General features: G+C 68.5%; 54 protein-coding genes, 1 tRNA gene and 1 pseudogene. 23 read left to right on the top strand and 33 right to left on the bottom strand.

Going from position 1 to position 53,099, the window contains the following annotated elements:
- Positions 1-110: 110 nt before the first annotated feature.
- Positions 111-1,007, bottom strand: a complete 897-nt coding sequence (locus ACFPJ1_RS36325; RefSeq protein WP_380110840.1) for a GyrI-like domain-containing protein — start codon at positions 1,005-1,007, stop codon at positions 111-113.
- A gap of 134 nt (positions 1,008-1,141) precedes the next feature.
- Here ACFPJ1_RS36325 and ACFPJ1_RS36330 point away from each other — a divergent pair, with 134 nt between their 5' ends.
- Positions 1,142-2,053, top strand: a complete 912-nt coding sequence (locus tag ACFPJ1_RS36330) for a helix-turn-helix domain-containing protein (RefSeq protein ID WP_380110841.1) — start codon at positions 1,142-1,144, stop codon at positions 2,051-2,053.
- Here ACFPJ1_RS36330 and ACFPJ1_RS36335 read toward each other — a convergent pair.
- Positions 2,037-2,912, bottom strand: coding sequence for an NAD(+)/NADH kinase (locus ACFPJ1_RS36335; protein ID WP_380110842.1), 876 nt, complete (start codon positions 2,910-2,912; stop codon positions 2,037-2,039). The genes ACFPJ1_RS36330 and ACFPJ1_RS36335 overlap by 17 nt on opposite strands.
- Positions 2,909-3,907 carry an SPFH domain-containing protein gene (locus ACFPJ1_RS36340; RefSeq protein WP_380110843.1) on the bottom strand — a complete coding sequence of 333 codons (999 nt, stop codon included), beginning with the start codon at positions 3,905-3,907 and terminating at the stop codon, positions 2,909-2,911. The genes ACFPJ1_RS36335 and ACFPJ1_RS36340 overlap by 4 nt, the downstream gene beginning before the upstream one ends.
- A 121-nt stretch (positions 3,908-4,028) precedes the next feature.
- On the opposite strand from ACFPJ1_RS36340, the gene ACFPJ1_RS36345 reads away from it, so the two are divergent.
- Positions 4,029-4,715 (top strand): NUDIX hydrolase, encoded by a 687-nt coding sequence (locus ACFPJ1_RS36345; RefSeq protein WP_380110844.1) that lies wholly within the window; start codon positions 4,029-4,031, stop codon positions 4,713-4,715.
- Positions 4,716-4,848: 133 nt separating this feature from the next.
- Here the strand turns inward: ACFPJ1_RS36345 and ACFPJ1_RS36350 are convergent, their stop codons facing one another.
- The 9 genes from ACFPJ1_RS36350 to ACFPJ1_RS36390 all read right to left on the bottom strand — a co-directional run bounded on the left by ACFPJ1_RS36350 (position 4,849) and on the right by ACFPJ1_RS36390 (position 11,652).
- Complete coding sequence (locus ACFPJ1_RS36350) at positions 4,849-5,736, bottom strand: carbohydrate kinase family protein (RefSeq protein ID WP_380110845.1); 888 nt, start codon at positions 5,734-5,736, stop codon at positions 4,849-4,851.
- A gap of 184 nt (positions 5,737-5,920) precedes the next feature.
- A complete protein-coding gene (locus ACFPJ1_RS36355) occupies positions 5,921-6,550 on the bottom strand; it encodes a CoA transferase subunit B (RefSeq protein WP_380110846.1) in 630 nt (209 codons plus the stop codon).
- Position 6,551: 1 nt separating this feature from the next.
- Positions 6,552-7,376, bottom strand: a complete 825-nt coding sequence (locus ACFPJ1_RS36360; protein WP_380110847.1) for a CoA transferase subunit A — start codon at positions 7,374-7,376, stop codon at positions 6,552-6,554.
- A gap of 30 nt (positions 7,377-7,406) precedes the next feature.
- The gene (locus tag ACFPJ1_RS36365; protein ID WP_380110848.1) at positions 7,407-8,513 is read right to left on the bottom strand and encodes a hypothetical protein; all 1,107 of its coding nucleotides are present in this window, start codon (positions 8,511-8,513) and stop codon (positions 7,407-7,409) included.
- Between the two features lie 79 nt (positions 8,514-8,592).
- On the bottom strand, positions 8,593-9,300 hold the full coding sequence (locus ACFPJ1_RS36370; protein WP_380110849.1) for a carbohydrate-binding family 9-like protein: 708 nt from the start codon (positions 9,298-9,300) through the stop codon (positions 8,593-8,595).
- Positions 9,293-9,808, bottom strand: a complete 516-nt coding sequence (locus tag ACFPJ1_RS36375; protein ID WP_380110850.1) for a hypothetical protein — start codon at positions 9,806-9,808, stop codon at positions 9,293-9,295. The genes ACFPJ1_RS36370 and ACFPJ1_RS36375 overlap by 8 nt, the downstream gene beginning before the upstream one ends.
- A 45-nt stretch (positions 9,809-9,853) precedes the next feature.
- Positions 9,854-10,492 carry a lipoyl(octanoyl) transferase LipB gene (lipB, locus tag ACFPJ1_RS36380; RefSeq protein WP_380110851.1) on the bottom strand — a complete coding sequence of 213 codons (639 nt, stop codon included), beginning with the start codon at positions 10,490-10,492 and terminating at the stop codon, positions 9,854-9,856.
- A 98-nt stretch (positions 10,493-10,590) separates the two neighbouring features.
- Positions 10,591-10,667: transfer RNA gene (locus ACFPJ1_RS36385), tRNA-Pro, on the bottom strand.
- A 46-nt stretch (positions 10,668-10,713) separates the two neighbouring features.
- Positions 10,714-11,652, bottom strand: coding sequence for a metallophosphoesterase (locus ACFPJ1_RS36390; protein ID WP_380110852.1), 939 nt, complete (start codon positions 11,650-11,652; stop codon positions 10,714-10,716).
- A gap of 26 nt (positions 11,653-11,678) precedes the next feature.
- Between ACFPJ1_RS36390 and ACFPJ1_RS36395 the strand changes: the two genes are divergently transcribed.
- A complete protein-coding gene (locus tag ACFPJ1_RS36395; protein ID WP_380110853.1) occupies positions 11,679-12,146 on the top strand; it encodes a GatB/YqeY domain-containing protein in 468 nt (155 codons plus the stop codon).
- A 64-nt stretch (positions 12,147-12,210) separates the two neighbouring features.
- On the opposite strand, the gene ACFPJ1_RS36400 is transcribed toward ACFPJ1_RS36395, so the two are convergent.
- From ACFPJ1_RS36400 to bagA, 4 genes are all read right to left on the bottom strand, one after another.
- Complete coding sequence (locus ACFPJ1_RS36400; RefSeq protein ID WP_380110854.1) at positions 12,211-14,601, bottom strand: penicillin-binding protein; 2,391 nt, start codon at positions 14,599-14,601, stop codon at positions 12,211-12,213.
- A 166-nt stretch (positions 14,602-14,767) separates the two neighbouring features.
- Positions 14,768-17,122 (bottom strand): endopeptidase La, encoded by a 2,355-nt coding sequence (gene lon / locus ACFPJ1_RS36405; protein WP_380110855.1) that lies wholly within the window; start codon positions 17,120-17,122, stop codon positions 14,768-14,770.
- 176 nt (positions 17,123-17,298) lie between these two features.
- Complete coding sequence (gene bagB, locus ACFPJ1_RS36410) at positions 17,299-18,420, bottom strand: ArsA family ATPase (RefSeq protein ID WP_380110856.1); 1,122 nt, start codon at positions 18,418-18,420, stop codon at positions 17,299-17,301.
- Positions 18,417-19,367 carry an ATPase BagA gene (gene bagA, locus ACFPJ1_RS36415; protein WP_380110857.1) on the bottom strand — a complete coding sequence of 317 codons (951 nt, stop codon included), beginning with the start codon at positions 19,365-19,367 and terminating at the stop codon, positions 18,417-18,419. Before bagA ends, bagB begins: the two co-directional genes overlap by 4 nt.
- A 61-nt stretch (positions 19,368-19,428) precedes the next feature.
- Between bagA and ACFPJ1_RS36420 the strand changes: the two genes are divergently transcribed.
- The 5 genes from ACFPJ1_RS36420 (at position 19,429) to ACFPJ1_RS36440 (ending at position 23,308) form a co-directional block, all read left to right on the top strand.
- Positions 19,429-19,590, top strand: coding sequence for a DUF4177 domain-containing protein (locus tag ACFPJ1_RS36420; RefSeq protein WP_132190429.1), 162 nt, complete (start codon positions 19,429-19,431; stop codon positions 19,588-19,590).
- Positions 19,587-20,048, top strand: a complete 462-nt coding sequence (locus ACFPJ1_RS36425) for a RidA family protein (protein ID WP_380110858.1) — start codon at positions 19,587-19,589, stop codon at positions 20,046-20,048. The genes ACFPJ1_RS36420 and ACFPJ1_RS36425 overlap by 4 nt, the downstream gene beginning before the upstream one ends.
- Positions 20,049-20,196: 148 nt before the next feature.
- Entirely contained in the window at positions 20,197-21,027 is an 831-nt protein-coding gene (locus tag ACFPJ1_RS36430; protein WP_380110859.1) for an NUDIX hydrolase, read from the top strand.
- Positions 21,024-21,815 carry an MBL fold metallo-hydrolase gene (locus tag ACFPJ1_RS36435; protein WP_380110860.1) on the top strand — a complete coding sequence of 264 codons (792 nt, stop codon included), beginning with the start codon at positions 21,024-21,026 and terminating at the stop codon, positions 21,813-21,815. The genes ACFPJ1_RS36430 and ACFPJ1_RS36435 overlap by 4 nt, the downstream gene beginning before the upstream one ends.
- Positions 21,816-22,339: 524 nt before the next feature.
- On the top strand, positions 22,340-23,308 hold the full coding sequence (locus ACFPJ1_RS36440; protein WP_380110861.1) for a type IV toxin-antitoxin system AbiEi family antitoxin domain-containing protein: 969 nt from the start codon (positions 22,340-22,342) through the stop codon (positions 23,306-23,308).
- A 129-nt stretch (positions 23,309-23,437) separates the two neighbouring features.
- On the opposite strand, the gene ACFPJ1_RS36445 is transcribed toward ACFPJ1_RS36440, so the two are convergent.
- Entirely contained in the window at positions 23,438-24,115 is a 678-nt protein-coding gene (locus ACFPJ1_RS36445) for a Crp/Fnr family transcriptional regulator (RefSeq protein ID WP_380110862.1), read from the bottom strand.
- A gap of 135 nt (positions 24,116-24,250) precedes the next feature.
- Between ACFPJ1_RS36445 and nth the strand changes: the two genes are divergently transcribed.
- The 5 genes from nth to ACFPJ1_RS36470 all read left to right on the top strand — a co-directional run bounded on the left by nth (position 24,251) and on the right by ACFPJ1_RS36470 (position 28,609).
- Positions 24,251-25,036, top strand: a complete 786-nt coding sequence (nth, locus tag ACFPJ1_RS36450) for an endonuclease III (RefSeq protein WP_380110863.1) — start codon at positions 24,251-24,253, stop codon at positions 25,034-25,036.
- Positions 25,033-25,713: a TlpA family protein disulfide reductase gene (locus ACFPJ1_RS36455; RefSeq protein WP_380110864.1), complete on the top strand. Its 681-nt coding sequence runs from the start codon at positions 25,033-25,035 to the stop codon at positions 25,711-25,713. The genes nth and ACFPJ1_RS36455 overlap by 4 nt, the downstream gene beginning before the upstream one ends.
- Positions 25,710-26,492: an NUDIX hydrolase gene (locus ACFPJ1_RS36460; protein WP_380110865.1), complete on the top strand. Its 783-nt coding sequence runs from the start codon at positions 25,710-25,712 to the stop codon at positions 26,490-26,492. The genes ACFPJ1_RS36455 and ACFPJ1_RS36460 overlap by 4 nt, the downstream gene beginning before the upstream one ends.
- A complete protein-coding gene (locus ACFPJ1_RS36465; protein ID WP_380110866.1) occupies positions 26,489-27,661 on the top strand; it encodes a MarP family serine protease in 1,173 nt (390 codons plus the stop codon). The genes ACFPJ1_RS36460 and ACFPJ1_RS36465 overlap by 4 nt, the downstream gene beginning before the upstream one ends.
- A gap of 237 nt (positions 27,662-27,898) precedes the next feature.
- The gene (locus tag ACFPJ1_RS36470) at positions 27,899-28,609 is read left to right on the top strand and encodes an ANTAR domain-containing protein (protein ID WP_380110867.1); all 711 of its coding nucleotides are present in this window, start codon (positions 27,899-27,901) and stop codon (positions 28,607-28,609) included.
- On the opposite strand, the gene ACFPJ1_RS36475 is transcribed toward ACFPJ1_RS36470, so the two are convergent.
- The 4 genes from ACFPJ1_RS36475 to ACFPJ1_RS36490 all read right to left on the bottom strand — a co-directional run bounded on the left by ACFPJ1_RS36475 (position 28,574) and on the right by ACFPJ1_RS36490 (position 31,951).
- Positions 28,574-29,485: an alpha/beta fold hydrolase gene (locus ACFPJ1_RS36475; RefSeq protein ID WP_380110868.1), complete on the bottom strand. Its 912-nt coding sequence runs from the start codon at positions 29,483-29,485 to the stop codon at positions 28,574-28,576. The two genes, ACFPJ1_RS36470 and ACFPJ1_RS36475, sit on opposite strands and share 36 nt — an antisense overlap.
- 29 nt (positions 29,486-29,514) lie before the next feature.
- On the bottom strand, positions 29,515-29,913 hold the full coding sequence (locus ACFPJ1_RS36480; protein WP_380110869.1) for a phage holin family protein: 399 nt from the start codon (positions 29,911-29,913) through the stop codon (positions 29,515-29,517).
- 55 nt (positions 29,914-29,968) lie between these two features.
- Complete coding sequence (nhaA, locus tag ACFPJ1_RS36485) at positions 29,969-31,174, bottom strand: Na+/H+ antiporter NhaA (RefSeq protein ID WP_380110870.1); 1,206 nt, start codon at positions 31,172-31,174, stop codon at positions 29,969-29,971.
- Between the two features lie 99 nt (positions 31,175-31,273).
- Entirely contained in the window at positions 31,274-31,951 is a 678-nt protein-coding gene (locus tag ACFPJ1_RS36490) for a haloacid dehalogenase type II (RefSeq protein WP_380110871.1), read from the bottom strand.
- Positions 31,952-32,002: 51 nt separating this feature from the next.
- Between ACFPJ1_RS36490 and ACFPJ1_RS36495 the strand changes: the two genes are divergently transcribed.
- Positions 32,003-32,584, top strand: coding sequence for a TetR/AcrR family transcriptional regulator (locus ACFPJ1_RS36495; RefSeq protein ID WP_380110872.1), 582 nt, complete (start codon positions 32,003-32,005; stop codon positions 32,582-32,584).
- A 1-nt stretch (position 32,585) separates the two neighbouring features.
- Here ACFPJ1_RS36495 and ACFPJ1_RS36500 read toward each other — a convergent pair whose 3' ends face one another.
- On the bottom strand, positions 32,586-33,533 hold the full coding sequence (locus tag ACFPJ1_RS36500) for a glutathione S-transferase family protein (RefSeq protein WP_380110873.1): 948 nt from the start codon (positions 33,531-33,533) through the stop codon (positions 32,586-32,588).
- Between the two features lie 166 nt (positions 33,534-33,699).
- Here ACFPJ1_RS36500 and ACFPJ1_RS36505 point away from each other — a divergent pair, with 166 nt between their 5' ends.
- On the top strand, positions 33,700-34,458 hold the full coding sequence (locus tag ACFPJ1_RS36505; protein ID WP_380110874.1) for a GntR family transcriptional regulator: 759 nt from the start codon (positions 33,700-33,702) through the stop codon (positions 34,456-34,458).
- 209 nt (positions 34,459-34,667) lie between these two features.
- Here ACFPJ1_RS36505 and ACFPJ1_RS36510 read toward each other — a convergent pair whose 3' ends face one another.
- Positions 34,668-35,108 (bottom strand): hypothetical protein, encoded by a 441-nt coding sequence (locus ACFPJ1_RS36510; RefSeq protein WP_380110875.1) that lies wholly within the window; start codon positions 35,106-35,108, stop codon positions 34,668-34,670.
- An 88-nt stretch (positions 35,109-35,196) separates the two neighbouring features.
- Positions 35,197-37,131 carry an acetate--CoA ligase gene (acs, locus tag ACFPJ1_RS36515; protein WP_380110890.1) on the bottom strand — a complete coding sequence of 645 codons (1,935 nt, stop codon included), beginning with the start codon at positions 37,129-37,131 and terminating at the stop codon, positions 35,197-35,199.
- Positions 37,132-37,396: 265 nt separating this feature from the next.
- Between acs and ACFPJ1_RS36520 the strand changes: the two genes are divergently transcribed.
- A complete protein-coding gene (locus ACFPJ1_RS36520) occupies positions 37,397-37,555 on the top strand; it encodes a hypothetical protein (RefSeq protein WP_380110876.1) in 159 nt (52 codons plus the stop codon).
- A gap of 6 nt (positions 37,556-37,561) precedes the next feature.
- On the opposite strand, the gene ACFPJ1_RS36525 is transcribed toward ACFPJ1_RS36520, so the two are convergent.
- From ACFPJ1_RS36525 to ACFPJ1_RS36535, 3 genes are all read right to left on the bottom strand, one after another.
- Complete coding sequence (locus tag ACFPJ1_RS36525) at positions 37,562-38,761, bottom strand: Fic family protein (RefSeq protein ID WP_380110877.1); 1,200 nt, start codon at positions 38,759-38,761, stop codon at positions 37,562-37,564.
- A gap of 106 nt (positions 38,762-38,867) precedes the next feature.
- Positions 38,868-39,317, bottom strand: coding sequence for a MarR family winged helix-turn-helix transcriptional regulator (locus ACFPJ1_RS36530; protein ID WP_380110878.1), 450 nt, complete (start codon positions 39,315-39,317; stop codon positions 38,868-38,870).
- Positions 39,318-39,353: 36 nt separating this feature from the next.
- Positions 39,354-39,707, bottom strand: coding sequence for a winged helix-turn-helix transcriptional regulator (locus ACFPJ1_RS36535; protein WP_380110879.1), 354 nt, complete (start codon positions 39,705-39,707; stop codon positions 39,354-39,356).
- 82 nt (positions 39,708-39,789) lie between these two features.
- Between ACFPJ1_RS36535 and ACFPJ1_RS36540 the strand changes: the two genes are divergently transcribed.
- The 4 genes from ACFPJ1_RS36540 to ACFPJ1_RS36555 are packed head-to-tail and all read left to right on the top strand — an operon-like array spanning position 39,790 to position 41,065.
- Positions 39,790-40,134, top strand: a complete 345-nt coding sequence (locus tag ACFPJ1_RS36540; protein ID WP_380110880.1) for an NAD(P)H-binding protein — start codon at positions 39,790-39,792, stop codon at positions 40,132-40,134.
- A complete protein-coding gene (locus ACFPJ1_RS36545) occupies positions 40,044-40,406 on the top strand; it encodes an NAD(P)-dependent oxidoreductase (protein WP_380110881.1) in 363 nt (120 codons plus the stop codon). The genes ACFPJ1_RS36540 and ACFPJ1_RS36545 overlap by 91 nt, the downstream gene beginning before the upstream one ends.
- Before the next feature lie 21 nt (positions 40,407-40,427).
- Positions 40,428-40,763, top strand: coding sequence for an asparagine synthase-related protein (locus ACFPJ1_RS36550; RefSeq protein WP_380110882.1), 336 nt, complete (start codon positions 40,428-40,430; stop codon positions 40,761-40,763).
- Positions 40,682-41,065 carry a MarR family winged helix-turn-helix transcriptional regulator gene (locus ACFPJ1_RS36555; protein WP_380110891.1) on the top strand — a complete coding sequence of 128 codons (384 nt, stop codon included), beginning with the start codon at positions 40,682-40,684 and terminating at the stop codon, positions 41,063-41,065. The genes ACFPJ1_RS36550 and ACFPJ1_RS36555 overlap by 82 nt, the downstream gene beginning before the upstream one ends.
- A gap of 183 nt (positions 41,066-41,248) precedes the next feature.
- On the opposite strand, the gene ACFPJ1_RS36560 is transcribed toward ACFPJ1_RS36555, so the two are convergent.
- Positions 41,249-41,764, bottom strand: coding sequence for a hypothetical protein (locus tag ACFPJ1_RS36560; RefSeq protein ID WP_380110883.1), 516 nt, complete (start codon positions 41,762-41,764; stop codon positions 41,249-41,251).
- Between the two features lie 433 nt (positions 41,765-42,197).
- On the opposite strand from ACFPJ1_RS36560, the pseudogene ACFPJ1_RS36565 reads away from it, so the two are divergent.
- A pseudogene (locus tag ACFPJ1_RS36565) lies at positions 42,198-42,404 on the top strand (IS1380 family transposase); the annotation flags it as partial.
- 150 nt (positions 42,405-42,554) lie between these two features.
- Here the strand turns inward: ACFPJ1_RS36565 and ACFPJ1_RS36570 are convergent.
- Positions 42,555-43,100 (bottom strand): HD domain-containing protein, encoded by a 546-nt coding sequence (locus ACFPJ1_RS36570; RefSeq protein WP_380110884.1) that lies wholly within the window; start codon positions 43,098-43,100, stop codon positions 42,555-42,557.
- 118 nt (positions 43,101-43,218) lie between these two features.
- Positions 43,219-43,407: a hypothetical protein gene (locus tag ACFPJ1_RS36575; protein ID WP_132301525.1), complete on the bottom strand. Its 189-nt coding sequence runs from the start codon at positions 43,405-43,407 to the stop codon at positions 43,219-43,221.
- Between the two features lie 577 nt (positions 43,408-43,984).
- Here ACFPJ1_RS36575 and ACFPJ1_RS36580 point away from each other — a divergent pair.
- Complete coding sequence (locus ACFPJ1_RS36580) at positions 43,985-46,738, top strand: ATP-binding protein (protein WP_380110885.1); 2,754 nt, start codon at positions 43,985-43,987, stop codon at positions 46,736-46,738.
- Positions 46,739-46,776: 38 nt separating this feature from the next.
- Here ACFPJ1_RS36580 and ACFPJ1_RS36585 read toward each other — a convergent pair whose 3' ends face one another.
- Positions 46,777-47,145, bottom strand: a complete 369-nt coding sequence (locus tag ACFPJ1_RS36585) for a nitroreductase/quinone reductase family protein (protein WP_380110886.1) — start codon at positions 47,143-47,145, stop codon at positions 46,777-46,779.
- Positions 47,146-47,322: 177 nt separating this feature from the next.
- Complete coding sequence (locus ACFPJ1_RS36590; RefSeq protein ID WP_380110887.1) at positions 47,323-48,642, bottom strand: NAD(P)/FAD-dependent oxidoreductase; 1,320 nt, start codon at positions 48,640-48,642, stop codon at positions 47,323-47,325.
- Positions 48,643-48,860: 218 nt separating this feature from the next.
- Between ACFPJ1_RS36590 and ACFPJ1_RS36595 the strand changes: the two genes are divergently transcribed.
- A complete protein-coding gene (locus tag ACFPJ1_RS36595; RefSeq protein WP_380110888.1) occupies positions 48,861-51,602 on the top strand; it encodes a helix-turn-helix transcriptional regulator in 2,742 nt (913 codons plus the stop codon).
- A 21-nt stretch (positions 51,603-51,623) separates the two neighbouring features.
- Here ACFPJ1_RS36595 and ACFPJ1_RS36600 read toward each other — a convergent pair whose 3' ends face one another.
- On the bottom strand, positions 51,624-52,994 hold the full coding sequence (locus ACFPJ1_RS36600; protein ID WP_380110889.1) for a phosphomannomutase/phosphoglucomutase: 1,371 nt from the start codon (positions 52,992-52,994) through the stop codon (positions 51,624-51,626).
- Positions 52,995-53,099 lie beyond the last annotated feature (105 nt).

Below are 53,099 nucleotides of genomic sequence, written 5' to 3' on the forward strand. Positions count from 1 at the left end.
GCCTGGGCACACCGCACCCAAACCACCGCCGCTTGACACCCTTAACACCTGGGGTGTCTGTCGTTCCGTACGCCGCTCGCCCCTCCTTAGCAACGGTCAGGCACGCGCGGTCAGGTGGTCGCCTGGAGGCGGACCCAGATCTCGTAGGACAGTTCGCCTTGCAGCGGTGGCTCGGGGTACCGCTCGATGTGGTGGAAGGCGGGCTCGTGCGGCGCGATTGCGAGGTGCTGTTGATCGGCCCAGTCGAAGACGCGGCGGTATGACGCCTGCACGTCCGGACCCCGGTGGTGGATCGCCGCATACCTGCCGGCGGGGACATCGATCCGCACCATGCCCGCGGGTGTCGGTGCAGCTTCTCGAACGGCGACACCGACGAGCTCCGTGAAGATCTCTCCTCGCCGGCCGAGGAAGATGCTCAGCTGCCGACCCGGCTCAGACCGTTGGCCGATGTCACCCAGCCGATCTTGGAGCAGGCCCCAGAGTCTCGGCACCACCACGCTCAACTCCGAGCCGGCGCAGGTGGCCACCAGCCCGACGGCGTGAATCGGATCGGATTCGACCAGGCGAATGCCGTCGCTCGCGTGCTCTGAGGATCCTGAAGCAACCGTCTCGGCGTCGTTCGATCCGCGCGAGTTGGCGCCGCAGACCATCAGGAGGTTGCCGTCGAGATCGCGGAAGGCGAACCAGCCCTGCTCGCCGGATTCCTGGACGTCGGTGACCAGGTCGCCGCCGTGGTGCCGGACATGGGCGTGCGCCGCGTGGACGTCGTCGGTGTCGAACATGAACGCCGGAGTCTGGTAGCTCGGTGGCGCGTCCGGCCGGTCGCCACGCCACATCGGCATCTCGTCGAGAATCAGGTCCCCGCCGCCCTGAAGCGGGATGACACTGAGGTGCTGACCGTCCAGCGGCTGATCGTCCGCCTGCAGCCCGAGCAGCCCGCGGTACCAGTCATGCGCCTTCGCCACCTCGCGAACGGGGATGAAATTGCCGCCGATTCGGTTCTTCACCGGTCGATCCATCGATGCTTCACTCTCCTTGGTCCAGGCAGAGGCTAGCCCCGAGCACCGACATTGCCTGGTCCACCAGGGTGGGCGAGGAAATCGATCAAGCGCGAGGGAAGCGAAGCGGGCACTATCGGGGCATGGAGGATGCGTTCGGGAGGTTTGTCGAGGTGCTGGCCGGCTGCCTTGATGAGCCGGAGGTGGCTGGGGACGAACTCGCCGCCAGGTTGCATCTGTCGCGGGCTCAGTTTGATCGAGTGGTCAGTGCGGCCGCGGGGGAGGCTCCGGATCGGCTTCGGCGGCGGGTGTTGCTGGAGCGGGCCGCGTTTCGGCTCAGGACGACTGAAGCCGGCGTGCTGGATGTAGCCGTGGAGGCGGGTTACTCGTCGCATGAGGCGTTCACTCGGGCCTTCCGGCGAGCCTTCGGTACTGCGCCTGCGGTGTGGCGGGGGTCAGCGGCCGGGTTCTTGCTGGCGGCTCCGAATGACGTGCATTTCTATCCACCCGGCGGCCTGCGGCTGCCCGCAAGGAGGCAGGTGAGGTCGATGAACTTCGTCCCCGGTCTGATCGAGCATCACGCGGCCGTGGTCGGGCGGTTGCTCGACGCCGCAGGCGCACTGCCATCGGAGCTCAAACCTCAACTGGACAAGCCGATCGAACTGTCCGTCATGAGCATCGATGTCGACCCCACACCCAGATCCGTGCTCGCGCGGTTGGTCGGGCAGTTGGAGATGTGGACCTGCGCGATGGCGAACGAGCCGTACGACGTCACGCAGGAGCGCGAGCGCACACTCGGGGAGTTGCGCGAGCAGTTGGACCGGGTCGGGCCGGCGTTCGTCGCGACGGTCCGAAGGATCGATGCCGAGGACCGCTTCGACGAGACGTTCGTCGACGTCACCGGCGGCGAGCCGTACATCTTCACCGCGGCCGGAATGATCGCCCACATCCTCACCTACGCCGCCTACCGTAGGACCCTGGTCGTCGGCGCGCTCGCGGCCCTGGGAGCGGATGTCGAGGACGATCCGCTCGCCTGGTTCACCGCATCAACCTGAGCCGGGTCTCGGCTACGGCGATGTCGAGGCGCTGGCCCCAGGTGATCGTCAGCGTGTCCGACTCGATGCCGTCGCCGAAGACGACCAGGTCGGCCTCGGCGGTCACGGTGAGCCGATCTTCCAACGACAGCAGGCCTTCCGTGCAGCTCGTGCCGGTCGCCGGCGACGGCCAGGCCTCCCGTACGAACCAGCACAACTCACGCTCCGTTGCCAAGGGCAACCGCAGCCCGCTGCCCCGCTCCTGCCACGCCGACCGGCACCACCCCGTGGAACCTGTTCCGGTGCCGACCAGCAGACCGCTCGACGACTGCCTCTCCTCGAGCCCTTCGGGTGACGCCAGCCGGTACCGCGCCGACTGGTGGCTCCGGTGCCCGACATACACCTCGTTCAAGGCAAGCAACGTCTGCCCGTCATCGGTGCTCGCGGCAACCATCGTCCGCTCCTCAACGGTGCTCGAGCGCAACAACTCCGGTACTGCGGCCGGCTCGTGCGGCACCAGTACTCCGGGGTTGCGCCCGGGCTCCGGATTGATCCCGATCACGGGCTGCCCGTCGAGGTACTTCGCCACGTTCGCGACCAGCCCGTCCTGCCCGACCGCGATCACCAGATCCTCAGGACCGAAGACGAAACGGTCGAGGTCGTTGCGCTCAGCAACGGTCCGCCGCCAGTCCAACGGAATCGAGGCGGACACCGTCGCCAGCGCCTCCTGCTGCGCCTGGTGACGCGCATCAAGCTCGGCCAGGTCGCGTCCCCGGCTGGACAGGAAGAAGCCGGCCTGCTGACGGGTGCCGTGCCGGGCGACGAGCTCGGTGAGCTCCGTCGCCCGGTGTACGACGACCGCCCGGGGTGGCAGGCTCATGCCCGTTCCCCAGCCGTCAGCTTGGTCAGCAGCGGGGTGATCAGATCGGGCGTCAGGTTGAGCGTGCCGATCTCCGGCAGCGCACCCTGCTTGATGGCCATCGCGAGGATCATCCCCTGGTCCAGCTCGGCGTGGGCCTCCAGCAGCGCCTTCTCGGCCGCGGCCTCGGCCGAACCGATCACCCGCTTCGCGTCGGCGTCGGCCTCGGCCAGCGACCGTCGCCGACCGGCCGCGGCCTCGGTCTCGATCCGCCCGGCAGCGGCGGCCTCGGTCGCGCGCTGACGCTCGTTCTGCCCCTTCTGGGTGACCAGTTGTTCCTCGCGCCGCGCCAGCTCGATCTGGTTCTGCAGTTCGTTCTCGGCGATCGACCGCTCCCGCTCGACGGCCATCGCCCGTCGCTCGTACGTCGCCTTGTCCGCGGCCTGCTGGACCATCTCCCGGGTGGGAGTCTGCAGCGCGCGTTCCACGTCGCTCTCGGCCCGTACTGCGACCACGCGGACGTCCTCCACGCCGATCCCGAGTCCGGTGAGCCGCTGGTCCTCACGCAGCCCGGTGCTCATCGCCAGCCGGAGCGAGGCCATCCCCTCGGAGAGTGCCTGGGTGAGGTTCAGCCGGGCCAGCAGATCCAGCGCGGTCTGCTGCGCGAGCTCGGTCAACAGGCCGCCGAGCTGCTCCAGCGGAGTGGACCGCCACAGACCGGTGTCCGGATCGATCCCGAAGTCGAGCCGGGTAGAGGCGAGCGCCGGGTCGGTCACCCGGTATGTCACGGTCGCCTGCACCACCACGTCCTGGAAGTCCAGCGTCCGGCCGTGGAACAGCAGCGGCTGCTCGCGGTCGTCGATCGGTACCTCACTCAGAGACGAGTTCAGCGCCCGGAACCAGAACGCCTGGCCGGCGCCGTCGTGCGCGACCTTGCCGCTGCGCAGGTGCCGCACGTGGGTACTCGGATTGGCCCGCAGGTGGCTGATGAAGCGGAACCGGGTGATGTCGGCCATCGGTCGTTCTCCTGTCTCGCCGCCCGGATCTGCCCGGCCGGCTCGGGAATCCCATTGTCGTCACCTTGACGATAAGATCCTGGATCGCTTTTCGTCAAGGTGACGATTAGAGTGGTCGACCATGGACTTCGTGCCGTTGGGCGTGGCTGCCGACCTGGTCATCCTGACCGTTCGCGACGGCTCGCTGGAGGTGTTGCTGATCCGCCGCGGGATCGCCCCGCACAAGGGCCGCTGGGCGCTGCCGGGCGGATTCGTCCGCCCCGAGGAGGACCTGGAGGCGGCGGCCCGGCGCGAACTGGGCGAGGAGACCAGCCTGCTCTCCGACCGGATCCACCTCGAGCAGGTCGCGACGTACGGCGAACCCGGCCGGGATCCGCGCGGCCGGGTGATCAGCGTCGCCTATCTGGCCCTCGTCCCGGACCTGCCCGCGCCGGTGGCCGGTACGGATGCGGCGTCGGCCTCGTGGGTGCCGGTCGCCGAGGTGCTGGAGGACCCGACGAAACGGCTCGCGTTCGACCATCACCGGATCCTCACGGACGCGGTCGAAAGGGCCCGGGCCAAGCTGGAGTACTCCTCCCTGGCCACCGCGTTCTGCGCCGACGAGTTCACCATCTCGGAGTTACGCGGGATCTACGAGGCCGTCTGGGGCGTCCCGCTCGACCCACGCAACTTCCACCGCAAGGCCACCAAGACCGACGGCTTCGTCACCCCCCTCGGCGCAACCACCACACGCGACGGTGGCCGGCCCGCGCAACTCTTCCGCCGCGGCCCGGCCACCACCCTGCATCCACCGCTGACCCGCGGCTGACCCGGCTCAGAGGTCGGTGGAACGGGAGAGCTTCTCCCAGGTGTTCAGGTCGTCGGCAAGCTGCGCGTGCTTCAAGCGGATGTTGTCGACGGCATCGTTTCCGAGGGCCATCGACCCAGCACAGCTCTGACGGCTAGACGCGCAGCAGCATCAGCTGTTCGGCCGTGATCAGGTCGGTGTGGGTGCCAGGGGAGCCGCAGGCCCAGGCGCCGGCGATGGAACCTGCCTCGGCCGCTTCCTCGTAGCTCCTTCCGTCCAGCCAGGTGGTGAGGAAGGCAGACACATAGGCGTCGCCGGCGCCGTTCGTGTCGATGACCGGACGGCCTGGGATCTGTACTGCGGGAATGTGCACCGGCTCCTTCTCGTCACGGATGTAGAGGTAGCTGCCTTCGGAGCCGGCCAACGCGATCACCGCCTGGGCCCGGCCGCTCGCGAAGATCCAGTCGATCGCCTTGTCCTGCAGGGCACTGGTCGACACGAAGACCAGGTCCGCCGTCTGCGCGAAGTCCCGGTGGTACTCGTTCTCGCCGTCCCAGTCGTGCAGGTCGGTGGACACCGTGCAGTCGGCGGCCAGCACGTCTGGCAGGGCCCAGCGCGCGAAGTCCATGATCGACACGTGCACGTGCCGGGCCCGCGCGACGTTGCCGCGCCAGAGGTTCGGATCCACCCGCAGCCCCCACGGCTGCCGGCCGTCGTACAGGGAGAGGCGGCGACCGTCCGGGCCGACCAGGTTGACCGATCGCCGGGTGCCGCTCGGGTGGATAGCGACCGCCAGCGGCAATCCGAGCTCTGCGTACGCCGAGCGGATCCGCGCGCCCTCGGGATCGTCGCCGATCACGTCGGCGAGTCCGGTGGCCAGGCCGAGCTGGTGACAGCCGAGCACGACGCCGTGGCCGGTGTGGCCGATGTAGGACTGAACAGGTTGGACGTGGACCGTCTCCTCGGCGGGCAGCGGTAACCCCGGCACTCGCACGATGGTGTCGATTCCCACGCCGCCGATCACGAAGACATCCAGGTCCATGCATTCCATCCTCACCGAGGCCGACAACCGACAGGGGTCAAGGGTGGCCTTCGAGGGCACCGCGCGGAAGGGGTCAGGCGGGAGAGTCAACACATGGTCACGACGCGACCACTGTTCGCGGTCAGAAGTGGAACCGTCCGGGCGATCGGCAGGAACTTGCAGAGGCGCCCGGACGATGCGCGACTCACTGCTTGATCGGGGCTCCGGTCTTCTCCTGGAGCTCGTCGAAGGTGACCCCGTCGGCGAGCTCGACGAGCCGCAGGCCGTCGTCCGTCACGTCGAGGACCGCGAGGTCGGTGATGATCCGGTCGACCACGCCGCGGCCGGTGTAGGGCAGGTCGCACTCCTGCAGGATCTTGTGCGAGCCGTCCTTGGCGACGTGCTCCATCAGCACGATCACCTTCTTGGCACCGTGCACCAGGTCCATCGCGCCGCCCATGCCCTTGACCATCTTGCCGGGGATCATCCAGTTCGACAGGTCGCCGGTGGCCGACACCTGCATCGCACCCAGGATGGCCGCGTCGATGGCGCCGCCGCGGATCATCCCGAAGGACAGCGACGAGTCGAAGAAGGACGCGCCCGGCAAGGTCGTGACGGTCTCCTTGCCGGCGTTGATCAGGTCCGGGTCCTCGTCACCCTCGACCGGGTACGGCCCGACGCCGAGGATGCCGTTCTCGCTCTGCAGCACGACGGTGACGCCGTCCGGGATGTAGTTCGGTACCAGGGTCGGCAGGCCGATACCCAGGTTCACGTACGAGCCGTCCTCGAGCTCCGCGGCGGCGCGGGCTGCCATCTGCTCACGGGTGAGTGGCATCTCAGGCCTCCAGCTTCTCGCGGGCAGCCTCGTAGGCTTCGCGGGGTTGGCCAGACCGGGGCGGTGGGGCGGGGACTGATTGTCGCACCGTGCGCTTCTCGATGCGCTTCTCGATGTCCTTGCCGACGGCAACGACGCGCTGGACGTAGACGCCGGGCAGGTGGATCTCGTCGGGGTTCAGCTCACCAGGCTGGACCAGCTCCTCGACCTGCGCGATGGTGACCCGGCCGGCCATCGCGGCCAGCGGGTTGAAGTTCCGCGCGCTGCGGTCGAACACCAGATTGCCGTGGGTGTCGCCCTTCAGCGCGTGCACCAGGCCGAAGTCGGTGGTGATCGACTCCTCCAGCACGTACGTCGTGCCGTTGATCTCCCGGGTCTCCTTCGGCTCCGAGGCCTTCGCGACCGAGCCGTCCTCGTTGTACCTCTGCGGCAGCCCGCCGTCCGCGACCTGGGTGCCGACGCCCGCCAGCGTGAAGAAGGCGGCGATCCCGCAGCCACCGGCGCGGAGCTTCTCGGCCAGCGTGCCCTGCGGGGTCAGCTCGACCTCCAGCTCGCCGGACAGGAACTGCCGGGCGAACTCCTTGTTCTCCCCGACGTACGACGAGGTCATCTTGGCGATCCGCTTGTCCGCGAGCAGGATGCCGAGACCCCAGTCGTCGACGCCGCAGTTGTTCGAGACGACGCTGAGCCCGCTCACGCCCTTGTCGTGGATCGCGCTGATCAGCTGCATCGGGTTTCCGCACAGCCCGAAGCCGCCGACCGCGAGGCTCGCGCCGTCGCCGATGTCGTCGACCGCGGCCTGCGGCGAGTCGTACGTCTTGTCCATCAGGCTGCTCCGTTGCACCTCTGGGCTGGGTCAGCCCGACTCTAACCAGCGCCCGGTTATCCGGCGAGAGTCGCCAGGTGTGGCCGGGGCCACAGAGTCACCTTCGGCCGTGGCGATCGCCTCCAGTTCGCCGAGGGCCTCCGTCCGGGCCAGCTCACCGTTGTCGGGACACCCCTCCAGCGCCGCGAGCGCGAACTCCCTGGCCGCCGGGAGATCCCCGCCGTACCGGGCTGCTCTGGCGAGGCCGATCCGAGCGGCCGCGCAGGTCTCCGCCGCGTTCGCTAGTTGCAGTGCGCGCTGGTAGTCCCTGCGGGCGGCAAGTAGTTCACCCAGGCGCAGGTGGAGGTCCGCGCGTCGGCACAGCAGCAGCGAGGAGTCCTCGTCGGCACCCAGTTCCTCCGTAACGGCGAGAGCCTGGCCAGTGAGCTCCTGGCACAGCCCCTGCTGCCCGGACCAGGCTGCGAGCTCCGCAAGGGCACTCAGAGCCAGTGAGATGCCCCAGCGGTCTCCTATCAGCCGGAACTGCGCCAGAGCCTCCTGCAGGGCCTTCTCGGACAAGTCAGGGTCACTGCCGGTCAGCCGGGGGTATCCGGCGCACAGCTGGATCACTGCCAGCGCCCAAGGGTCGAGGTTGGTCGTGTTCCGCGCGAGCACGTCGGCGACCTGCCCCGGCGCCACGAACGGCCCGAACACGATCGACCACAGCAGCAAGGTCACCGGGTGCGTGAACGGCTCGTCCAGGCTCTGCGCAACCAACGCAGCCTGCTCGACGTGCTCAGCCAGATCGAACCCGGAGTCATCCTGCTGACCGGTGGCCAGCAGTACCGCGAGCAGGTACTCCTCGCTGAGCCCTTCCGGCACCTGTGGCCCGAGTGCCGTCAGCAGGCAGCGCGCGGACCTTGCTGCGTCACCGCGCAGACCATGCATCCACCAGTACGTCGACAGTCCGGCGACCAGCCGCAGGCCGAGCGGGGGATCGTGCTCGGCGGACCAGCGGATCGCCGAGTCCAGGCCGCCGGTCTCGGCCCGCAGCAATGTTGCCCAGCGCAACTGATCCGGCCCGCGCAGGCGCCGGTCGGCGCGGTGCACCAGGTCCAGCAGGTGCGCCGCGCGCCGGGCGCGAAGATCCTCGGCCATATGACTCATTGTCACCTCGCCCCGGATCGCCGCCCGGGCGGGGGTCACTCTGAGCGGACGAACCCCTCGAGCCGGCTGATCAGGACGCGGTGAACTCGAGCACGCCCCACTGGTCCGGCTTGTGCATGTCGACCAGGTACTGCGGCGACCAGACCCAGAAGTCCTGCTGGCTCCCCTTGCGGTACTCGCCGGCCACGACCTCGTGGTTCCACTCGATCCGCATCAGGTTCATCCGCCACTCGTCGCCGGGCCGCGGAGGCGTCTGCCCCTTGTTGTACCTCGCGAGGTCGGTCCACGGCAGCGCGAATTCCACCGACCAACCGCCGTCTGTGTCCGTCGGGTCGTTCAGCGTCCCGTCCACCTGCACCGCGGTCCGCAGGCCCGGCAGGTTCGTCGGGTCCACCGCCACGCCGCCCTCGGAATACGGCATGGGCAGGGTGAGTTCCCAGATCGTGCCGAGCGGGTTGATCTCGAACTCGTAGTAGTTCAGGCCGTCGCCGTCCGGGTCGAGGAACAGCTCGAAGTTGTTCTCCTCGAACAGCATGGTGTTGCGCTGCGCCATCGTCGACCAGACGTGCGGTTCCTCCAGTTGCGCGCCGACGTACAGGTATTCGTCGTCGTACAGCAGCTTCGCGCGGGTCCGGTACCGGGGCGCGGGCTGGTCGCCGCGGATGTCGACGAAGTCGGCCGTCCAGGGCGCATCGGCCCAGGCGGGGTGCGTCAGCGTGCCGTCGAGCGACGGCGTGGTGCCGGCGCGGTGGCACTGGTAGCGGGGGAGTTCAGGCATCGGCTCGCTCCAACCGTCCGGCGATCAGGTGTGCGACGAGAAAGGTGACAGCGGTCAGCACCGGGACGACGAGCAGGGTCCAGGTAGAGAACAGGTCGTCCGACAGGAACGCGAGCACGATCAGCAGCATGAACGCGACCCCGAGGAAGGCGACCAGCTTCGGGTGTGGCATCGCCAGCCGGGTCAGCGTGACAGCGGCCAGCACGATCGTCACGACCACGGTCAGCACCAGCAGCGGGAAGCCCATTGTGCCGCAGTTCGGCGAGTCCCGGACCCGGTCGCAGCCTCGCTCGCTCAGCCAGACCAGCGCCACCGTGACGAATCCGGCCAGCAGTCCGACCACGGCGAGGATCAGCAGCGGCGGCAACGGCGGGGCGTCGAAACGCCCTTCGTCGGCCTCTTCCGCGGCTTCCTCGTCGGCCTGTTCGAGCAGCTCCTCCAGGTCATCGGGCATGCCTGGACCGACCTCGCCCTCCGGCTCCTCGGCCTCGACTCGCTCGTCACCCATTGCGGCAGGCTACCGACAAACCACCGACAGCCGCGCCACCGTCCGTCAGGAAGCGCCCAGTGCCTCCGCCACGGCATCCCGCAGTACGGCGTCGGTGGGCACCGGTACGCCGAGCTCCGTGGCCAGTTCGGCAAGGGAGACCATCGTCACGTCGTGCAGTCCACACGTAGTGAACGTGTGAAAGACGTTCATGTCGGGGTCGAGGTTGATCGAGAAGCCATGACTGGTGACGCCGCGGCGGATCCGCATCCCGATCGAGCAGAGCTTGCGGTGGTCCTCCGTCCACACCCCGACCAGGCTGCTCGCACCCTTCGGAGTGTCCCGGCGGATCAGCGGGAAACCGAGAGTTCCGAGCGCCTCGATCAGGCCGTTCTCGACCCAGCGCACGATGTCCACCGGGCCGCGCTGCTTCAGGTCGATCACCAGATAGCCGACCAACTGGCCGGGCCCGTGGTACGTCGCGAAGCCGCCCCGGTCGACCGCCACCGTCGGGATCGCCGCGGTCTCGGCCGGCAAGTCGTCCAGGGAGGTCCTTGGGCCGTACGTGATCACCGGCGGATGGCTCAGCAGGAACAACCTGTCCTCGGCTTCACCCGCGATCCGCTCCTCGACCCAGGTCTTCATGTCCTTGCCCGCGACCTCGTAATCCACCACGCCGAGATCCACCCGCTTCAAGACGCTCACGTCGCCAAGCCTAGGTCGCACTCTGTGGCGTCCCACCTGGCAGGTCTGAGCCGGAAACAATCAGGGCCGGTCACTCGAAAGTGACCGGCCCTGATCGGTGGTCGGGCTGACAGGATTTGAACCTGCGACCTCGTCGTCCCGAACGACGCGCGCTACCAAGCTGCGCCACAGCCCGAATTCGGCGTTAGCTTACATGCGCCCACCGCTGGGACGAAATCGGGTTATCCATCGACGTCGGTGACCCGCGGAACGAGTGTGAGCAACGTCGCTTCCGGCCTGCACGCGAACCGCACCGGCGCGTACGGCGAGGTGCCGAGCCCGGCCGAGACGTGCAACGCGGACTGGCGTCCGTCGTAGCCCCAGGTGGTCAGGCCCTTCACCCGCGAGGTGTCCAGGTCGCAGTTCGTCACCAGCGCCCCGTAGATCGGCACGGCGAGCTGTCCGCCATGGGTGTGCCCGGCAAGGATCAACGGATACCCGTCGCCGGTGAAGCCGTTCAGCACCCGCTGGTACGGCGCATGGGTGACTCCGATCGACAGGTCCGCCGCCGGGTCCACCTCGCCCGCGATCTCGCCGTACCGGTCCTTCTTGATGTGCGGGTCGTCGGTGCCGGCGAAGTCCAGCCGCAGGCCGTTCACCTTGAGGGTCGAGCGCGCGTTGTTCAGGTCGAGCCAACCTGCCCGGGTGAAGCCGGCGCGCAACTTCTCGAACGGGAGGTCCGGGCCGTGCGGCTTGTGGCGCTGCTTGTGGGCCGGCAGCAGGTACTTGCCCGGGTTCTTGAAGTGCGGCTTCCAGTAGTCGTTGGAGCCGAAGACGAACACGCCCGGCAGGTCGAGCAGGTCGCCGTGCGCGCGCAGCAGCGGGGCCACCGAGTCGGGGTGGGCGAGGTTGTCGCCGGTGTTCACGACCAGGTCGGGCTCCAGCCCGGCGAGCTCCTGGACCCAGCGGATCTTCTTCTCCTGGGTCGGCATCAGGTGCAGGTCGGACAGGTGCAGCACCTTGACCGGGGTGGTGCCCACCGGCAGCACCGGCACCGTCACCCTGCGCAGGGCGAACCACCGCACCTCAACGCCCGCGGCGTAGGCGACGCAGGCGGCGCCCACGCCGGTGACGACGGCAGCGGTCTTCAAGGTCGTGGCGGCAAGCGCCCGGAAACTCATTTCACCAGCCTGCCACAATCGTGGGCATGTCCAACTCCGAGATGAAGCAGCGCCTGCACGACGACATGACCGCGGCCCTGAAGGCGCGCGACGAGATCCGCAAGTCGACCCTGCGGATGGCGCTCACGGCCGTGACGAAGGCGGAGGTGGCCGGCAAGGAGGCCCGCGAGCTGTCCGACGCTGAGGTCCTCGACGTGCTGACAGCCGAGGCGAAGAAGCGCCGCGAGTCCGTCACGGCGTACCGGGAGGCCGGCCGCGAAGAGCTGGCGGACAAGGAGCAGGCGGAGGCGGACATCCTCGCCGAGTACCTGCCGGAGCAGCTGACCGCTGAGGAGATCACCGCCCTCGTGACCGAGACCATCGCCGCCACCGGAGCCGCCGAGCTCGGTCCGCGGGGCATCGGCAAGGTGATGGGCGCCCTGCAGCCCAAGGTCAAGGGCAAGGCCGACGGCGGCACCGTCTCGGCGGAGGTCAAGCGCCAACTCGGCGCCTGACCTCACTCCCCGGCTGAAAGCGAAAGGGGCCTCGTCCAACTGGACGAGGCCCCTTCTCACTTGGCTACCGACCGCACTTCGGGAACTTCGGGTGCCAAGGCGGACAGTTCGGGATCTGTGGCGGCGGCTTGCCGATGGTCGGAGGCGTGTTCGGCGGGTTGGGCGGCTGCCCACCCTTGCTCCCGTTGGAGATGTAGATCAGCACCTTCGTCCCCTCAGGGGCTCCGTCACGCTGCCGCGGGCTCGTGTACGCCACCGTCCCTGCTGCCTCTTCCGAGTCCACCAGGCCCGGCGCGATCTCCGCCTGGAAGCCCGCCTGCTGCAGGATGCCGACCGCCTCCTGCGGGCTCTTGCCGTTCACGAACGGCAGATCCTTCACGTCACCACGCATGGTCTTGTCGCTCGGTGCGGTGAAGCGGGTCGTCGGCAGACCCTTCAGAGCGCCTTCCATCGCGGTCTGCCAGACCGGTCCGGCGGTACCGGAACCCGAGGCGTCGCTCATCTTCTTGCCGTCGAGCGTCTGGCCGATCAGGTTCTTGTACGGCGGCTGCGCGTCCGCCACCACCGAGGCGGCGGCCATCTTCGAGGAGTAGCCCGCGAACCAGACGGCGAGGTTGGCGTTGATCGTTCCGGTCTTGCCGGCCAGGTCGCTCGGGCCGAACTTCAGCCGTCCACCGGTGCCGCCCGGCTCCATCACCTGGTGCAGCACGGCATTCACGCCATCCGCGACCGCGGGATCGAGCGCCTGCTTGCAGCTCGGCGGGGGCGTCTTGATCGGCTTGCCGTTGTAGCTGGTCACCGAGGTGATCAGCAGCGGCGTGCAGTACAGGCCGCGAGCGGCGAAAGTCGCGTAGGCGTTGGCGAGCATCAGCGGGGTCACCGTGTCGACGCCGAGCGTCATGGACACGACCTGCTTGAGCGGCTGCCCGGTCTGCGCGTCATGCATGCCCAGAGCGGCCGCCACCGTCGCGATCGGGCACAGACCCACCTGCTGCGAGAGTTGCAGGAAGTAGGTGTTGGTCGACGCGCGCGCGGCGTCGACCATGGTCAGGTCGCCGTGGGCCTCGGTCGAGTTGCTCGGGTTGTAGTCGGGGTCCGACGTCGTCCCGGTGCAGGTGCTGAACTTCTTGCCGCTGAGGTTGATCGTCGGCGGGGACTGGATCCGGTGGTTGAGCGGGAAGCCCTTCTGGATCGCGGCGGCGATGGTGAACGCCTTCATCGTCGAACCGTTCTGGAACCCGCCGTACCCGCCCGCGTAGGACTTCTCGACGTTGTAGTTGTACGCGGTGTGGTTCTTGCCGGCGCCGTACGGCCGGCTCTGCGCCATCGCCTTGACGACACCCGTGCCCGGCTCGATCATCGTGACCGCCGCGATCGCCTGGTCCGTCGGCTTCGAGTGCTCGTTGATCGACTTCTGCGCGGCGGCCTGGATCTTCGGGTCGAGGGAGGTCTTGACCAGGATGCCGGCGGTCTTGATGTAGTGGTCGCGGGCCTTGGTCGTCTTGCCGAAGGCCGGGTTCTCCAGCAGCTTGGAGACGATGTACTCGCAGTAGAACGGGTACTTCGAGTTGGCGCAGCCGTTCGGTACCGGCTGGATCTTGGCCGGGTTGATGACCGGGGTCTTGATCGCGTCGGCGGCCTGCTTGGCGGAGATGACGTTCAGTTCCTGCATGCGCCGCAGGACGACGTCGCGCCGGTCCTTGGCCCGCTTCTTGTTGTTCGTCGGGTCGTAGCCGGTGGGGTTCTTCACCAGACCGGCGAGCATCGCGGCCTGCGGCAGGGTCAGCTTCGCCGCGCTGGTGGAGAAGTAGTGCCGGGCCGCGGCCTCGACGCCGTACGTGCCGTCGCCGAAGTTCGCGAGGTTCAAGTACTTCTCCAGGATCTCGTCCTTGGAGAACTCCTTCTCGACCGCGACCGCGTACCGCAGCTCGGCGACCTTGCGCTGGTAGGTCTCCGCCGTCGCGGCCTGGATCGCCTCGGGGTCGTTGGCGGCGTTCGCCTTCTCGATCAGGGTCAGCTTCACGTACTGCTGGGTGATGCTGGAGCCACCCTGCTGGACCGCGCCCTCGGTCTGGTTGCGGAGCAGGGCTCGCAGCGTGCCCTTCGCGTCGAGCGCGCCGTGCTCGTAGAACCGGTCGTCCTCGATCGCGACGATCGCCTTGCGCATGATCGGGTTGATCTGGGCGAGCTTGATCGGCACCCGGTTCTGCTCGTAGAGGTTGGCGACCAGCGAGCCGTCGGCGGCGACGATCTTGCTGTTCCGGGCCAGTGGGACGGTTTTCAGCTCCTGTGGCAGGTCCTGCAGCGTCTCTGCCGTCTTCTCGGTGCTGAAGCCTGCCAGGCCGGCGAACGGAATCGCCAGGCCGGCTGCCAGAGCGCCCGAGAGAACGCTCACCCCCAGGAACAGGACCACTGACTGGACGACGCCCCGATCGCCCTTATCCCTTGCGCGCATGAGACAAGAGCCTACGTGATCAGGGAGCCACGCCAACTCCTCGAATGTGTTTTATGTCACGTCAACCGGAGCGTAGTTCCGGACGTCTATTCAAGGTCCGAAATGCCGAAACGGCCGGACCACCGCGAGGGTGGTCCGGCCGTTTCCGGTACTACGTCTTACTGCGTCAGGCGGCAAACTGCCGGGCGTCGACCTGGGCCGGTTCGAGGGCCAGTTCGAGCACCTGCCGGACGTCGCTCACGGGGTGAACCGTCAGCTCCGACAGCACCGACTCGGGCACATCCTCCAGGTCCGGCTCGTTCCGGGCCGGGATCAGGATGGTGGTCAGGCCGGCCCGGTGGGCGGCGAGCAGCTTCTGCTTCACCCCACCGATCGGCAGCACCCGGCCGGTCAGCGACACCTCACCGGTCATCGCGACCTCGGAGCGCACCGGCCGTCCCGACAGCAGCGACGCGAGCGCCGTCGTCATCGTGACACCGGCCGACGGTCCATCCTTCGGAACGGCGCCCGCCGGTACGTGGATGTGGGTGTTCCGCTCGGCGAGATCACTCACCGGCAGACCCAGTTCCGCACCGTGCGACCGCAGGTACGACAGGGCGATCTGCGCCGACTCCTTCATCACGTCGCCGAGCTGCCCCGTCAACGTGACCCCGGTCGGGCCGGTCTCCTTGTCCGCCAGCGACGCCTCGATGAAGAGCACGTCACCACCGGCACCCGTCACGGCCAGACCCGTCGCGACACCCGGCAGCGCAGTACGCTCGCCGGACTCCGGCGTGAACTTCGGCGAACCCAGGTAGCTCTTCAGCTCCCCGGCGCCGATCTTCACGCCCTCCTCGAAGGTCTCGCCGAGGGCGAGCTTCGCGGTGACCTTGCGCAGCACCCGGGCGATCGAACGCTCGAGCTGCCGTACTCCGGCCTCTCGCGTGTACTCGCCGGCCAGCAGCCGCAGCGCCGAGTCCTCGATGGTGACCTCCTCGGCCGCCAGACCGGCCCGGTCCAGCTGACGCGGGAGCAGGTGGTCGCGAGCGATGGTGACCTTCTCGTCCTCGGTGTAGCCGTCGAGCTGCACCAGTTCCATCCGGTCCAGCAGCGGCGCCGGGATCGAGTCGAGCACGTTCGCCGTGGCCAGGAAGACCACGTCGGACAGGTCCAGCTCGACCTCCAGGTAGTGGTCCCGGAAGGTGTGGTTCTGCGCCGGGTCGAGGACCTCCAGCAGCGCGGCCGTCGGGTCACCCCGGTAGTCCGCACCCACCTTGTCGATCTCGTCCAGCAGCACCACCGGGTTCATCGAACCCGCCTCGGTGATCGCTCGCACGATCCGCCCGGGCAGCGCCCCGACGTACGTGCGGCGGTGACCGCGGATCTCGGCCTCGTCCCGGACGCCACCCAGGGCGACCCGGACGAACTTCCGGCCCATCGCACGTGCAACGGACTCACCCAGCGAGGTCTTGCCGACGCCAGGAGGACCGACCAGGGCCAGTACTGCGCCACTGCGGCGTCCGCCGACCACCCCAAGGCCACGATCCGCCCTGCGGCGGCGTACGGCCAGGTACTCGGTGATGCGTTCCTTCACGTCGTCCAGACCCGCGTGGTCGGCGTCCAGGATGGCCCGTGCCTCACGGAGGTCGTAGCCGTCCTCGGTCCGCTCGTTCCACGGCAGCTCCAGGACGGTGTCCAGCCAGGTCCGGATCCAGCCGACCTCGGGGGACTGCTCCGCCGTACGCTCCAGCTTGTCGACCTCGGCGAGCGCGGCCTTCTGGACGTGCTCGGGCAGGTCAGCGGCCTCGACGCGGGCGCGGTAGTCCTCTTCCTCGGACTCGGCCTTGCCGTCCAGCTCGGCCAGTTCCTTGCGGATGGCGGCCATCTGCTGGCGCAGCAGGAACTCCCGCTGCTGCTTCTCCATGCCCTCCTGGACGTCCTTCTGGATCGTCTCGGAGACCTCGAGCTCGGCGAGGTGGTCCTTCACCCAGCCGATCAGCTTGGTCAGCCGCTCGGAGACGTCAGGGGTCTCCAGCAGCCAGCTCTTCTGCTCGTTGTTCAGGTACGACGCGTAACCGGCCAGGTCGGCCAGCTCCGCGGGGTTGTTCACCTGCTTCACCGAGTCGATGACCTGCCAGGCTTCCCGGCGCTCGAGCACCGTGGTCACCAGGGCCTTGTAGTCACGAGCCAGCTCGGCGGACTTGTTGTCAGTGGATTCGTCCAGCACGGTCGCGCCGACCCACAGGGCCGCGCCGGGACCGGTGGTCCCCGCGCCGATCAGGACCCGGGCGGTACCCCGGATCACGGCTGCCTGGGCGCCGCCCGGCAACCGGCCGATCTGCTCGATCTCACCGAGCGTTCCGGCCTTCGCATATTTCCCGTCCAGGCGCGGTACCAGCAGTACCTGGTCCTGGCCCGAAGCCTGCGCGGCGTCGATGGCAGCGCGCGCCTCGGAGTCCGCAAGGCGCACCGGTACGACCATTCCAGGCAGTACGACGATGTCGTCTAGCGGGAGAACGGGAAGGTTCAACGTCTCTGTCACGCTGTCACACCCTCTGTTGAAGATTGAGTCTGACAGGCTCAACCACACTCCTCATCAGGTCATTCCCGGGCCTTCGGAGCGTTCGCTGACGGTGAAACAGACCCTGGAACCGTCCGGTTTCCGCCGGTGAGGTCGTGGTGACGGAGCGGTGGGCGAGCGGTGACCGAGCGCGGGTTTCAGGCGGTGAGGAGATCGCCGATGGTACGCAGGCCGGTGAGGTCGTGGACGTCGTCGGGCAGGGCCGGGACGTCGACGGTCGCGATCGCGCGGTGGCCGCGGCGGAACCGGTCGGCGCGTTTCCGGTCGCTGACCACCTGCTGCATCTTGTCGGCGTGCAGCCGCAGGACGGCCGCTGTCAGTTCGGACTTGCCGGCGGCCTCGAGCTTCTCGGCCGCGGCCAGGGACTGCTCGGCCGACAGGTCAGGGACGTGGGTGGTGGTCACCCGGTTCAGCACGACGCCGGCCAGCGGCATCTGCTCCTCGCGCAACCGCTCGGTGAAGTACGACGCCTCGCGCAGCGCGTCGTTCTGCGGCGCGGCGACCACCAGGAAGGCGGTGTGCGGCTCCCGCAGCAGCGCGACCGTCTTGTCGGCCCGCTCCCGGAATCCGCCGAACAGCGTGTCGAAGGCGGCCGCGAACGTCTGCACATCGGTGAGCACCTGCGCGCCGAGCACCTTGTTCATCACCGACATCGCCAGGTTCACCCCGGCCGACATCAGCCGCAGCGGTCCCCGCGCGGGGGCTAGCAGCAGCCGCAGGAACCGCCCTTCCAGCAGCGAGGCCAGCCGCTCCGGAGCGTCCAGGAAGTCCAGCGCCGACCTCGATGGAGGGGTGTCGACCACGATCAGGTCCCAGTCGCCGGTCCGCTCGGCCTGTTTGTGCAACTGGCCGAGCTTCTCCATCGCCATGTACTCCTGCGTCCCCGCGAACGACGAGGACAGCGCGACGTAGAACGGGTTCGCCAGGATCTGCTCGGCCTTCTCCGGGGTGGCGTGGGTGAGCACCACCTCGTCGAAGGTGCGCTTCATGTCCAGCATCATCGCGTCGAGCCGGCCGCCGTTCGCCGGGTCGACGTCGGCGACGGCCCGAGGCGTGTTGTCCAGCTCGGTCAGGCCGAGCGACTGGGCCAGCCTCCGGGCCGGATCGATGGTCAGTACGACAACCTTGCGCCCGCGCTCGGCGGCTCGCAGGCCGAGGGCGGCGGCCGTCGTCGTCTTGCCGACGCCGCCGGCGCCGCAGGTGACGATGATGCGCGTCCCGGGGTCGTCGATCAGCGCGTCCAGGTCCAGCGTGCTCACGAGCGCAGCTCCTCGGCCAGGTCGAACAGGGCGCCGTGGTCGATCCCGTCCGGCAGCAACGCCACCTCGGTCACCTTCTTGCCCAGGGCATCGATCCGGTCACGGTTCTCCCGTTCCAGCCCGACCCGTACGGCGTGGTCGCGGGCCTCCTTCGACAAGGTGGCGACCATGTCCTTGGTGTAGGTGATACCAGCCGCCCGGAGCCCGCGGGTCAACTCGGGGGCAGGGAGTTTCTCCTTCACCGCAAGGGCGAGCGCGTCGTCGTCGAGCGGGCTGTTGCGCACCATGTTCACCACGATCGACCCGATCCGCAGGTCCAGCTGCTCCAGCTGTTCCACCGCGTCAAGCGTCTCCTGGACCGGCATCTCCTCCAGCAGTGTGACCAGGTGAACTCGGGTCACATCGGAGCGGAGCATGCCCATGATGGCGTCCGCCTGGTTGCGGATCGGCCCGACCTTGGCCAGGCCGGCCACCTCCTGGTTCACGTTCAGGAACGGCCCGATCCGGCCGGTGGGAGGCGCGTCCAGGACGACGGCGTCGTACGCGAGGCGGCCGTGCGACTTGCGCCGGGTGGCCTCGTAGACCTTGCCGGTCAGCAGCACGTCCCGCAGACCCGGGGCGATCGTGGTGACGAAGTCGACCGCGCCCACCTTGTCGAGCGCCTTTCCGGCCCGGCCGAGGTGGTAGTACATGTCCAAGTACTCCAGCAGGGCCGCCTCGGCGTCCACCGCCAGCGCGAACACCTCGCCCCCGGCCGGTCCCACCGCGATCCGGCGTTCGACGTACGGGAGCGGCGGGACGTCGAAGAGCTGCGCGAGTCCCTGCCGGCCCTCGACCTCGACCAGCAGGATCCGCTTGCCCTGGTCGGCCAGCGCGAGCGCCATGGCAGCAGCCACCGTCGTCTTGCCGGTCCCGCCCTTGCCGGTGACCACATGCAGCCTCGCCATGATCTCCAGCGTAGGGCGTAGGCCACGTCACACCGGGGGTGCCGCCCGTTAGAGTCCAGCTATGAAGAAGTTCGAGTACTTCACCGCGCCACTCCTGGTCCACTCGACCAAGGAGATCCTCGACAACTTCGGGCAGGACGGCTGGGAACTGGTCCAGGTCATCCAGGGGCCGAACCCGGAGACGCTGGTCGCCTACCTGAAGCGGGAGATCACCGAGTCATGAGCCACCCGGAGGAGAAGCTGGCCGAGCTCGGCCTGAAGCTGCCCGAGGTCGCCAAGCCGGTCGCCGCGTACGTGCCCGTGGTGCGCACCGGCAACCTGGTCTACACGTCCGGCCAGCTGCCGCTGCGGGAGGGCGCCCTGATCGCCACCGGCAAGAACGGCGACGGCGTCAGCGCCGAGGTGGCGGTCGAGTGTGCCCAGCAGTGCGCGCTCAACGCCCTGGCCGCGATCAAGTCCGAGATCGGCGACCTGGCGAACATCACCCGGATCGTCAAGGTGGTCGCCTTCATCGCCTCGACCCCCGACTTCACCGGCCAGCCCCAGATCGCCAACGGCGCCTCCGAGCTCCTCGGCCACGTCTTCGCCGAAGCCGGCCAACACGCCCGCAGCGCCGTAGGCGTCCCCGTCCTCCCCCTGGACGCCCCGGTTGAAATCGAACTGATCGTCGAGGTCGCCTGACCGACCCCCGCTCCCGCCCGCCAGGCGGGAGCACTCCGGGCGGGTCACTCGTCCGGCACTCCCTTCCTTCTTGTTCTCCGCCCGGAGGGCGGGGTGCCAGGGGCGCGCAGCGTGTGGGTGGGCAGCGGCTCAGCGATTTGGAGGTTTGGTGGTTCGGGATCTGAAGGCGCAGTTGCTGTCCGGGCGGATGGCGGCGGAGGCGTTGTCGTTCGTGCGGGAAGGCCGGGAGGCGGCCGAGCCGCGCCCCGCTTCGACGGTGATCCTGCTGCGCGACACCTCCGAAGGCCCTGAGCTCTATCTGCTCCGGCGGCAGCAGTCGATGGCGTTCGCGGCGGGGATGACCGTGTTCCCCGGCGGCCGGGTGGATCCGACCGACTCGTCGATCGCGGATTCGTGGTCCGGACCGTCGCCCGAGTGGTTCGGGGAGCGCCTCGGTTGCTCCGCGGAGACCGCCGCCGCGTACGTCGCGGCCGCAGTACGGGAGACCTTCGAGGAGTCCGGCGTACTCCTGGCCGGCCCGTCGACCGAGTCCGTCGTCGGCGACACCACCGGCGACGACTGGGAGGCCGACCGGGTCGCGCTGGAGTCCCGCGAGCTCGGTTTCGCCGACTTCCTGCACCGACGTGGCCTCGTACTGCGGGCCGACCTGCTCGGCGTCTGGGCACACTGGATCACCCCCGAGTTCGAGCCGCGGCGCTACGACACCCGGTTCTTCGTCGCCGCGCTCCCCGAGGGCCAGGTGACCCGCGACGTGACGAGCGAGTCCGACCAGGTCGCGTGGCTCCACCCGGCCGACGCGGTCCAGGCGGTCGAGGCCGGCGAGATGCTGATGCTCCCGCCGACGTACCTGTGCTGCCGCGACCTGATCCCGTACGACGCTGTCGCCGACGTGCTGGCGGCGTCCACCGAGCGCGAGGTCCGGCCGATCCTCCCGACCGTCCGGGTGGAGAACGACCAGGCCTACCTGGAGACCACATGACAGTCGAGGCAGTCACCCCGTACGCGTCCCGGGTCCTCGCGGCCAACCCCGGCCCGATGACCCTGGACGGCACGAACACCTGGATCCTCCGGGCACCCGAGTCCGACACCGCCGTCGTGGTGGACCCCGGGCCGATGCTCGAGGAACACCTCCGCGCCGTGCTCGACGCAGTCGCGCAGTACGGGTGCACTGTGTCGATGGTGCTGCTGACGCACGGGCACTTCGACCACTCCGAAGGCGCCGCGTGGTTCGCCCAGCGGGCCAACAGCGCGGTGCGGTCGGTGGACCCGGCGTTCCGGATTCCGACCGACCACGCGCACGGGCTCGCCGAGGGCGACGTGATCACCTCCGGCGAGTTGCGGATCGAAGTACTGCCGACGCCCGGGCACACGATGGACTCGGTCTGCTTCTGGCTCCCGCAGGACGGCTCCCTGCTGACCGGCGACACCGTGCTCGGCCGCGGTACCTCGGTGGTCGCCCACCCGGACGGTGCCCTCGGCCCCTACCTCGAGTCGCTGGAAAGCCTCCGCGCCTTCGCCAACTCCCCAGCCGGCGTAGACCGCCTACTCCCAGGCCACGGCCCGGTCATCGACGACCCCAGCGCCGTCCTCACCTTCTACCTAGAGCACCGCCACGAACGCCTGACCCAAGTCCGCGAAGCCGTCGCCGCCGGCCACACCACCCCGGAAGCCATCGTGGAGCACGTCTACGCCGACGTCCCCCACCCCCTCTGGCCCGCCGCCGAACGCTCAGTCCAAGCCCAACTCGCCTACCTCCAGTCGCACTAGCCCCCAACGCCGACCTGCCCCCTCATCGGGGTCACTCCCCCCGCTCGGCGGGGTTAGCCCCTTCGGACGGGGTTCTCCCACTGCCCGCCCGGTGGGCAAACCCCGCGCCCGGGGGCGAACCCCGCGCCCACTGGGCGAACCCCGCGCCCACTGGGCGAACCGCGCGCCCGGGGGCGAACCCCGCGCCGGTGGGCGAACCCCCCCGCGCCGGTGGGCGAACCCCCCCGCCCGGTGGGCGAACCGCGCGCCCGGGGGCGAACCCCGCGCCGGTGGGCGAACCCCCCCGCCCGGTGGGCGAACCGCGCGCCCGGGGGCGAACCCCGCGCCGGTGGGCGAACCCCCCGCCCGGTGGGCGAACCCCGCGCCCCGGGGCGAACCCCCGCCCGTTGGGCGAACCCCGCGCCCGGTGGGCGAACCTCGTGGGGCGGGAGAGCGAAGTACTCCGTCTGCGGCGTTCGGAGTGGTTGTCCACAGGGTTTGGAAAGGCTGCGGACAAGCCTTGGGAGTGCGGCAAGTTCTGGAGTATGAACCCAAAGCTTCGGCGCCGCGCTGCACGGCACGGCGGTACTTTCTCCCGTCAGGATGCCGTCGAGTCCGGATACACAGTCAGCCAGGTCCGCGAGCGTCTCCGGGACGGCCGCTGGATCTTGCTTCGAAGGGGCTTCTATGCGGAGCGGTCCGACTCGACCGACAGACCGCCCTGGGAGCGGGAGACGGAGGCGCACCGGCTCGCCGTTCATGCTGCGGCGCGGGCACTCGCCGGTAGTGCGGTGGTGATCAGCCATCAGTCGGCAGTGGTTCTGCACGGCCTGTCGTCTTGGGGGCTCGATCCGGACCTCGTTCACGTGACCCGCACGGATCGCGGGCACGGACGCATCCTCGCAGGCACGAGTCACCATGTGGGCGAGTTGCCGGCGAGCGCGGTCACCTCGGCGGAGGGCTTGCCCGCGACCACGGTCGCGAGGGCGATCATCGAGACTTCCTGCGCGGCGCGGTACGAAGCGGCGGTTGTGCTCTGCGACAGCGGATTGCGGAGCGGTCTGGTGACGAGGACCGATCTGACGGAAACGCTTGGCCAGATGAGTGGCTGGCCCGGCACCGGTACTCCGCTCGCGGCCGTCGCCTTTGCCGACGAGCGGTTGGAGTCCGTCGGTGAAACCCGACTCAGGGTGTTGCTGGATACTCACGGGCTGCCCGCACCGGATCTGCAGGTCCCGTTCGGCACCGGGCCGAACGAGGTACTGGCCCGGGTGGACTTCTTCTTCCGGGAGTATCAGGTGGTGGTCGAGTTCGACGGGATGCTCAAGTACCGCGATGACGCCGTCGGCGCTGTCGTCCGCGAGAAGCATCGCGAGGACCGGCTGCGCTCGGCGGGTGTCCTGGTCGTCCGGGTGGCCTGGGACGACCTCGATCAGCCCGAGCGTGTGGTGCACCGAATCCGCCAGGCTTTCGCCCGGGCCGAGCGCGCGGGGATGAGGCGGGTCCACCCCTGAGCGCGGGGTTAGCCCACTGCTCTGACAGTGGGCTAACTCTTCAAACAGGGGTTAACCCGCCCGGAGTCCTCGCGGAGCGCCGTCGAGGCCAGCCGGCGGGGCCAGCTGGCGGGGGTTAGCGGGCGAGGGCTAGCGGGCGCGGCGTTGGAGGCGCTCTATGTCCAGGAGTACTACGGAGCGGGGTTCTAGGCGGACCCAGCCTCGGGAGGCGAAGTCGGCGAGGGCCTTGTTGACGGTTTCGCGGGAGGCGCCGACCAGTTGGGCGAGCTCCTCCTGGGTGAGGTCGTGGTGGACGTGGACGCCGTCGTCGGCGGTGCGGCCGAAGCGGCTGGCCAGGTCGAGCAGGGCCTTGGCTACGCGGCCCGGTACGTCGGAGAAGACCAGGTCGGCCACCACGTCGGAAACCTTGCGGAGCCGTGACGCGAGCTGCAGGAGCAGGCCGCGGGCCACCTCGGGACGGCCGGCCAGCCAGCGGAGCAGTTCGTCGTGGGTCAGCGACATCATCGAGGCGTCGGTGACGGCCGTGACGGTGGCGGAGCGCGGTCCTGGATCGAACAGGGACAGCTCGCCGAACATCTGGCCGGGGCCGAGCACGGCGATCAGGTTCTCCCGGCCGTCCGCGGAGGTGCGGCCGAGCTTGACCTTGCCCTCGACGACGACGAACAGCCGGTCGCCGGAGTCGCCCTCGTGGAACAGCACCTGGCCGCGGCGCAGCCTGCTCTCCGTCATCGAGGCGGTCAGCGCTTCGGCTGCCTCGTCGTCGAGCTGACTGAACAGCGGTGCCTGTCGGAGCACTGCGGCGTCCACGAATGGGCCTCCTCGGACCTTTGACCACAAGCCTTCGAAGGGGCTGCGAGCCCCCTCGGCACCGGGCCGTTTACACCCGGTTGCCCCAAAACCGTAGCCCCTCGGGTGTCGGGACCGCCACGTAGGCTGGCCTGCATGCCCACCCAGCGTGTCGCGGCGCCCGTCCAGGCGTCCCTCGGAACCAGCCCGTCGGTGCCGGTGAAACTGCCGCGGAAGGCCCCGGTCTTCACCGACGAGACTCACACCCAGCTCGTCCGCCGGGCCCGGAAGATGCACAAGGTGCTCACCGAGACATATCCGGACGCTCACACCGAGCTGGACTTCACCACCCCGCTCGAGCTCCTGGTCGCCACCATCCTGTCGGCCCAGACCACCGACGTGACGGTCAACAAGATCACCCCGACCCTGTTCGCGAGGTATCCCGACGCCAGGGCGTACGCGGAGGCCGACCGCGAGGAGCTGGAGGCGATCCTCAAGCCCACCGGGTTCTTCCGGGCCAAGACGAACAGCCTGATGAAGCTCGGCCAGGCCCTGGTCGACGACTACGACGGGATCGTTCCGGCCAAGCTGGAGGAGCTCGTCAAGCTCCCGGGCACCGGCCGGAAGACGGCGAACGTGGTGCTCGGCAACGCCTTCGGGGTCCCCGGCATCACCGTCGACACCCACTTCGGCCGGCTGGTCCGCCGGTTCGGCTGGACCGAGGAGACCGACCCGGTCAAGGTCGAGCACATCATCGGCGACCTGTTCCCGAAGAAGGACTGGACGATGTTGTCGCATCGGCTGATCTTCCACGGCCGCCGTCGCTGCCACGCCAAGAAGCCCGCCTGCGGTGCCTGCCCGATCGCCCAGTGGTGCCCCTCCTTCGGCACCGGCCCGACCGACCCGGAGCTCGCCGCGAAGCTGGTGAAGGTCCCCGCGTGACCCTCCCATCGCCCCGCACTGCGCTCCGCCGCGCCGCGCTCATAGCCGCGGTGCCGCGTTGGAAGGCGCGTGCTGGAGCGCAGGTGTGGGTGCTTGCGGTGGTGGTTGTGATGGGTTTGCTGGCGGCCTGTGGGCCGGGGCAGAGCGGGGCCGGTGCTGGGGACCAGCCCTCGGGCGGCGAGTCGCAGAGCCGGAGCATCGCCGGCGCCGACAAGCTGACCGCCTGCCCGAGTGTTCCATCGCGGCCGCCAGTGGCGAATGCGCTGCCCGACATCAGCCTGCCCTGCCTCGGCAAAGGCCCGGACGTGCGGTTGTCGGCCCTGCGCGGACCCATGGTGGTCAACGTGTGGGCGCAGTGGTGCGGTCCGTGCCGCAACGAGGCTCCCTATCTGGCCGAGCTGAAGAAGAAGGCCGGGGACAAGATCCAGCTGCTCGGGATCGACTACGCCGATCCGCGGCCCGAGCTCGCGGTGAAGTTCGCGACCGAGCAGCAGTGGGACTACCCGCACGTCGTCGACGACGAGAAGACGACCCAGCAGGCCCTCAAGATCGCCGGCCCGCCGCTGACGGCTTTCGTCGACCAGGACGGCGCTGTCGTTTACATCCATCGCGGCGAGCTGACCTCGCAGCAGCAGCTGGACCAGTTGGTGCGGGAGAAGCTGGGGGTGACCTGGTGAAGACCAGCGCGACCTTCGACGTCGAGCTGCCGGACTGGCTGCACCCGCTGGCGATGGCGTCCAAGCAGGTCGACCCGGAGGAGCTGTCCCGCTTCGTCCCGCCGGACGACCCGGAGATCCGGCAGTCCGCAGTACTGATCCTGCTTGCTGATGGCAATGATGATGATGCCGGTGGCAACGGCCCGGACGTGTTGCTGACCGAGCGATCCTGGACGTTGCGGTCGCACGCCGGGCAGATGGCGTTCCCGGGCGGCCGGGCCGACGAGGGCGACGGTACCGGCGTCGACGGGATGGTCCGGACCGCGCTGCGCGAGGCGGAGGAGGAGACCGGGCTGAATCCGGCCGGGGTCGAGGTGTTCGCCGTCTGGCCGTCGCTCTGGGTGCCGGTGAGCAACTTCGGCGTCGCGCCGGTGCTGGGCTGGTGGCGCGAGCCCTCGCCTGTCGCGGTGGTCGATCCCGCCGAGGTGGCCTCGGTGCACCGGGTGTCCATCGCGGCGCTGACCGACCCGGCCAACCGGATCAGTTGCCTCCATCCCTCCGGTTTCACCGGTCCCGCGTTCACCATCGGTGACCTCTACATCTGGGGCTTCACCGCCGGTCTGCTCGACAAATTGCTGACGCTGGGCGGCTGGGCGCGGGACTGGGACCCGGCCAACGTCGTACCGTTGCCCGACCGACTGGTCGAGGCGGCCTGGCGGAGTGAAGGCCGGCGGTCGGAGGATGAGCGACGGCTGACGGCCATCGAGCACGATCTGGGGCGTCCGGAGGGTGTGGAGTGAGCGGTCTCGATATCGCGCTGCTGGTGATCACCGGACTCGTGGCGATCTCCGGGTACATCGAGGGGTTCGTCCTCGGTGCCTGCGCGACACTCGGCCTGCTCGCGGGTGCGGCGGTCGGCGTGTACGGCGTACCGCGGGTGCTGGACAACTTCTCGCCCAGCGTCGAGGTGTCCTTCGCCGCCCTGGTCCTGGTCGTCCTGCTCGCGTCGATCGGGCGGACGGTCGGGGCGCTGCTCGGCTCCAAGTTGCGCAACCGGATCTCCTGGAAACCGGTGAAGGCCGTCGACGCGCTGGGTGGCGCCGCCCTGGCCGCGGTCTCGGTCCTGGTCGTGTCGTGGGTGCTCGGTGTCGCGGTGAGCGGTGCCCGGATCCCGAGTGTCACCTCGGCGGTTCGCGGGTCGCAGGTGCTGGCGAAGGTCGACGAGGCGCTGCCGGGTGGTGCGGACCGGGCGCTGCAGGCGTTCAACGACGTGGTCAACACCGACCTGTTCCCGCGGTTCCTCGATCCGTTCGTGCCGGAGCGGATCCGCGAGACCCAGCCGCCAGACAGCACGATCGCCCGGCAGACCGCGGTCCGTGACGCGTACAGCCGGATCGCCAAGATCACCGGTGTCGCCAACTGTTCCCGCGGCCTCGAGGGCAGCGGGTTCGTGTACGCACCCCAGCGGGTGATGACGAACGCGCACGTGGTGGCCGGCGTCAGCAACCCCAAGGTGCAGGTCAACGGCCGCTCCTACAGCGGGACCGTCGTGCTGTTCGACCCCAGCGTGGACGTCGCCGTGCTCTACGTGCCCGAGCTGAACACCAAGCCGCTGAGCTTCGACCCGGAGGGCAAGGCGGATGCGGCAGCGGTCGTGCTCGGCTACCCGGAGAACGGCCCGTTCGACTCCGAGCCGGCCCGGATCCGGTCCGAGGAACGCCTCCGCGGTCCGGACATCTACGGCGACAAGACGGTGACCCGGCGAGCCTTCTCGATCTGGGCCCAGGTCCGCCCGGGCAACTCCGGCGGTCCGTTGCTCTCGTCGAAGGGCAAGGTCTACGGCGTGGTCTTCGCGGCCTCGGTCGAGGACAACCGCACCGGCTACGTGCTGACCGCCGAGCAGGTGGCCGACGACGCCGCCACCGGCGCCCGGGCCACCCAGGAAGTCTCCACCCGCAGCTGCACCTGACGCCGGGACTCTCGTTCCTGATGCGGTGAGCACGGAGGTTGCAGGAAAGAGCCTCGGTCGCTCACTGTCAGTTGTCTGCCCGCGGTCCTGAGAATTCCTTGCGCTGGTGGCTTGACTATTGGGCAGTTATAGCGACAATTTTCCTGCAGGCACCACTGCTGAAAACCTGTCCTCGTCATCGTAGATATCCGCGTCGCCCCGCGCGGACCGAGCGGAGATCCGGAGGTGGCCGCGAGCATGACCGAGTACCCGGTCGAGACCGCTGCGACGTTCGCGCGGTTGGCCTTGGAGCTGCACCAGGAGGACGGGGTCGAGGAGACGATCGACGCCGTCGCGCAGTTCGCTCTCAAGGCGGTCAACTGCACCCAGGCCGGCATCGTGCTCGCGGGGCGGAGCGGCCGGCTCGACCTCGGGGCGACCACCGACCCGGCCGTCGAGAAGGCCGACCTGCTGCAACTCGAGCTCGGCCAAGGGCCGGCCCCGACGATCGTGGCGGACCGCGAGGCCGTGATCATGGTGGCGGACCTGGCGGCAGACGATCGCTGGCCCTTGTGGTCGGGTGCGGTCGCCGATCTCGGACTGCGGAGTGTGCTGGCGGTCCGGCTGCAGGCGCACGACAAGACCGTCGGGGTGCTGGAACTGTTCAACAGCGAGCCGTTCGCCTTCGATGAGGACGACATCGCCGTCGCCCACATCCTGGCGCGGCACGCGTCCGTCGCGGTCGGGACCGCCCGGCAGGAGGAGACCCTCTGGCAGGCGATCGACGCGCGCAAGCTGATCGGGCAGGCGCAGGGGATCCTGATGGAGCGGTTCGGCCTCGACGGCGACCGCGCCTTCGCAGTACTGCAGCGCTACTCGCAGGACAACAACGTCAAGCTGCGCGAGGTCGCCCGCCGGCTGGTCGACACCGGCTCACTCCCCAAGGGAGGCAAGCCAGTCCAGCAGTAGTGCGTTGAGGAGTTCAGGTGTCTCCTCGTGCGGGAAGTGCCCCGCACCGGTCAGCACCTGGTGGCGCAGTGGCCCCTCGACGAGCCCAGCCGGGGTGGTCATGCTCGTCGCGTTCACGGCGCCGTCCACCGCTCCATGGACTTGCAGCACCGGTACTGCGATCGGCGTCCGCATGCGAGCGGAGTACCGGCGGCCGTCGGGGCGCAGGCGGGATCGCACGAACCACCGGTGGTATTCCAAGGCGCAGTGCGGCGCGGGCCAGACCTGGAGGGCGGCCCGATAGCGGCGCGAGGCCTCGGCGTCGGGGAAGCTGCCGCCCGGGGCAGACCAGGCCCGGAGCAGCTGCTCGATGTGGATGCCGTCGTGGGCGAGCAGCCGGCGCTCCGGCAGGATCGGCAGCTGGAACCATCCCGCGTGGGCCACGGACTTCAGCTGGCCCGACCGCATCAGCATCAACGGGTGTGGTGCCGACACGGCGGCCACGCCTCGTACCTGCTTGGGTGCGAGCACTGCCGCTGACCACGCGGCGAACCCACCCCAGCCATGTCCGACGATCACCGCATCACCGGCACCGAGTGACCTGATGACCCCGGAGATGTCCGCGGCTGCGGTGAAGGGGTCGTACCCGCGAGGCGTCTTGTCGCTCGCGCCATAGCCGCGCAGGTCCATCGCGACAGCGCGATAGCCGGCCGCGGCGACAACGGGCAACTGATGACGCCAGGCCCACCAGAACTCAGGGAACCCATGCAGGAACAGAACCAGTGGATCGTCCGCCGCTCCACACTCGGCGACGTGGAACCTTGCTCCGTTGGCCGCGACGAGCGAGTGCGACCAAGGTCCGTCGACGAGCAGGTCGGAGACCCCCGCGGGACTCAAGCCACTAGGGCGTCAGGAACCGACACGTCCTAGTCGCCCTTTCCGATCGCCTTGAGCGCCTCGACCGACTCCTTCGAGGTCTCGATCGCGCGCTGCGGGCCCTTCGCCTTGCCGAGCTGCCGCCTGCCGATCAGGATCAGCGCGGCCGCGATCAACAGGTAGGCCACGGCAATGATCAGGAACGCCAGCGCCGGGTGCAACCCGAGCGCGGTCAGCCCGTAGGCCGCGGCGATGGACAGCAGGATGACCGCCAGCAGCGCTAGGAACGCGGCGCCGCCGAACATCCCCGCCCCGGTGCCGGCCGCGACGGCGGTCGACTTCAGCTCGGCCTTGGCCAGCTCGATCTCGCTGCGGACCAGGTTGGACAGGTCCCGGCTGGCATTGGCGACGAGTTGCCCGACAGTGGGCTCATCCTCGGTCTGCCCCATCGACATGGCACTCCTTCCGCGGTTCCGTGACCTGACACTAGCCTGTCCCCACGCCTCAATCGTCGGCATACGCGCGGTTGCGGTGGAAGAGCAGCACCGCGGCGATCAGCGCGGCCAGCAGCGACGCGATCAGGACGGCTGCTTTGGCCCGTTCGATCTGGGCGATGTCGTCGGCGAAGGCGAGCTGGGCGATCAGCAGCGCGACGGTGAACCCGATCCCGGCCAGCACCGAGACCGCGCCGACGTCCCGCCAGGAGAGGTCCGAGTTCAGCTCCGCCCGGGTGAAGCGCGCGGTCAACCAGGACCCGCCGAACACCCCGATGATCTTGCCGAACAGCAGCCCACAGACCACTCCGATCGCGACCGGGTCCGTCAGCATCTCCCGCAACGCGTCCCTGCTCAGGGTGACCCCGGCCGCGAACAACGCGAACACCGGTACTGCGACCCCGGCCGACCACGGCCGCAACCTATGCTCCAGCCGCTCGGCCGGGGACCTCGCCTCACCTTCGTCCGGCAGCACTCGGGTGACGAGCCCGAGTGCCACCCCGGCGATCGTCGCGTGGATGCCCGACTCGTGCATGAACCACCAGGCCCCGAGAACAACCGGCACGTACAGGAACGGAGTACGGAACCGGAATCGCTGCAGTACGGCGAACGCTGCGATCAGGGCCAGCGCCGCCAGCAGCGCGAGCAGATTGAGACCGTGCGAGAAGAACACCGCGATCACCAGGATCGCGCCGAAGTCGTCGACCACCGCGAGGGTGAGCAGGAACGCCCTGAGTGCGCTGGGCAACGAAGAGCCCACGATCGCCAGCACCGCAAGGGCGAACGCGATATCCGTTGCCGTCGGCACCGCCCAGCCGTGCGGCTTGCCGCCCTCCGCGGTCAGGTTGATCACCGCATAGATCAGCGCCGGCACCGCCATCCCGCAGATCGCCGCGACCACCGGAACGACGGCCTCGCTGATCTTCGAGAGCGTGCCGACGACGATCTCGCGCTTGAGCTCCACACCGGCCAGGTAGAAGAACAGGGTCAGCGCGCCGTCCGTCGCCCACTGCTCGACCGTCAGCGGCCCGAGCTGCGCGTCGCGGAGGTGGTGGTACGCGTCTTGCCAGGGGGAGTTCGCCCAGATCAATGCGATCACCGCGGCGCCGACGAGCACCAGACCACCGGTGGTCTCGGCGCGCAGCGTATCCGCGAGGAAGGCGCGCTCGGACCCCAGAATGCGTGGGAAGGCTCGTCGTTTCTGCAGCAACCGCACGGGCGGCCCCCTTCGCTCGGGCGTCTTTGGTCCAGCCGCCGACCAGACTTCCCGGCACCCCAAGCCTCCCGCGCCCAGCGGCCGGCTCTGCCCGCGAGTCTATCGAGCCTCCAACGCCTTCGCGAGCGCCAGGAGATCCGGAACCACCAGATCAGGCGCAAGAAATGCCTCCGGGTACGGCGTGGCGCGCCGGTCCAGGTAGAACCCCTGCAACCCGGCCCTCCGGGCTCCGTCGATGTCCCACGGGTGCACCGCGACCAGCGCCATCCGCTCCACCTCGACTCCGCAGACCGCGGCGGCGTACTGGTACGCCGCGGGGTGTGGCTTCCACCGGCCGGGGGACTCGACGTCCAGGCGGTGCTCGAGCAGCGGTAGGACGCCTGCATCGGCGAACATCCGCTCGGACATCGCCGCGGCCCCGTTGGTCAGGGTGACGAGCCGCACACCCAGGTCGTGGATCTGCTGCAGCCCGGACGCGACATCGGGGTGGACCTGCAGTTCGCCGAATCCAGAGAGCACGCCGCCGATCGTCGCCTCGTCCGAAGCGAGCCCCGCGCCGGCCAGCATCGATCGCAGGACGTCGGCGCCGACCGTGCGAAAGGCGCCGTACGAGCTGGCCGCCGTCAGCGCGAACCCGTCCCGCAAGGTGGCGGCGAACCAGGTGTCCAGGCTGTCGCCGGGCAGACCGGCGCCCTCGAAGCGCGTCCGCAACGACTCCATATCGGACAGCGTCTCGTTCACATCCAGCACCAGAACCTCGGGACGGATTGCGGTCATCGCGGTACACCCCTTATCTTGAACCAGTCGTTCCAAGATAAGGGGTGTCAGGTGCCGGATGTCAAACACTTCGACACGGCCGAGGTGCTGGCCGTGGTGGAGCGGTTGTTCTGGCGGCAAGGGGTGGCAGCGACCGGGATCCAGGACGTCGTCGGCGCGACCGGGCTCAGCCGCTCGAGTCTGTACAACTCCTTCGGTGGCAAGGAGGACCTCTACTTGGCCGCGCTCCAGCGGTATCTCGACCAGCGGTCGCGGCCGATGTTCGACCGGCTGCTCGCGGACGATCGGGGTCTCCCGGCGATCGCGGACTTCTTCGATCGCCTCCTCCGGCTGCGCTGCTCAGGCGAGCACGCCGGCTGGGGTTGCCTGGTCTCGAACGCGCACACCGAGGAGCCGTCCGATGCCACCCGGGCCGTGCTGGACCAGCATCACGCAGGGCTGAGGGCGGCCTTTGCGCACGCCCTGGAGGTTGCTCGGGGCAAGGATCAGCTCAGGCCCGGGACCGACCTCGACGCGACGGCCGAGCTGCTCACGCTGCTCGCCTACGGCGTCAACCTTCGCTCTCGATCAGGGGCATCTCGGGCGACGCTGCGTACCGGAGTACAGGCTGCGCTCGCGTCGTTCGAGCGCTGAGTCAGTCGGTCCACACGCGCGGGTCGGGGCCCTTGGGGATGATGCCGTTCGGGTTGATGGTGTCGTGGGTGCCGTAGTAGTGCCGTTTGATCTGGTCGAAGTCCACCGTCTCGCCGAAGCCGGGCGACTGGTAGAGCCGGCACGCGTACGCCCACAGATTCGGCAGCTCGGTCAGCTTCGACCGGTTGCACTTGAAGTGTCCGTGGTAGACCGCGTCGAAGCGGACGAGCGTGGTGAACAACCGGATGTCGACCTCGCTGAGGGAGTCCCCGAGCAGGTAGTCACGATCCGCCAGCCGCTGCTCGAGCACGTCGAGCCGGGTGAACAGAGCGTCGTACGCCGCCTCGTACGCCTCCTGGCTCTTCGCGAAGCCGCACCTGTAGACGCCGTTGTTCACGTCCGTGTAGATCTCCGCGATCAACTGGTCCAGCTCGTCGCGCTCGGCCGGGATCAGCCGGGGCGCGTCCGGCCGATGGAGGTTCACCCACTCGGTCGAGAGGTCCAGGGTGATCTGCGGGTAGTCGTTCGTGACGACGAGCCCCGTCAAGGTGTCCACGATCGCCGGCACCGTCACCCGCCCGACATACTCCGGGTCGGTGCCGAGGTAGGCCTCGGACAGGTAGCTGATCCCGAGCACCGGGTCCTGGCCGTTCGGGTCGAGGGTGAACCGCCAGCCCTTCTCGTCGCGGATCGGGTCGACGATCGCGAGGCTGATCGCGTCCTCCAGGCCGAGCAACCCGCGCACGATCAGGGCGCGGTGGGCCCACGGGCAGGCGAGGCTCACCACCAGCCGGTACCGGCCCGGTTCGACCGGCCAACGACCCTCGTCGTCAGGCCCCTCGCCGGGAGACGAGGTGGAATCGCGGCTGATCCGGTCGGTGAACCGGTTGCCCTGGCGTACCCATTCACCTGTGGAAGCGTTTTCTTCGACGACCTCTGCGCGGCTCATGTCGTCAAAAGTACTCAGCCTTGATTAGATGGTTGTTGGCCGTGCTGGGGAGCCGGACAGTACTGTCGGGCTCACGGTTCAGTTCGATCGACCAGGAGCACGTTTTTGTCGGCTCGCGACCCCCGGTAACCGGTTTGCCGGGCACATTCCCAGGGATACTGACGCCATGGCCCGCCCAAGGAACAACCCCGGCGACCTCGCCGAGCTCCCCACCGAGCTCCGCAGCGACCGGCCGAAGGGTGACCAGATCCGCGAGATCCTCCAGACCCTCACCCGCAACCTGTCCGCCGGCACCGTGCTGCCGTCCGAGCGGGTGCTGGCCGAGCGGTTCGGGGTCGCCCGGATGACAGTCCGCCAGGAGGTGGACCGGGTCGTTGCCGAAGGCCTCGCGGCCCGCCGCCCCGGTGGCGGCACCTTCGTCGCCGAGCCACGCCCGGCCCGGATGCTCACCTCGTCGTTCAGCCAGGACATGCGCGCCCGCGGCATCGTGCCGGGCGGCAAAGTGCTCGAGCACCGCATCGGCACGGCCGACGAGGCACTGGCCGCGGAGCTGGAAGAACCAGTCGGTACTCCGGTTCTGCACCTGGTCCGCCTCCGCACGGCCGACGGCGAGCCGATGGCGATCGAGCGGACGTTCCTGTCGCTGTCGCGCTACCCGGGCCTCGACGAACTCGACCTGAGCGAGGTCTCCCTGTACGACTCGCTCTCCACCCGCTGGGGCGTAACCCTCGGCATGGTCTCCGCCTCGATCATCGCCGCCCCACCGGACGCGTCCGACTGCGAACTCCTCGGCATCGACGCCACCACCCCGTGCCTCATCATCACGTCAGCGCCCCGCACCGCCTCCGGCGAAGTCATCGAGTTCGGCCGCTCCGTCTACCGCTCCGACCGCTACGACATAACCATCGCCTACCGCGCCACCTGAGGGTTTTCGCAGGGCAGATGCCGTGATCAACTATCCACGCGTACCTGCTGCGCAGTACGTCTCACGCATTCAGGCTGCGCAGCACGTCGGGCGCCTCGCCGCGCTCGGTCAGCGGCGTGACCACCGCTCAGCTCCACCCATACCCCGAACCTACTGGCTTAACAGGCTTGGGAACGCTACTCCGCCGATCCCCTGTAGAACACCTCCAGTCAGAGGTACACGGATGCGACACCCAGGGCGAAGGCCGTGCCGGATAGGGCGAGCATGGTGGTGGCCAGGATGACTAGTTGGCGTTGGAGGGTGGGGCGTTCTGTCGAGGTGGCGAAGACTCGGCGGGGCCAGTGGCGCCAGGAGACGTACCAGAAGATGGCGGTTGCTGTTAGCAACAGGACGGCTTTGACGGCGTGCAGCCACCAGTGCTGGTGATCCAGCAGGAGGAGGATGCCGCCGGTGGCGGCGATGACCGCGATCAGGCCGAGGACCTTCCATCTGTTGCCGGAGGCAATGACTGCGGTGAGTGCCTCGCGGCTGTCCTCGTCCGGGCCGAAGAACTTCCGCAGCTTCGGCTGCACGACGAAGAGCGAGTACGCCATCCCGCCCACCCAGGCAGCGGCGAGCCCGGCATGCACGATCGCGATCACGGCAGTCATCCCCAGATAGTGCCACTCGACCGTGTCTCGAAACGCGAAACAGCCTGTACTCCGGGGCCGGAGTACAGGCTGTTCCTAGCGGTAAGGGTCAGTCCTCGTCGGCCTTGCCAGAGGCGAGGTTGGACTTGATCAGGTCCATCACGGTGGAGTCTGCGAGGGTGGTGACGTCGCCGACCTCGCGGTTCTCGGCCACGTCGCGGAGGAGGCGGCGCATGATCTTGCCGGAGCGGGTCTTGGGGAGTTCGGCGACGACCATGATCTGGCGGGGCTTGGCGATCGGGCCGATCTCCTTGGCGACGTGGTTGCGGAGTTCCTGGACCACGTCCGGACCGCCGTCGCCGGCCTCGGTACGGAGGATGACGAAGGCGGCGATCGCCTGGCCGGTGGTCGGGTCCGAAGCGCCCACGACAGCGGCCTCGGCGACCTTCGGGTGGGAGACCAGGGCCGACTCGATCTCGGTGGTGGACAGCCGGTGGCCCGACACGTTCATCACGTCGTCGACGCGGCCGAGCAGCCACAGGTCGCCGTCCTCGTCCTTCTTGGCGCCGTCGCCCGCGAAGTACAGGCCGGGGAAGCGCGACCAGTACGTCTCCTTGAAGCGCTCGTCGTCGCCCCACAGGGTGCGCAGCATGGCCGGCCACGGCTTGGTCAGCACCAGGTAGCCGCCGGAGCCGTTCGGTACCGGCTTGCCGGCGTCGTCGACCACCTCGGCCGAGACGCCCGGGATCGCCTTCATCGCGGCGCCCGGCTTGCCGGCGGTGACGCCGGGCAGCGGGGAGATCATGTGCATACCGGTCTCGGTCTGCCACCAGGTGTCGACCACCGGCGCCTTGTTACCGCCGATGTTCTCCCGGTACCAGATGTAGGCCTCGGGGTTGATCGGCTCGCCGACCGACCCGATCACCCGCAGCGTCGACAGGTCGAACTTCTCCGGGATCTCCTTGCCCCACTTCATGAAGGTGCGGATCGCGGTCGGAGCGCAGTACAGGATGGAGACCTTGTACTTCTGGATGATCTCCCACCAGCGGCCCTGGTGCGGGGTGTCCGGGGTGCCTTCGTAGAGCACGGAGGTGGTGGCGTTGGCGAGCGCGCCGTACACGATGTAGCTGTGGCCGGTGACCCAGCCGATGTCGGCGGCGGTCCAGTAGATGTCGGTGTCGGCCTTGAGGTCGAAGACGGCCCACTGCGTGTACGCCGTACCCACCAGGTAGCCGCCGGTCGTGTGCAGGATGCCCTTCGGCTTGCCCGTGCTGCCGGACGTGTACATGACGTACAGCGGGTGCTCGGCGTCGAACGCCTCAGGCGTGTGCTCGGGCGACTGCTTGCCGACGAAGTCATCCCACCACAGGTCGCGGCCCTCGACCATCGCAGTCTCCTGGCCGGTGCGCTTCACCACAAGCACGTTGCGCACATCTGGGCAGTCGACCAGCGCGGCATCGACGGCTGGCTTCAACGCGGCCGGAGCGCCTCGGCGGTAGCCGCCGTCGGAGGTGATCACGACGCGGGCGTCGCAGTCCAGGATGCGGCCCTTGAGCGCGTCCGCGGAGAAACCGCCGAAGATGACCGTGTGCGGGGCACCGATCCGGGCGCAGGCGAGCATCGCGACCACGGTCTCGGGGATCATCGGCATGTAGATGGCGACCACGTCACCGGCCTGGACGTTCAGCTCGAGCAGCGCGTTGGCCGCTTTGCTGACCTCGTCCTTCAGTTGCGCGTAGGTGATCTCGCGGGTGTCGCCGGGCTCGCCCTCGAAGTAGTACGCGACCTTGTCGCCGAGGCCGTTCTCCACGTGCCGGTCGACGCAGTTGTACGCCGCGTTCAGCTTGCCGTCGGCGTACCACTTGGCGAAGGGCGGGTTGCTCCAGTCCAGTGTCTGGGTGGGCTCGACGGCCCAACTGAGCCGCTTCGCCTGCTCCGCCCAGAAGCCCTCGAAATCTGCCTCGGCCGCCTCGTACGCGTCCGCCTTCACGTTCGCGTTCGCCGCGAGCTCGGCGGGCGGCTCGAACCGGCGCTCCTCGTGCATCAGGTTCGACAGCGCATCGGACTGGTTGGACTCGGAACTGGTCACGTCGCGGACTCCTCGTTGAGAGCTGCAAGACAGCGGAACACCAGGGGCGCTCCGGTCACCTTTCTACCAACGCCGGACCAGCCGCGGTACTGGTGCATCGCCCAGCCGCCCCCGATCTGCGCCGAACGGCCCCCTTCGTGAACAGGATCACAGCGGGAACCAGGCCGCCCTGCGCCGCATCGGAGCACTTGTCCGCCAGCGAGACAGAGGAGAACTCGTGATGCACGCCGCGACCGCGCAGTACCCGTCCACCCCGACGGACCAGGCCGAGGCGCCCCGCAAGATCTCCCGCGCCGCCCGCCGCCGCGTCCATGCCCGCGAACGCCGCGTCCGCCGTACCCAGCGGTCTCTCCGCGCTCAACTCCCCACCGCGTGGTGACTCGGTCTAGCCTCGCCGGCCGGCCCTGGCAGCGAACCCGTCCAGAGCGGACAACACCTCAGGCACCTGCCACAGCCGATTCCGCTTCCTGTCACTGAACTCCTTGATCACACCCGCGTCCTCGAGTTGCCGGAGAGCGAGGTTGGCGTTGGGGCCGCTGACTCCGAGCTCCCGCTGAACCAGCGACGAGTCCACGACAGGCTGTCTGAGGATGAGTTCGAGAATCCCCCAGACGGCGGCGTCCCGTCGGGCAGTGATCTTTTCGATCCAGCGTTCCCGAGCGTCACTGAGGTCGGCCACCAGTTCGCGGCCGTTCGTGATCGCCGAGAAACTTGCTTCGGCCATCAGGGTGACGATGACGTCCGGATCGCCGGCCCGGAAGGCGGTCAGGGCATCGAAATAGCCAGTCGTGTCGGTCAGCAGGCCGGCCGAGACCGGCACTGTCACGTTGCGCGTGACACCCTTTCGCCGGAGGAGGGAATGCACCAGGGCCCGCCCCGTGCGTCCGTTGCCGTCCGGGAACGGATGGATGGTCTCGAACTGCGCATGGACCAAGGCTGCATGGACCAGGGCAGGCAGGTCGTCCCGTTGCGCGAAGGCGATCAGGTCGGCCATGGCTTCCGGCACTCTGTCCGCATGTGGTGGCACGAAGTCGGCCTGGTGCGGCCCGTAGTCGCTACCCCCGATCCAGACCTGGTCGGTTCGCCACCTGCCGGTGATCTCAGGCCGTTGCTCGATCATCAATGCGGTGTGCATGGCGAGGATCGCTTGCTCGTCGATCCGATCGGCGAGCTCGATCGCAGCCTTCATGGCATGCACGTTGGCCACGATCTCGGCCGAGTTCTGCCGCTTGTCACTGCCGAGCTCGGCCAAGGCGATCGATCGTGCGCTGGAGGTCAGGTTCTCGATCTTCGACGAAGAAGCGGACTCGGATCGCAGCAGGATCGCGGCGAAGGGTGCGACTTCGTTCCCCAGTTCGGCGTCGAAGCGGGCGATGTCGGACGAAGCTTCGTCGGCGAGCGCCAGTGTCCTGCCTGGCAGATCTATCTCGAGTTCGGCGATCTTTGGGGTGATCGCAGCCGTGTACGGTCCCGCATGCCGTGCGCGGACAGAGCGAGAGACAAGGTCATCGGGGATCTTTGAGACCCAGGGATAGGTCTCCCAGCCGAGCCGCGGCCATCTTTCGCTGCTCTCTTCCGATGCCATAGAGCTAGCTTAGCATCGGATACTTGATTATCCGTTCTTAAGATCTTTCCTAAGATCGGATTTACTGAGGAGCGTTCCCAAGAGACTTGCTAGCGATCGGATCGACTCAGCTTCCCGTATGGTGGCCCAGGACCTTCGCCAGGAGAGCTGTCAGTTGGTCGCGTTCCGCGGAAGAGAGCGGGGCGAAGATGGCGGATTGGGCTTCTTGGACGAGGTCGTCGAGCCGGCTGTGTTGACGGCGGCCGGCGGCGGTGATGGTGATGATGTTGCGGCGGCCGTCTCCGGGGTCGGGGGAGCGTTCGACGTAGCCGTCCGTCGCGAGTTCGTTGATCGCGGCCACTACGTCGCTGCGGTCGATGCCGGTACGGCGGCCGAGTGACGCCTGGCTCGCGGGTCCGAACTCAGCAAGGGTCGCCAGCAGCCGGTAGTGGTATCCGCGGGCGTTCCCCGCGGCGAACGCCTCTCCCACGATCCGCTGGGCGTGCATCGCGCTCTGCGTGAGCAGCCAGCTCGGCGTCTTCAGCAGCGCGCTCGGGGCCAGTTCGTCATCCACCACTCCGCGAGTCTAGCCATCCGTTGGCCACCCCCACGATCAGGCTTCGCGGGCGTCGAGGAGTTCGTCCCAGTGGTCGGCGGCCCACTCGCAGGCGATCCGCATCGGTTCGAGCATGCTCCGCCCGAGCGGCGTCAGCTCATAGACAACGCGCCGCACCGGTACGGCGTACTCCGTGCGCCGGACGAGTCCATCCCGCTCCAGCGAGCGCAGGGACTGCGTCAGCACCTTCGGGGTGACCCGGTGCAGCGGCACCCGGAGTTCGGAGTACCGGCGGGGGCCGTCTTCCAGGCAGCGGATCACCAGGCCGGCCCACTTGTCACCGCCGAAGCGGATCGGGTTCAGCGAGGACGGGCAGATCTCGTCGAACAGGTCCGGCCGCAACGGTTCCATCCCGCCAGGGTAGTGAGTATCCGGGTGGTAACCAGGTCTCCGCCTACCTTCGGCCGCAACAACCAACCGAAGGGGATGAGAGATGGGCAGGGTACTGGTGTTCGGCGCAGGTGGGCGAGCAGGCCGAGCGGCTGTCGAGGAGGCGAAACGCCGCGGCCACGAGGTGACGGCTGCGATGCGAAACCCCAGCAAGTACGCCGATCTGGCCGGCGTCGCCGCTGACATCACGGATGCCGAGCGGATCGCCGAACTCGCCGCCGGGCAGGACGCCGTCATCGCGGCCGTGTACGACGGCGGCGCGGATCCGGCGGAGTTTACCCGAAGGCGGCCACGGCGTTGGCGAACGGCCTCGCCAAGGCAGGAGTGTCCCGGCTGGTCTGGGTGGGCCTGGCCTCGCTCGTCGCCACCGAGGACGGAACACCGCTGATGGATACGCCGGGCTATCCCCAGGAGTACCGGGGCTTCTTCCTTGCCCACGCGGCGGCGGTCGAGGTGTTCGCGAACTCCGAACTGGACTGGGTGTCGATCGCCCCGGCCGGCGACTTCGAGCACGAGAACCCCGAGCGTACGGGGACCTATCGCGTCGTACCTGCGTCCGCCGACAGTCGGATCTCATACGCCGACCTCGCGCTCGCCCTGATCGACGAGATCGACGAACCGCGGCACCACCAGGCCCTCCTAGGTATCGCTCCTGAATGAGCTTGATCACTCGGTGGCCTGTTGTACATCTACAACACGCCGTGGTCGCTGAAGACCTTCGCCGGCACAGAGAAGTGCCTGCTCTGCGCGGCCACCCGCGACGTACTGCCGGAGTCCGTTGCCGAACGCAAGAAGAGCCCGTATCCGCAGGCCGGACATCCTGGGCGCATAGCGGCGAGATCTCCTTCCATGCCGGATGGTGTGCCAGGATTGCCCATCCGGGGTGGAGGGAGATGGTCAGGATCGAGCAGGAAACGCTGCAACTGCTGGTCGGCATGCACCGGGTCGTGCGACACCTCCGCCGCAACGGCACGGCCACCGCCCTGCACCCGACCCAGTTCATCGCGCTGCTGCTGATCGCCGACGAGCAGCCCATCCGGATCGGCACGATCGCCGCGCGGGTGCCGTGTTCCCAGCCGACCGCCACGACGACCGTCGCCGCGCTGGAGACGGCCGGCCTGGTACACCGGGAACAGGACACCCTCGACGGACGGGCCACCGTGGTCGTGCTGACGCCGGCGGGCGCGGAGATGGTGAGCGCCGCCGGCCAACACGCGGCCGAAGACCTCGCCAAGCTCCTCGGCCGCCTGACCCCCGAAGAGCGCTCACTGGTCCTGTCCGCCGGCGCAGTCCTGTCAAAACTGGCCGACGGCCTCTAACGCATCCCACCAGCTACGGAGCTCGCCGGAATCCGGGGCATCTAGGGGCAGATCAATTTGCCCCGGATAGCCGAAAGACACTGCGTGCTGGAAGCGGTAAAGTAGGCAACGCCTGGGACAAGAGTCCTTCGGAAGTGAACCCGGCAGCCTACCGGACGGTGGACGAGCCGGGTTTCGCGCTGTTCAGAGGTCTTTCACCTGGCTGAAGGCCTGAACAGACCGGCGCCATTGCCCGCCCCGCATCCAGCACCACGCGACTGCATCAGGCACCCAGAGCAACGGATCCTCCTTCGGCGCCAGCAGGTCCCACCTGAGCAGACCGTGGCACCCGAACCGATGCGTTGCTGCGTTCAGCGTCCTCCCGTCGCGGTGGTAGGTCGACTCCTCCCGCTCCACGACCAGACGCTCAGCCGTAGTCGCGTTGTCCCGGACGATGGCCTCCAGACAGCGCTGTCTGGTCTGCGCGTTGTCCCGGTCGGCCTGATAGAGGTCCACCAATAGGTGCAACTCGGTGATCAGACGGATGATCTCCTTGCGGCGACGACCCCGCTCATGGTTGAAATGTAGCCGTTCCTGCCCGGATAGCAGCAGCCCCCGCAACGCCTTGCGATTCACCGCGACGTCATCGGCGGCACACCGCGCGGCCGCCATCAGCAGACCGCGAGTCTTCGTCTCGTCGACGAATACGTGGACTGGCATGGCTCATTCCCCCCAGCGGTGCGGACTGCAAAGGTCGACCCTTGCACACCGAAGGCCTTGTTTTCTTGAGGATTGGGCCAGCTAGCCGGGGCAGTCTGGGGCAGTGCGGGGCAGATTCTGAAAGGCCTGGCTGAGCAGGTGCAGCGGCGGTAGATTTGCTGATGCCTTGGGACAGGAGTCGCTTGCAAGTGGGCTCGGCAGCTCACCGGACGGTGGTCGAGCGGGGTCTTGCGCAGAGAAACCGCCGCCGAGGGGTTGGACCTCGGCGGCCGTTCTGTGCTCCGTGGTTAGTTGCGGACGATCGTGAACGTCGTTGTCGTGTTGCGGATGTCTACCGCGTTGTTGGTGAGGGTCAGGTTGTTGAAGGTGGCGGTGCCGGCGGCTGGCCCTTCGCCGGGTTCGGGGAGTTCGTTGGCCCAGATGCCGAAGCCGGACTTGGCTCAAGGGCGGGTTTGGCTATCACCCGTTGCTGTGCTGGCTGGACAACACCGGCGAGGCCCTGGCGGGTCGATTGCGGCCAGGCAACGCCGGCGCGAACACCGCCACCGATCACATGGCTGTGCTGGACGACGCGTTGGCGCAGGTCCCCGACGCCCACCGCCACGGCACCCCGGTCCTGGTCCGTACTGACGGCGCCGGCCCACCCCTGGCATGTGCTCTGACGGCGTGCATGGTGTGGTCATCTGACCAGTGCTCCTTTTGCTTGGGACGGCAACGGTCCGCCCACGGCGGTTTCGAACTCTCTGAAGCTGCGAGCCCGGCTGTCACAGTCTTCGGCCGCCCGACAGCTCTACTCGCGCCGCTCCAGTGGGTTCGCTGCGGTCCTGGCGGCGAGATCGTTGCGCATCGCGGCGGCGGCCGAACTGTCCGGTTTGCGTCTCGCCTGGTCCTGGAAACACCGGACGAACTCGTCGGCCAGGCTCAGCCGCGGATACCGCTCCAGCACCTCGGTCCGGAAGCTGACAGGGAAGTCGTCGAGGTTGCGCCCCGCGATGTCGACAGCTGTGGACCTGGCCAGCAGGAAACCCTCCGGGTCCTCGCCTGGATCCACCTCGGCCCACATGTGCCGGACGATCACCTCCGACAGACGCGCGCGTCGCGGGACCGGCCACCCGGCGCCCGCTGCGAATACCCACGCCACGCTGCCGCCGGCCACTTCGAACGGCACCATGTGGTTGTCGAACTCGTCGACCAGCCCGAGGTCATGCAGCAGCGACGCGACGAAGAGCAGTTCGGCATCGAAGGTGACACCGCGCGCCGTCCCGAGGGCTGCCGCCCACACATACGCCCGGATCGAGTGGTTCAGCAGCGCGGGCGAACAGTAGGTCGTCGCCACGTCGACAGAGTTCACACACACCGGACTGTCGGGAAACACAATCTCGGCCAGGCGCATGGATCGCATCACCGCAGCACACCGGCCGCGGTGGACCCCGGGCCGTGACCGACCGAATAGTTCACGACTCGCCGCCGAGCGCATCGAGCAGGCGGTCCCGGCTCAGGCCGAGTTCGAACAGCAACTCGGCGTCCGTGGCATTGTCCGGGTTGATCCGATCGGGCAGTCGGCCGGCCACCGACTCGGCGATGTCGGGACCGAACGCACGGCGAATGACTCCGAGCGCCTCAGACTTCGTGTAAACGGCCATGATTGCCTTCCTTTCAAGACGATGTTGGGTCCGAGGTGAGGGGGCGCGCTACTTGGACAGAAACGCCAGCTGCCATGCATGACCAGGACCGGTACGTCGATCTTCGGCAGGTCGGCCCGGAAGTCGGTGTGCCAGGTGGCCACACAGTCGATCGCCCCGACGGGTGACGCAGCGACAGCGGTGTTCCGGTGGCGTTCTCCAGTCCGACGGTGACGTAGGGCATGGCTGCTTTCCTCTCCCTGTCAGTGATCGTGAGCTCCGTGAGAAGCGTGACCAGCGTGCCGCTGTCTGCTATACGTTCGTATCCGTGAGTCCCGGGTGATTTCGGTGTCCGCCCCGGGATCAGATCCCGATGAACCCAGCGGCCCCATTGCTGACACGGAGCTTCCGGGCAAGACTTGAAGGCAGCCGTCAAGGGCCCGACCGACGGCGGCAAATGCATTAGCGAGCGCAGCGGTACTGCTCCTGCCGTCGCGCCGTGCAGGTGGCGAACGGAGGCCGAGATGGCCAGCGAATTGGCGATCAGACTCGTGGACGACGTCGACGGAACGACCCGACACGCAAGCAAAGTCGACTGTTGAGCACCATCGCGCCTCTCTTGCGCGGACGGCAGGCCGAGTGCCGGCAGCTCGAGCTGCTGGTCGACGCCGCCCGCCACGGTAAGAGCCAGGCCTTGGTGATCTCCGGTGAGGCCGGGATCGGCAAGTCGGCGTTGCTGGACTACCTGGTGGCCGAGGCCTCCGGCTGCCGCGTGATCCGGGTGGTCGGCGTACAGGTCGAAGCGGAACTCGCCTTCGCTGGGCTGCACCAGCTGTGTTCGCCGCTGCTGGACCAGCTCGACCGTCTCCCCGCGCCGCAGCGTGAGGCGCTTGGCACGGCCCTCGGCTTGCAGAACGGCCTCGCGCCGGACAGATTCCTGGTGGGGCTGGCGGTGTTGAGCCTGATGGCTTCCGCCACGGCTGAGCGTCCTCTGGTGTGTGTGGCTGACGACGCGCAGTGGCTGGATCGGACCTCCGCGGAAACTCTTGCCTTCGTCGGGCGTCGGTTGGTGGCGGAGTCGGTCGGGTTGGTGTTCGCGATGCGGGACCCGGCTGACGAGCAGGCGTTCGCCGGGCTGCCGCAGCTGGTCCTGGGCGGCCTACCTCCCCAGGACGCGCGAGAACTGCTGGCTGCGGTGATTCCTGGAGCGTTGGACGAGCGGGTGCGCGACCGCATCATCGCCGAGACCCGCGGAAACCCGCTGGCCTTGCTGGAGCTTCCTCGAGAGCTGATCTCGGCCGAGCTGACGGGTGGGTTTCGCCCGCCGGGTGCCCAGGGGCTCTCGGACCGGATCGAGGACGGCTTCCAGCGTCGACTGGCGCCGCTGCCGCCCGACACACGCCGGCTGCTGCTGGTCGCAGGTGCGGATCCGACCGGCGACCCGGCGCTGATCTACCGCGCTGCGTCGCGGCTCGGCATCGATGTCGACGGGCACGATCTCACCGCGTTCGCGGGACTGCTGCACTGGGGCACGCAGGTGACCTTCCACCATCCACTCGCCCGTTCGGCTGTCTATCGAGCGGCCTCGCCCGGCGAGCGCCGGGAAGCACACCGTGCGCTCGCCGAAGCCACCGATCCGGTCCACGACGCCGACCGTCGCGCGTGGCATCTCGCCCACGCGACTGAGGGGCCTGACGAAGACGTCGCCGCCGAACTGGAACGCTCGGCAAGGCGGGCACAGGCCCGGGGCGGACTCGCCGCGGCCGCTGCCTTCCTCGAACGAGCAACGCAACTCACCCCGGGCCGCGCGCAACAGGCGCACCGCGCGCTCGCAGCCGCCCGAGCCAAGCTCCAGATCGGTGCGGTCGAATCGACGCTGGCCATGCTCTCTGTAGCCGAGGAGGGGCCGCTCGACGACCTCCAGCGGGCGCATATCGAATTGCTGCGGGCAGAAGCCGCCTTCGCCTCGAATCGCGGTTCTGAGGCCCCCTCGCTGTTACTTGCCGCCGCGCGCCGACTCGAATCGCTGGACGGCAAACTCGCTCGTGATACCTATCTGGACGCGCTTTCCGCCGCCATGTTCGCCGGGCGCCTGGCTGATCGCACGGGTGTCGGTGTGGTGGAGGTCGCGCAGGCGGCACGGCGGACACCCCGCTCGCGTGAGCCAGACAATGGTGAACGGCTCCTCGAAGCGCTCTCTACGCTCTTCACCGACGGGTACGCGGCCGCGGCTCCACTGGCAAAGCGAGCGCTACGGGCGTGCTGCAGTACCGAGATCACCGCGGAGGAGGGACTTCGCTGGCTTTGGCTGGCCGAAGCCATCGCGGCGGACCTGTGGGACGACGAGAGCTGGGAGGTCCTGACCAGCCGCCATCTCAGGCTGGCGCGGGAGGCCGGCGCACTTGGCGAACTCGTCCTCGCGCTCAACTCGCGGATCGTCCTTGAGCTGTTCGCCGGCCACTTCAGGGCAGCGGGGACCCTCACCGACGAAGCATGCGTCGTCACTGAGACGATCGCCGGCAGCATCGTCCCCTATGGCGCCGTCTGGCTCGCCGCCTGGCATGGCCGCGAAGAGGAAGCAGTCCGGCTGATCAGAACCGCGGCCGCCGAGGCCCTGGCCCGCGGTGAGGGAATAGGCCTGACGGTCACGCAAGCTGCCGGCGCCATGCTCTCCAACGGTCTCGGGCGCCACGAACGCGCAATGGACGAAGGCCGACTGGCCAGCGAGTCGCCACAGGAGCTAGCTGCACCCAATTGGGGACTTGCCGAGTTGGTCGAGGCGGCCGCCCGTGTCGGTAACGGCAAGCTCGCTGCCGAGGCCTTCGCGCGCCTCTCGGAGTTGACGACTGCAAGTGGCACCGAGTGGGCGCTGGGGGTCGACGCCCGGGCACGCGCATTGCTCAGCGACGACGACAGCGCCGAGCCGCTCTACCGCGAGGCGATCGATCGGCTCAGCCGCACGCGGGTACGCGCCGAGCTGGCCCGGGCCAAGCTCCTGTACGGCGAGTGGCTGCGTCGCCGTGGTCGCGGCTTGGACGCGCGCGAACAGTTGCATGAGGCGCACGAGATGTTCACCGCGATGGAAGCCGAGGCGTTTTCCGAGCGCGCGCACCGCGAACTCGTGGCCACGGGGGAGAAGGCCCGCAAGCGCACCGTGACCACCACCGATCACCTCACGGCCCGGGAGGCTCAGGTCGCTCGGCTGGCGCGGGACGGTCTGTCGAATCCCGAGATCGGCACGCGTCTGTTCCTGAGTCCGCGCACCGTCGAGTATCACCTGGGAAACGTCTTCGCCAAGCTCGGCATCACCTCGCGCCACGAGCTCGGCCGCGTGCCCAGTAGCGTCCGATAACGACCGGCACCCATACGCGGTAGGCGCCGGGTACGGACCTAGCCGAGGTCGATGCGGACCGTCAGTGGGTTCGTGCTCATGACGTGGGAGGCGCTCAGGCAGAGCCGGCGCCGGCCGTTGTCCCGACCGAGCTCTCGCCGTCGCTCGCCCGGGTCGTCGCGGTCGACGATATGAGCCGTCCCGGTCATCCACCTGCCGCCGGCGCTGAAGCGGACTCGCACCCGGGGGGCACTTTCGATATTCCTTTCGATATTCCGAACGTAGTCGGTGCGCCGCCCGTGCTGGGCGATCAGCCAGAACGTGGTGCCTTCCAGTCCGCTACAGATCGGCGTGCGATGCGGCTGCCTGTGTGTCGCCCGATCGTTTCGAGCTGGGCGTCGCCAGGCGGTGCCAGACCCAGCCACCACACCAGGCGCACGGGAGGGTCGACGACGAAACGCTGAAACAGCCGTACAGCGTGATACTTCCGATCGGACCCGATCATGTTGTCCCCGCGACAACTCGGTAGGTGCACATGTGACACCCCTTTCGTCTCTGTGAGTGGACTGCTCTACCGCAGGTGTAGAGCGAAGGTTGCGCCGGCCCTAAGCCACTTGCGGCCTCTCGACAACCGTGCGGGATCCGAGCGGACTGGTGCACTCCAGCCGCACCTGGTCTGCGCTGACCAGACCGAGCTGTACCGCTCGCGGAGGCATCATCGCGTTGATGGCCCAGTCTGCCGCGGTGCGGGACCGGTTGCCGGGGAGCGAGAGGAGGTGGTACCCGCGAGTGACGGTCTTGGCGGCCAGGCCGGACAGGGGTATGTGCAGCGGATTGGCGGCTGCCTTGCGGCCCCCGAGATCGACCAGGAAGCCGAGGTCGTGATGTCGGTAGGGCTCGAGGTCGTGCCCCGTCAGCGAGGCCGCGACGTTGCGGGCCACGAGCTTGCCCTGCCGCTGGGCGTGCTGCGCGGTCATGCCGGTGATCGAGCCCGGATGCGTGAGATCGGGAACCGCCGCGCAATCCCCACAGGCGAACACGTGCGCGCGGCCGCGCACCACGAGCGTCTCGTGCACCTCGACCCGCCCACGGTCCGTCGGCAACGACAGCGCCTCCACGAGTGGGTCCGGGCGCACGCCGACACACCAGATCAGCGATCGGGTGGCGATCTCCTCACCGGTTGTCATCCGCAGACATTCCGGCCCCGCGTGGTCGACGGACTGCCCCACGCAGACCTCGACCCCACGCCGGCGCAGTACCCGCTCGGCGGTCGTCGACATTCGCGGGCTGAGTCCTGGAAGGAGCCGCTCGGCGAGGTCGGCCAGCAGCCAGCGCACCCGCTGGTTCCGCAGGGCCGGGAGCTGACGAACCAGCCGTGCTGTGAACAACTGGCCCTGCGCGGCGACTTCGGTGCCCGTGTAGCCGGCTCCGACGACGACGAACGTGCACCTCGCCTCACGTTCGTCACGGTCGTCGGTCGAGGCCGCGAGCTCCAGTTGCCGGGTGATGTGGTCGCGCAGATACAACGCTTCGGAGATGCCACGGAACCCGTGCGCATACTCGGCGACGCCGGGAATCGGGAGCAGCTTGTTCACGCTCCCCGCTGCCAGCACCAGACGATCGAACTCCATGGCGCTGCGCCGCCCCTCGGGGCTGACCCATTCGACCCGGTGCCCGTCGATGTCGATGTGCGAGACGGTGCCGAGCACCAGCTTGACCTTCGGGAGGCGGTCCGGCAGGGACACGCAGATACGGCGGGGCTCGAGGATCCCGGCACCTACCTCGGGCAGCAAGGGAACGTAGAGGAAGTAGTCGGTCGGGTTGATCAGTACTATCTCGGCGCTGGACGCATACTTCTGCAGACCCCTGGCCGCGTGGTAGCCCGCGAATCCGGCTCCGACGATCACTACACGTGGAACGCTCATAGATGGGCAGGGGCGCCGGTACTGCGAGGAACCCGGTCGCCCCGTCCTCCTTTCCGTTCGTTCGTGGACGTTTCCGTTCGGATCAGCGTGCCGTTGGATGGTGATGCGTCGCACCCGGGACGCACGGGGCCGGCTCACCGGGCTTCGCACCCGGGGCCGCCTGAAGAACGTGGCTTGGGTATCTTGGCCCCGGAGTCGAACGGGGTTACGTTTCGAACATGTTGGTTGATCGGCGTACCGAGTGCCGGCACATCGACGAGCTCCTCGCCGACGTCCGAAGAGGCATCAGCCAGTCCCTGGTGATCTCCGGTGACGCCGGGATCGGCAAGTCGGCGTTGCTGGAGTATCTGGTGGCCGAGGCTTCCGACTGCCGGGTGATCCGGGTGGCCGGCGTGCAGGCGGAGGCGGAGCTGGCCTTCGCCGGCTTGCATCAGCTGTGTTCGCCGCTGCTGGATCGGCTGGACCGCGTTCCCGCGCCACAGCATGATGCGCTCGGCACGGCTTTCGGTCTACGGGCAGGCCCGGCTCCGGACCGCTTTCTGGTCGGGCTGGCCGCGTTGAGTCTGCTGGCTGTCGCCGCTGCCGAGCGTCCCCTGGTGAGTGTTGTCGACGACGCCCAGTGGCTCGATCAGATGTCCGCAGAGACTCTTGGGTTCGTAAGTCGTCGGCTGGTGGCTGAGTCGGTCGCGCTGGTGTTCGCGGTGCGCGATCCGGTCGATGAGCGGGCGCTCGCGGGGCTCCCAAGGCTCGTTCTCGGCGGCCTACCTCCCGAGGACGCCCGAGAACTGCTGGCCGCGGCGATTCCTGGAGCGTTGGACGAGCGGGTGCGCGACCGCATCGTCGCGGAGACACGCGGAAACCCGCTGGCCTTGCTGGAGCTGCCGCACGAGTTGGGCTACGCCGAACTCGCCGGTGGTTTCGGCCTGCTGGACGCCAAGAACCTCGCGGGCCGGATCGAGGACAGCTTCCGGCGTCGGCTCGCGCCACTGTCGCCTGATCTGCGTCGGCTGCTCCTGGTCGCCGCGGTCGAGCCGGCGGGGGAACGGGCGCTCGTGGACCGTGCGGCGCAGCGGCTCGGCATCGCTGTCGACGCGGTGGACCCCGCGGAGTTCGCGGGCCTGCTGGAGACCGGAGATCGGATCACCTTCCGGCATCCGCTGGTGCGCTCGGCCATCTACCGAGAAGCGACCTCGGAGGAACGCCGGGAGGCGCATCGTGCGCTCGCTGAGGTGACCGATCCCGCGAGCGACGCCGATCGCCGCGCCTGGCACCTCGCCCACGCAGCAAGCGGTCCGGACGAGGACGTGGCCGGGGAGCTGGAGCGCTCGGCCGGCCGGGCTCGGGACAGAGGCGGGCTGGCTGCGGCGGCCGCGTTCCTCGAGCGCGCAGCGAAGCTGACACTCGACCCGGCGCATCGGGCTGGACGGGCGGTCGCTGCCGCGCAGGCCAAGCTCCAGGCGGGCGCGTTCGAAGCGGCGGTGGACCTGCTGGCCATGGCCGAAGCCGGCCCCCTGGGCGAACTCGAACAGGCCCAGGTGGAGATGTTGCGGGCCCAGCTTGCATTCGTCACGAGCCGGGGCCGAGACGCGCCGCTACTGCTTTTGAAGGCGGCCAAGCGACTCGAGCCGATCGACGCTGATCTTTGCCGGGCGACCTACTTGGACGGGCTGACCGCCGCCATGTTCGTGGGCGCCCTGGCCCGTCCGGGTGGGGGCACGCTGGATGTAGCCCGCGCTGCCGGTACCGCGCCGCGCCCGCCGCACGGCGTACGGGCGCCGGACCTTCTCCTGGACGGACTGGCAGCGAACTTCAACCAGGGATATGCGGCGGGAGTGCCCTTGTTGCGGGAGGCTCTGGCGGTCTTCGGCAAGGGGATGTCCGCGGATGAGGAGCTGCGCTGGTTGTGGCTGGGGACCGAGGCAGCCTTGCATCTGTGGGACGACGAGGCGTGGCACGCACTCTCCTCTCGGTACGTCGAGCTTGCGCGCGCGAGTGGGGCGTTGAGTGAACTTCCGCTGGCACTCAGCACGCGCGCCTACATGCTGCTGTTCGCTGGCGACCTGACTGCCGCGACGTCGCTGGTCGCCGAGGGACAGGCGGTAACCGAGGCGACGGGCAGCAACCTCGCGCCGTACAGCGCCATGGCTCTCGCCGCGTTCTGCGGAAGGCAGGCCGAGACAGCGGCCCTGATCGAGGACACCATCAGGGACGTGACCCGCCGAGGCGAAGGCATCGGGATAGCCGTCGCGCACTGGACCAACGCAGTCCTCTACAACGGCCTCGGCAACTATCCCGAGGCGATGGCGGCCGCGGAGGAGGCCCTCCGGCACCAGCAGTACCCCGATCTGCGGTACCCCGGCGTGGCGAACTGGGCCGCCACCGAGTTGATCGAGGCAGCCGCCCGCAGCGGGCGGCGGCAGACCGCCGCCGAAGCCTTCGAGTGGATCGCCGCGATGACCGGAGCCAGTCGCACCGAGTGGGCGCTTGGCCTGGAGGCTCGGTGTCGCGCGTTGCTGAGTGAAGGTGACGACGCCGAGCCGCTGTATCGGGAGGCGATCGAGCGGCTCAGCCGTACGCGAGTGCGTGGGGAGCTGGCTCGGGCCACGTTGCTGTACGGCGAGTGGCTGCGTCGACGGGGTCGCCGTGTCGATGCGCGGGACCAGTTGCGCGCGGCGCATGAAATCTTCACGTCGACGGGTGCTGAGGCGTTCGCCGAGCGGGCACGTCATGAGTTGGTGTCGACGGGCGAGAGAGCCCGGAAGCGGACGGTGACCACTACCGGTCACCTCACGGAGCGGGAGGCGCAGGTCGCTCGGCTGGCGCGTGACGGTCTGTCGAATCCCGAGATCGGCACCCGGCTGTTCTTGAGTCCACGCACGGTGGAGTACCACCTGGGAAACGTCTTCGCCAAGCTCGGGATCAGTTCACGCCACGAGCTCGATCGTGCTTCCGGTGCCTGAAGGACGGGCTCGCTCCACTCGTCAAGACTCTTGGCGAGTGGAGTTCACGGGTCCCAGGAACGCCAGGACCTCTTGACGGAGTTCGGTCATGCTGTGCTGGTCCGATGCTTCGACGTTGAGGCGGAGCAACGGTTCGGTGTTGGACGGGCGCAGATTGAACCAGGCTCCGTCCGGCAGGGTGATGGTCAGACCGTCCAGCCGGTCCACAGCGGCGCCGTTCGCTGCGTAGTGCTTCTCAACGCGGTCCAGAACGGCAGGAATGTCGGTGACGGTGCTGTTGATCTCGCCGCTGTCGGCGTAGCGGGAGAACTGGGCGGTGAGCGTTGACAGCGTTTGGTCGGTTTGCCTGAGGGCTGCCAGCACGTGCAGCGCGGCCAGCATGCCGGTATCGGCACGCCAGAACTGGCGGAAGTAGTAGTGGCCTGAGTGTTCCCCGCCGAACACTGCGTCGTACTCCGCCATGACTTGCTTGATGAACGAGTGTCCGACCCGGGTGCGGACGGGTCTTCCGCCGTGTTCGGTGATCTGCTCGGCGACTGCTTTGCTCGTGATGACGTTGTAGACGATCGCCGCGCCGGGATACACGGCAAGCGTCCGGGTGGCAATCAGACTGATGATGTTGTTGGGAGACACGGCATCGCCGTTCTCGTCGACGAAAGCGCAGCGATCGGCGTCCCCGTCGAAGGCGAGGCCGACATCGGCCTGGTGCCGACGCACGGCAGCGCGCAGGTCGACCAGGTTGGCGGGGTTCAGCGGGTTGGCCTCGTGATTCGGGAAGGTGCCGTCGAGCTCGAAGTACAGCGGCACGATCTCGAAGGCCGGGTGGTCGAGTACGACGGGTGCGGTCCGCCCGGCCATGCCGTTGCCCGCATCGACCACGACCTTCAACCGCCTGTCGCCTGCGAGGTCCACCAGGCCGCGAAGGTATTCGGAGTACGCGGGCAGCAGGTCCTCACGACGCGTGATTCCGGCCGGGCCGTCATGGTCCGACAGGCCGGTCTCCAGCAGGGACTTGATTTCGGTCAGGCCGGTGTCCCGCCCGACGGGTGCCGCCCCGGGGCGGCAGAGCTTGATGCCGTTGTAGGCAGGGGGATTGTGGCTGGCGGTGATCATCGCGCCCGGCACATCACGCGCACCGGAGGCAAAGTAGAGCAGATCGGTGGAGGCCAGCCCGATCGCGAGCACATCGGCTCCGCGGCTGTTGACGCCTGCGGCGAACGCATCAGCCAGTTGCGGTGAGGACAGCCGCATGTCGTGTCCGACCGCGATGAGTCCGGCGCCGCTCACGTGTGCGAAGGCGGCACCGACCTGGAAGCTCAAGTCGGCGTCGAGTTGGTCCGGCACCGTACCGCGAATGTCGTATGCCTTGATCAGGGTGTCGAGGTCTCGCATGGCTGTTCATCCTTGGCTTGTCGATGAGAAAGACGATCGGTCCAGCCTCGCGACGCCGATCTTGGCGTCGGCCATTCCGTAGAAGACGTAGTGCATGCCGTCGAC

The sequence above is a fragment of the Kribbella qitaiheensis genome (assembly GCF_042657745.1).
Classification (GTDB): Bacteria; Actinomycetota; Actinomycetes; order Propionibacteriales; family Kribbellaceae; genus Kribbella; species Kribbella qitaiheensis.

What these genes read in the sequence shown, in the direction of transcription:
- ACFPJ1_RS36330 (WP_380110841.1), top strand. Translation starts at nt 1,142, where the DNA reads ATGGAGGATGCGTTCGGGAGGTTTGTCGAGGTGCTGGCCGGCTGCCTT.
- ACFPJ1_RS36335 (WP_380110842.1), bottom strand. Translation starts at nt 2,912, where the DNA reads ATGAGCCTGCCACCCCGGGCGGTCGTCGTACACCGGGCGACGGAGCTC.
- ACFPJ1_RS36340 (WP_380110843.1), bottom strand. Translation starts at nt 3,907, where the DNA reads ATGGCCGACATCACCCGGTTCCGCTTCATCAGCCACCTGCGGGCCAAT.
- ACFPJ1_RS36345 (WP_380110844.1), top strand. Translation starts at nt 4,029, where the DNA reads ATGGACTTCGTGCCGTTGGGCGTGGCTGCCGACCTGGTCATCCTGACC.
- ACFPJ1_RS36350 (WP_380110845.1), bottom strand. Translation starts at nt 5,736, where the DNA reads ATGGACCTGGATGTCTTCGTGATCGGCGGCGTGGGAATCGACACCATC.
- ACFPJ1_RS36355 (WP_380110846.1), bottom strand. Translation starts at nt 6,550, where the DNA reads ATGCCACTCACCCGTGAGCAGATGGCAGCCCGCGCCGCCGCGGAGCTC.
- ACFPJ1_RS36360 (WP_380110847.1), bottom strand. Translation starts at nt 7,376, where the DNA reads ATGGACAAGACGTACGACTCGCCGCAGGCCGCGGTCGACGACATCGGC.
- ACFPJ1_RS36365 (WP_380110848.1), bottom strand. Translation starts at nt 8,513, where the DNA reads ATGGCCGAGGATCTTCGCGCCCGGCGCGCGGCGCACCTGCTGGACCTG.
- ACFPJ1_RS36370 (WP_380110849.1), bottom strand. Translation starts at nt 9,300, where the DNA reads ATGCCTGAACTCCCCCGCTACCAGTGCCACCGCGCCGGCACCACGCCG.
- ACFPJ1_RS36375 (WP_380110850.1), bottom strand. Translation starts at nt 9,808, where the DNA reads ATGGGTGACGAGCGAGTCGAGGCCGAGGAGCCGGAGGGCGAGGTCGGT.
- ACFPJ1_RS36390 (WP_380110852.1), bottom strand. Translation starts at nt 11,652, where the DNA reads ATGAGTTTCCGGGCGCTTGCCGCCACGACCTTGAAGACCGCTGCCGTC.
- ACFPJ1_RS36395 (WP_380110853.1), top strand. Translation starts at nt 11,679, where the DNA reads ATGTCCAACTCCGAGATGAAGCAGCGCCTGCACGACGACATGACCGCG.
- ACFPJ1_RS36400 (WP_380110854.1), bottom strand. Translation starts at nt 14,601, where the DNA reads ATGCGCGCAAGGGATAAGGGCGATCGGGGCGTCGTCCAGTCAGTGGTC.
- bagA (WP_380110857.1), bottom strand. Translation starts at nt 19,367, where the DNA reads ATGGCGAGGCTGCATGTGGTCACCGGCAAGGGCGGGACCGGCAAGACG.
- ACFPJ1_RS36420 (WP_132190429.1), top strand. Translation starts at nt 19,429, where the DNA reads ATGAAGAAGTTCGAGTACTTCACCGCGCCACTCCTGGTCCACTCGACC.
- ACFPJ1_RS36425 (WP_380110858.1), top strand. Translation starts at nt 19,587, where the DNA reads ATGAGCCACCCGGAGGAGAAGCTGGCCGAGCTCGGCCTGAAGCTGCCC.
- ACFPJ1_RS36435 (WP_380110860.1), top strand. Translation starts at nt 21,024, where the DNA reads ATGACAGTCGAGGCAGTCACCCCGTACGCGTCCCGGGTCCTCGCGGCC.
- ACFPJ1_RS36440 (WP_380110861.1), top strand. Translation starts at nt 22,340, where the DNA reads ATGAACCCAAAGCTTCGGCGCCGCGCTGCACGGCACGGCGGTACTTTC.
- nth (WP_380110863.1), top strand. Translation starts at nt 24,251, where the DNA reads ATGCCCACCCAGCGTGTCGCGGCGCCCGTCCAGGCGTCCCTCGGAACC.
- ACFPJ1_RS36470 (WP_380110867.1), top strand. Translation starts at nt 27,899, where the DNA reads ATGACCGAGTACCCGGTCGAGACCGCTGCGACGTTCGCGCGGTTGGCC.
- ACFPJ1_RS36480 (WP_380110869.1), bottom strand. Translation starts at nt 29,913, where the DNA reads ATGGGGCAGACCGAGGATGAGCCCACTGTCGGGCAACTCGTCGCCAAT.
- ACFPJ1_RS36490 (WP_380110871.1), bottom strand. Translation starts at nt 31,951, where the DNA reads ATGACCGCAATCCGTCCCGAGGTTCTGGTGCTGGATGTGAACGAGACG.
- ACFPJ1_RS36500 (WP_380110873.1), bottom strand. Translation starts at nt 33,533, where the DNA reads ATGAGCCGCGCAGAGGTCGTCGAAGAAAACGCTTCCACAGGTGAATGG.
- ACFPJ1_RS36505 (WP_380110874.1), top strand. Translation starts at nt 33,700, where the DNA reads ATGGCCCGCCCAAGGAACAACCCCGGCGACCTCGCCGAGCTCCCCACC.
- ACFPJ1_RS36510 (WP_380110875.1), bottom strand. Translation starts at nt 35,108, where the DNA reads ATGACTGCCGTGATCGCGATCGTGCATGCCGGGCTCGCCGCTGCCTGG.
- acs (WP_380110890.1), bottom strand. Translation starts at nt 37,131, where the DNA reads ATGCACGAGGAGCGCCGGTTCGAGCCGCCCGCCGAGCTCGCGGCGAAC.
- ACFPJ1_RS36520 (WP_380110876.1), top strand. Translation starts at nt 37,397, where the DNA reads ATGCACGCCGCGACCGCGCAGTACCCGTCCACCCCGACGGACCAGGCC.
- ACFPJ1_RS36525 (WP_380110877.1), bottom strand. Translation starts at nt 38,761, where the DNA reads ATGGCATCGGAAGAGAGCAGCGAAAGATGGCCGCGGCTCGGCTGGGAG.
- ACFPJ1_RS36535 (WP_380110879.1), bottom strand. Translation starts at nt 39,707, where the DNA reads ATGGAACCGTTGCGGCCGGACCTGTTCGACGAGATCTGCCCGTCCTCG.
- ACFPJ1_RS36540 (WP_380110880.1), top strand. Translation starts at nt 39,790, where the DNA reads ATGGGCAGGGTACTGGTGTTCGGCGCAGGTGGGCGAGCAGGCCGAGCG.
- ACFPJ1_RS36555 (WP_380110891.1), top strand. Translation starts at nt 40,682, where the DNA reads ATGCACCGGGTCGTGCGACACCTCCGCCGCAACGGCACGGCCACCGCC.
- ACFPJ1_RS36560 (WP_380110883.1), bottom strand. Translation starts at nt 41,764, where the DNA reads ATGCCAGTCCACGTATTCGTCGACGAGACGAAGACTCGCGGTCTGCTG.
- ACFPJ1_RS36575 (WP_132301525.1), bottom strand. Translation starts at nt 43,407, where the DNA reads ATGGCCGTTTACACGAAGTCTGAGGCGCTCGGAGTCATTCGCCGTGCG.
- ACFPJ1_RS36590 (WP_380110887.1), bottom strand. Translation starts at nt 48,642, where the DNA reads ATGAGCGTTCCACGTGTAGTGATCGTCGGAGCCGGATTCGCGGGCTAC.
- ACFPJ1_RS36595 (WP_380110888.1), top strand. Translation starts at nt 48,861, where the DNA reads ATGTTGGTTGATCGGCGTACCGAGTGCCGGCACATCGACGAGCTCCTC.
- ACFPJ1_RS36600 (WP_380110889.1), bottom strand. Translation starts at nt 52,994, where the DNA reads ATGCGAGACCTCGACACCCTGATCAAGGCATACGACATTCGCGGTACG.